Source organism: Proteiniphilum sp. LBM24028 (genome assembly GCF_056629195.1).
Genome location: NZ_CM152817.1, coordinates 1,499,460 through 1,557,130 on the forward strand (window position 1 = coordinate 1,499,460; position 57,671 = coordinate 1,557,130).

At 44.2% G+C, this 57,671-nt stretch carries 53 protein-coding genes and 1 tRNA gene (2 of these 54 cut by a window edge); 24 read left to right on the plus strand and 30 right to left on the minus strand.

The genetic code is table 11. The features are described 5' to 3' along the window. The 16 genes from AC1HCU_RS05955 to AC1HCU_RS06030 all read right to left on the minus strand — a co-directional run. Window positions 1-252, minus strand: the beginning of a protein-coding gene (locus AC1HCU_RS05955; protein ID WP_321722055.1) for a cyclic nucleotide-binding domain-containing protein. It extends 351 nt beyond the left edge of the window; the window shows 252 of its 603 coding nt (coding positions 1-252); the start codon lies at window positions 250-252; its stop codon lies beyond the left edge, outside the window. Window positions 253-290: 38 nt separating this feature from the next. Continuing rightward, window positions 291-1,199 carry a TIGR01777 family oxidoreductase gene (locus AC1HCU_RS05960; RefSeq protein WP_480370253.1) on the minus strand — a complete coding sequence of 303 codons (909 nt, stop codon included), beginning with the start codon at window positions 1,197-1,199 and terminating at the stop codon, window positions 291-293. 83 nt (window positions 1,200-1,282) lie between these two features. After that, window positions 1,283-1,999 (minus strand): pirin family protein, encoded by a 717-nt coding sequence (locus tag AC1HCU_RS05965; RefSeq protein ID WP_480370256.1) that lies wholly within the window; start codon window positions 1,997-1,999, stop codon window positions 1,283-1,285. Window positions 2,000-2,056: 57 nt separating this feature from the next. Next, window positions 2,057-2,740, minus strand: a complete 684-nt coding sequence (locus AC1HCU_RS05970; protein ID WP_480370259.1) for a zinc metallopeptidase — start codon at window positions 2,738-2,740, stop codon at window positions 2,057-2,059. Window positions 2,741-2,816: 76 nt separating this feature from the next. Further along, window positions 2,817-4,082, minus strand: a complete 1,266-nt coding sequence (locus AC1HCU_RS05975) for an adenylosuccinate synthase (RefSeq protein WP_480370261.1) — start codon at window positions 4,080-4,082, stop codon at window positions 2,817-2,819. 6 nt (window positions 4,083-4,088) lie between these two features. Beyond that, entirely contained in the window at window positions 4,089-4,595 is a 507-nt protein-coding gene (locus tag AC1HCU_RS05980; RefSeq protein ID WP_480370263.1) for a Fur family transcriptional regulator, read from the minus strand. Window positions 4,596-4,692: 97 nt separating this feature from the next. Further along, a complete protein-coding gene (locus AC1HCU_RS05985) occupies window positions 4,693-6,144 on the minus strand; it encodes a glycoside hydrolase family 10-like protein (RefSeq protein ID WP_480370265.1) in 1,452 nt (483 codons plus the stop codon). Between the two features lie 165 nt (window positions 6,145-6,309). Beyond that, window positions 6,310-6,382: transfer RNA gene (locus AC1HCU_RS05990), tRNA-Gly, on the minus strand. Window positions 6,383-7,023: 641 nt separating this feature from the next. Then, the gene (locus tag AC1HCU_RS05995; protein WP_480370268.1) at window positions 7,024-7,500 is read right to left on the minus strand and encodes a GAF domain-containing protein; all 477 of its coding nucleotides are present in this window, start codon (window positions 7,498-7,500) and stop codon (window positions 7,024-7,026) included. Window positions 7,501-7,570: 70 nt separating this feature from the next. After that, the gene (locus AC1HCU_RS06000) at window positions 7,571-8,251 is read right to left on the minus strand and encodes a YiaD family glycine zipper/OmpA-like lipoprotein (RefSeq protein ID WP_480370272.1); all 681 of its coding nucleotides are present in this window, start codon (window positions 8,249-8,251) and stop codon (window positions 7,571-7,573) included. Between the two features lie 60 nt (window positions 8,252-8,311). Further along, window positions 8,312-8,647, minus strand: coding sequence for a hypothetical protein (locus AC1HCU_RS06005; protein ID WP_480370275.1), 336 nt, complete (start codon window positions 8,645-8,647; stop codon window positions 8,312-8,314). Window positions 8,648-8,850: 203 nt separating this feature from the next. Next, a complete protein-coding gene (gene yidC, locus AC1HCU_RS06010; RefSeq protein ID WP_480370277.1) occupies window positions 8,851-10,830 on the minus strand; it encodes a membrane protein insertase YidC in 1,980 nt (659 codons plus the stop codon). Between the two features lie 43 nt (window positions 10,831-10,873). After that, window positions 10,874-12,490, minus strand: coding sequence for a CTP synthase (locus tag AC1HCU_RS06015; protein ID WP_480370280.1), 1,617 nt, complete (start codon window positions 12,488-12,490; stop codon window positions 10,874-10,876). A 51-nt stretch (window positions 12,491-12,541) separates the two neighbouring features. Continuing rightward, window positions 12,542-13,213 carry a cell division ATP-binding protein FtsE gene (locus AC1HCU_RS06020; protein WP_480370282.1) on the minus strand — a complete coding sequence of 224 codons (672 nt, stop codon included), beginning with the start codon at window positions 13,211-13,213 and terminating at the stop codon, window positions 12,542-12,544. Next, window positions 13,213-13,680, minus strand: coding sequence for a magnetosome magnetite crystal formation protein family (locus AC1HCU_RS06025; protein ID WP_480370285.1), 468 nt, complete (start codon window positions 13,678-13,680; stop codon window positions 13,213-13,215). The genes AC1HCU_RS06020 and AC1HCU_RS06025 overlap by 1 nt, the downstream gene beginning before the upstream one ends. A gap of 37 nt (window positions 13,681-13,717) precedes the next feature. Then, window positions 13,718-14,125 carry a VanZ family protein gene (locus AC1HCU_RS06030; RefSeq protein ID WP_480370288.1) on the minus strand — a complete coding sequence of 136 codons (408 nt, stop codon included), beginning with the start codon at window positions 14,123-14,125 and terminating at the stop codon, window positions 13,718-13,720. Window positions 14,126-14,290: 165 nt separating this feature from the next. Here AC1HCU_RS06030 and AC1HCU_RS06035 point away from each other — a divergent pair, with 165 nt between their 5' ends. Genes AC1HCU_RS06035 through AC1HCU_RS06045 form a run of 3 tightly spaced genes read left to right on the plus strand, consistent with a single transcriptional unit; the run spans window position 14,291 to window position 17,552 of the window. Beyond that, a complete protein-coding gene (locus tag AC1HCU_RS06035; RefSeq protein WP_480370291.1) occupies window positions 14,291-16,003 on the plus strand; it encodes a S41 family peptidase in 1,713 nt (570 codons plus the stop codon). A gap of 12 nt (window positions 16,004-16,015) precedes the next feature. Next, the gene (locus tag AC1HCU_RS06040; protein WP_480370294.1) at window positions 16,016-17,077 is read left to right on the plus strand and encodes a CapA family protein; all 1,062 of its coding nucleotides are present in this window, start codon (window positions 16,016-16,018) and stop codon (window positions 17,075-17,077) included. A 10-nt stretch (window positions 17,078-17,087) separates the two neighbouring features. Continuing rightward, complete coding sequence (locus AC1HCU_RS06045; RefSeq protein WP_480370296.1) at window positions 17,088-17,552, plus strand: MgtC/SapB family protein; 465 nt, start codon at window positions 17,088-17,090, stop codon at window positions 17,550-17,552. An 18-nt stretch (window positions 17,553-17,570) separates the two neighbouring features. Here AC1HCU_RS06045 and AC1HCU_RS06050 read toward each other — a convergent pair whose 3' ends face one another. The 7 genes from AC1HCU_RS06050 to AC1HCU_RS06080 all read right to left on the minus strand — a co-directional run bounded on the left by AC1HCU_RS06050 (window position 17,571) and on the right by AC1HCU_RS06080 (window position 25,703). Further along, window positions 17,571-18,419, minus strand: coding sequence for an N-acetylmuramoyl-L-alanine amidase-like domain-containing protein (locus tag AC1HCU_RS06050; protein ID WP_480370299.1), 849 nt, complete (start codon window positions 18,417-18,419; stop codon window positions 17,571-17,573). 28 nt (window positions 18,420-18,447) lie between these two features. Further along, on the minus strand, window positions 18,448-19,104 hold the full coding sequence (locus tag AC1HCU_RS06055) for a hypothetical protein (protein WP_480370301.1): 657 nt from the start codon (window positions 19,102-19,104) through the stop codon (window positions 18,448-18,450). A 78-nt stretch (window positions 19,105-19,182) separates the two neighbouring features. Further along, window positions 19,183-20,253 (minus strand): chorismate synthase, encoded by a 1,071-nt coding sequence (gene aroC, locus AC1HCU_RS06060; RefSeq protein ID WP_480370304.1) that lies wholly within the window; start codon window positions 20,251-20,253, stop codon window positions 19,183-19,185. An 8-nt stretch (window positions 20,254-20,261) separates the two neighbouring features. Beyond that, window positions 20,262-20,864: an FKBP-type peptidyl-prolyl cis-trans isomerase gene (locus tag AC1HCU_RS06065; protein WP_480370307.1), complete on the minus strand. Its 603-nt coding sequence runs from the start codon at window positions 20,862-20,864 to the stop codon at window positions 20,262-20,264. A 66-nt stretch (window positions 20,865-20,930) separates the two neighbouring features. Next, window positions 20,931-22,103 carry a MalY/PatB family protein gene (locus AC1HCU_RS06070; protein WP_480370309.1) on the minus strand — a complete coding sequence of 391 codons (1,173 nt, stop codon included), beginning with the start codon at window positions 22,101-22,103 and terminating at the stop codon, window positions 20,931-20,933. 40 nt (window positions 22,104-22,143) lie between these two features. Beyond that, the gene (locus tag AC1HCU_RS06075) at window positions 22,144-22,986 is read right to left on the minus strand and encodes a DUF3316 domain-containing protein (protein WP_480370312.1); all 843 of its coding nucleotides are present in this window, start codon (window positions 22,984-22,986) and stop codon (window positions 22,144-22,146) included. A 17-nt stretch (window positions 22,987-23,003) separates the two neighbouring features. Then, entirely contained in the window at window positions 23,004-25,703 is a 2,700-nt protein-coding gene (locus tag AC1HCU_RS06080) for a DNA gyrase/topoisomerase IV subunit A (protein ID WP_480370313.1), read from the minus strand. A 297-nt stretch (window positions 25,704-26,000) separates the two neighbouring features. Here AC1HCU_RS06080 and AC1HCU_RS06085 point away from each other — a divergent pair, with 297 nt between their 5' ends. Continuing rightward, window positions 26,001-26,915, plus strand: a complete 915-nt coding sequence (locus AC1HCU_RS06085) for a M48 family metallopeptidase (protein ID WP_480370317.1) — start codon at window positions 26,001-26,003, stop codon at window positions 26,913-26,915. 102 nt (window positions 26,916-27,017) lie between these two features. Here AC1HCU_RS06085 and AC1HCU_RS06090 read toward each other — a convergent pair whose 3' ends face one another. The 5 genes from AC1HCU_RS06090 to AC1HCU_RS06110 all read right to left on the minus strand — a co-directional run bounded on the left by AC1HCU_RS06090 (window position 27,018) and on the right by AC1HCU_RS06110 (window position 30,975). After that, entirely contained in the window at window positions 27,018-27,473 is a 456-nt protein-coding gene (locus AC1HCU_RS06090; RefSeq protein WP_480370319.1) for a DUF4293 domain-containing protein, read from the minus strand. A 4-nt stretch (window positions 27,474-27,477) separates the two neighbouring features. Further along, window positions 27,478-27,810, minus strand: a complete 333-nt coding sequence (locus AC1HCU_RS06095) for a DNA-directed RNA polymerase subunit omega (RefSeq protein ID WP_480370322.1) — start codon at window positions 27,808-27,810, stop codon at window positions 27,478-27,480. Window positions 27,811-27,838: 28 nt separating this feature from the next. Beyond that, entirely contained in the window at window positions 27,839-28,654 is an 816-nt protein-coding gene (locus AC1HCU_RS06100) for an outer membrane protein assembly factor BamD (RefSeq protein ID WP_480370326.1), read from the minus strand. Window positions 28,655-28,735: 81 nt separating this feature from the next. Further along, a complete protein-coding gene (locus AC1HCU_RS06105; RefSeq protein WP_480370329.1) occupies window positions 28,736-30,247 on the minus strand; it encodes a GH3 auxin-responsive promoter family protein in 1,512 nt (503 codons plus the stop codon). Window positions 30,248-30,333: 86 nt separating this feature from the next. Beyond that, entirely contained in the window at window positions 30,334-30,975 is a 642-nt protein-coding gene (locus tag AC1HCU_RS06110) for a Crp/Fnr family transcriptional regulator (protein ID WP_480370331.1), read from the minus strand. A 271-nt stretch (window positions 30,976-31,246) separates the two neighbouring features. Here AC1HCU_RS06110 and AC1HCU_RS06115 point away from each other — a divergent pair, with 271 nt between their 5' ends. From AC1HCU_RS06115 to AC1HCU_RS06155, 9 genes are all read left to right on the plus strand, one after another. Then, window positions 31,247-33,304 (plus strand): DUF5686 family protein, encoded by a 2,058-nt coding sequence (locus tag AC1HCU_RS06115; protein ID WP_480370334.1) that lies wholly within the window; start codon window positions 31,247-31,249, stop codon window positions 33,302-33,304. 71 nt (window positions 33,305-33,375) lie between these two features. Beyond that, entirely contained in the window at window positions 33,376-34,209 is an 834-nt protein-coding gene (gene ispE, locus AC1HCU_RS06120; protein ID WP_480370337.1) for a 4-(cytidine 5'-diphospho)-2-C-methyl-D-erythritol kinase, read from the plus strand. A gap of 33 nt (window positions 34,210-34,242) precedes the next feature. After that, a complete protein-coding gene (locus AC1HCU_RS06125) occupies window positions 34,243-36,792 on the plus strand; it encodes a S9 family peptidase (RefSeq protein WP_480370340.1) in 2,550 nt (849 codons plus the stop codon). A 33-nt stretch (window positions 36,793-36,825) separates the two neighbouring features. Continuing rightward, window positions 36,826-37,611 (plus strand): inositol monophosphatase family protein, encoded by a 786-nt coding sequence (locus tag AC1HCU_RS06130; protein ID WP_480370343.1) that lies wholly within the window; start codon window positions 36,826-36,828, stop codon window positions 37,609-37,611. Then, complete coding sequence (zupT, locus tag AC1HCU_RS06135) at window positions 37,611-38,405, plus strand: zinc transporter ZupT (protein WP_480370346.1); 795 nt, start codon at window positions 37,611-37,613, stop codon at window positions 38,403-38,405. Before AC1HCU_RS06130 ends, zupT begins: the two co-directional genes overlap by 1 nt. Before the next feature lie 76 nt (window positions 38,406-38,481). Beyond that, window positions 38,482-39,042: a helix-turn-helix domain-containing protein gene (locus AC1HCU_RS06140; RefSeq protein WP_480370348.1), complete on the plus strand. Its 561-nt coding sequence runs from the start codon at window positions 38,482-38,484 to the stop codon at window positions 39,040-39,042. 62 nt (window positions 39,043-39,104) lie between these two features. After that, window positions 39,105-40,760, plus strand: a complete 1,656-nt coding sequence (locus tag AC1HCU_RS06145) for an AMP-binding protein (RefSeq protein ID WP_480370351.1) — start codon at window positions 39,105-39,107, stop codon at window positions 40,758-40,760. 76 nt (window positions 40,761-40,836) lie between these two features. After that, window positions 40,837-41,718: an ACP S-malonyltransferase gene (gene fabD, locus AC1HCU_RS06150; RefSeq protein ID WP_480370354.1), complete on the plus strand. Its 882-nt coding sequence runs from the start codon at window positions 40,837-40,839 to the stop codon at window positions 41,716-41,718. Between the two features lie 69 nt (window positions 41,719-41,787). Beyond that, the gene (locus tag AC1HCU_RS06155; RefSeq protein WP_480370357.1) at window positions 41,788-42,486 is read left to right on the plus strand and encodes a DUF4919 domain-containing protein; all 699 of its coding nucleotides are present in this window, start codon (window positions 41,788-41,790) and stop codon (window positions 42,484-42,486) included. Window positions 42,487-42,572: 86 nt separating this feature from the next. On the opposite strand, the gene corA is transcribed toward AC1HCU_RS06155, so the two are convergent. After that, the gene (gene corA / locus AC1HCU_RS06160; RefSeq protein WP_480370360.1) at window positions 42,573-43,631 is read right to left on the minus strand and encodes a magnesium/cobalt transporter CorA; all 1,059 of its coding nucleotides are present in this window, start codon (window positions 43,629-43,631) and stop codon (window positions 42,573-42,575) included. 183 nt (window positions 43,632-43,814) lie between these two features. Between corA and AC1HCU_RS06165 the strand changes: the two genes are divergently transcribed. The 6 genes from AC1HCU_RS06165 (at window position 43,815) to AC1HCU_RS06190 (ending at window position 50,721) form a co-directional block, all read left to right on the plus strand. Further along, complete coding sequence (locus AC1HCU_RS06165; protein ID WP_480370363.1) at window positions 43,815-44,414, plus strand: nitroreductase family protein; 600 nt, start codon at window positions 43,815-43,817, stop codon at window positions 44,412-44,414. 54 nt (window positions 44,415-44,468) lie between these two features. After that, window positions 44,469-46,787, plus strand: coding sequence for an outer membrane beta-barrel protein (locus AC1HCU_RS06170; RefSeq protein WP_480370366.1), 2,319 nt, complete (start codon window positions 44,469-44,471; stop codon window positions 46,785-46,787). A 702-nt stretch (window positions 46,788-47,489) separates the two neighbouring features. Then, on the plus strand, window positions 47,490-47,672 hold the full coding sequence (locus AC1HCU_RS06175; RefSeq protein WP_480370369.1) for a transposase: 183 nt from the start codon (window positions 47,490-47,492) through the stop codon (window positions 47,670-47,672). Between the two features lie 78 nt (window positions 47,673-47,750). Further along, entirely contained in the window at window positions 47,751-48,200 is a 450-nt protein-coding gene (locus tag AC1HCU_RS06180; RefSeq protein WP_480370372.1) for an IS3 family transposase, read from the plus strand. Window positions 48,201-48,868: 668 nt separating this feature from the next. Then, window positions 48,869-49,459 carry an RNA polymerase sigma factor gene (locus AC1HCU_RS06185; protein WP_480370374.1) on the plus strand — a complete coding sequence of 197 codons (591 nt, stop codon included), beginning with the start codon at window positions 48,869-48,871 and terminating at the stop codon, window positions 49,457-49,459. A 71-nt stretch (window positions 49,460-49,530) separates the two neighbouring features. Continuing rightward, entirely contained in the window at window positions 49,531-50,721 is a 1,191-nt protein-coding gene (locus AC1HCU_RS06190; protein WP_480370377.1) for a FecR family protein, read from the plus strand. A 313-nt stretch (window positions 50,722-51,034) separates the two neighbouring features. Here the strand turns inward: AC1HCU_RS06190 and AC1HCU_RS06195 are convergent, their stop codons facing one another. Then, window positions 51,035-51,313, minus strand: a complete 279-nt coding sequence (locus tag AC1HCU_RS06195; protein WP_480370379.1) for a transposase — start codon at window positions 51,311-51,313, stop codon at window positions 51,035-51,037. A gap of 300 nt (window positions 51,314-51,613) precedes the next feature. On the opposite strand from AC1HCU_RS06195, the gene AC1HCU_RS06200 reads away from it, so the two are divergent. From AC1HCU_RS06200 to AC1HCU_RS06220, 5 genes are all read left to right on the plus strand, one after another. Then, a complete protein-coding gene (locus AC1HCU_RS06200) occupies window positions 51,614-53,098 on the plus strand; it encodes a SusC/RagA family TonB-linked outer membrane protein (RefSeq protein WP_480370382.1) in 1,485 nt (494 codons plus the stop codon). Window positions 53,099-53,123: 25 nt separating this feature from the next. Next, window positions 53,124-53,423, plus strand: a complete 300-nt coding sequence (locus AC1HCU_RS06205; RefSeq protein WP_091907933.1) for a transposase — start codon at window positions 53,124-53,126, stop codon at window positions 53,421-53,423. Then, window positions 53,420-54,313, plus strand: coding sequence for an IS3 family transposase (locus AC1HCU_RS06210; protein WP_480370385.1), 894 nt, complete (start codon window positions 53,420-53,422; stop codon window positions 54,311-54,313). The genes AC1HCU_RS06205 and AC1HCU_RS06210 overlap by 4 nt, the downstream gene beginning before the upstream one ends. A 74-nt stretch (window positions 54,314-54,387) precedes the next feature. Further along, entirely contained in the window at window positions 54,388-56,172 is a 1,785-nt protein-coding gene (locus AC1HCU_RS06215; RefSeq protein ID WP_480370388.1) for a SusC/RagA family TonB-linked outer membrane protein, read from the plus strand. Between the two features lie 11 nt (window positions 56,173-56,183). Continuing rightward, window positions 56,184-57,671, plus strand: the 5' portion of a protein-coding gene (locus AC1HCU_RS06220; RefSeq protein ID WP_480370390.1) for a RagB/SusD family nutrient uptake outer membrane protein. It continues 366 nt past the right edge of the window; only the first 1,488 of its 1,854 coding nucleotides appear in the window; its start codon is at window positions 56,184-56,186; the stop codon falls past the right edge of the window.

The following is a 57,671-nucleotide window of genomic DNA, read 5'->3' on the forward strand; positions in this document are numbered from 1 at the left end:
TACTTCAATGACTACCTCCCCTTCTGTGAAGAAGTGGGTGGTAATCTCATTGCCTTCATAATCCAACACAAAAGAGCGCATAAGTCCGTCTTGCAGAATAAGGTAACTGTCGGGTTGCTCTCCCTTTCTAAGATAAAAATCCCCTTTGTTGTATACCACCATTTTATGTAATGAGCTGATCGTAAGAAGGTCGTCATCTGTCAACAGCGGGTGAGTATATACATGCTGAAGGATCTTCGGTTTTTCCATCATAAGCTCCCTGATGTTTTTGTTTTGCGATAAAGCCATTTTCAGAGTGAACTTCGAATAGCTTCCATCGCCGTAGGGTATAAAAACTGATAACCAGCATCGACGATTTTTTGCGGGGAGACACGACTTCCTTCCAGTATCATTCCGGCCACTTCACCCATAAAAAGGCGCAGAATAAATGCGGGGATTCGGGGAATAAAAAAAGGACGTTTCATTTCCTTTGCCAGTACTTTCATGAATTCGGCATTGGTAATCTGTTGCGGGGAAACAGCATTGTATATTCCCTGCATCCTACTATCTTCCACTGTGTTTAAATAGATCCGACACAGATCGTCCAGATGGATCCAGGGCAAATATTGCCTGCCACTGCCCAGCGGGGCGCCCAGACCAAACCGGGCGGGTACACTCATTCGTTTAAAAGCATCACTCTCTTTTGAAATTACAAATGCCGTACGCAATGCCACCGTCCGCATACCCAGTTCATCCCGGAAAGCAAATGCGGCGGACTCCCACTTTTTACAGGTACGACTTAGAAAATCATTCTGTGCAGGCAGATCCTCCTCACTGTATATCCTGTCACTGGTCTGCATCCCGTAATAACCCACTGCTGAAGCAGAAATAAACGACTCAGGTTTTTTAGGCATCGACCGAATCGTTTCAAGCAGCAACCTGGCAGTTTGCACACGACTCTCCACAATCTCCTGTTTTTTGCGCCGGGTCCATGCTTCTTCTCCCAGGTTTGATCCTGCCAGATGGATGATAACATCAGCCTGTTCCAGCGCTTCCCGGTCAATTTCATTTTTCAGGTAGTTCCACCTGTAACGGGGAATAGACCCATTCACGTGTCGCTCCCTGCTTAGCCAGATCACCTGATATCCTTTTTCTATGAGCAAATCCGAAAGTTTTCGACCAATCATGCCAGAACCTCCGGTGAGTAAGATCGTCTTCATTTCCAAACAATTGATTTATGGCTAAACAAATAAAGACGGCGATTGTTGCCGTCTTTATTAAAAAACTTGATTGGGTACAGTCATTACTGTAGTTCCATTGGCACCTCCATAAGCAGGATTTCTGATTTTTCTGTAGCTTCAAGGGTGAAACTATTTGTATCCCAGATGCCATATCCATCGCGTGTATGAAGAATCTGATCACCTATTTTTGCCTGTCCGCTAATCACAAAAAGATAGACTCCATTGCCCTGCTTTTTCAGTTCATAGGTTTTACTTATTCCTGCGCTGAAATCGGCCAGGTGAAACCAGGCATCCTGGTTAATCCACAGGCCTGCATCTTCTTTGTAGGGCGATACAATTTGCTGGAAATCATCGGGTGCGGCATGATCAGCAATATGCGTCTGTCCATAGCGGGGTGCTACTCCCTTTTCACGTGGAAAAACCCAGATCTGCAAAAATTTTACCGGCCGGTCGGCATTTGCATTGAATTCACTGTGCGTGACTCCCGTACCTGCCGACATCACCTGTATATCACCTTTACGGATAATCCCGCCGTTTCCCATGCTGTCACGATGCTCCAGATCTCCCTCCAGCGGTATTGAAATAATCTCCATGTCATTGTGCGGATGTGTACCAAATCCCTCGCCACCTTCCACATGATCATCGTTGATCACCCGCAATACTCCAAAATTCATCCGGGATCGATTGTAATAATTGGCAAAACTGAATGTATGATTGCTCTTCAGCCAACCATGATCGGCATGTCCGCGACTGTCCGCAGCATGATAAATAGTTTTCATAACACAACTCCTTTCATCGATTATATTTATCATAAACAACCGATGATCTCTTTTTGTTCATCGTCTGCTGCCACTCATGGCGATCATGATATAGTAAAGGAGGGTGGCAAGCGAACTGAGGGCAGCAACCACATATGTATACCCTGCCCAGCGGAGCGCATCTTCTGCCTGGTTATGATTGCTCACATCGGTAATCCCCGCACTGCTCAGCCATCGGAGCGCCCGGTTGGTCGCATTTTTTTCCACAGGAAGTGTAATGAAACTGAAAAGTGTAGACAAGGCAAAGATGGCAATTCCGAACCAAATCAGCATCGGGAAGGTTTCGATCATGATGATTCCCAAGAGCAATACCCACATCACCCATTTAGAGGTGGATGAAATAACAGGTACCAATGCCGACCGCATTTTTAGCGGTGCATATCCTTTTGCATGCTGTAGCGCATGACCTGTCTCATGGGCAGCGACGGCAGCAGCGGCCACGCTATCACTCCCATAAACCGGCTCGCTCAGGTTAATGGTCTTGTTAAGCGGGTTATAGTGATCGGTAAGCCGGCCTCTGACCGAGATTACTTGCACGTCATAAATTCCGTTGTCATGCAACATTTTTTCCGCTACATCCCTTCCGGTCATCCCGTTACGCAGTGGAATTTTTGAATAATTCTTAAACCTGTTCTGCAGTCTCGCCTGCACAGCCCATCCGGCCACGGCGATCCCGATAAATATAATCCAAATGAGTGCCATAAATGTACGTTGTATATCTGTTTAACATATTCGATGTTTCAATAGTTCACCTTCACGCGAAAGATAGTTTCTTGAATTACCCCTGCCTGATGATGGTTTGTGCCCTGTCGGGACCAAGAGAGACAATGGCAATGGGTACATTCAGCTCGTCTTCCAGGAAGGAGAGATAGTTATTGAATTCTTCCGGGAACTCATCCTCCGACTGCATGGCTGACATATCTGTTTTCCATCCCGGCAGTTCCACATACTCCGGTTCAATACCTTCGGTGATATCGAATGGCAAATCCTCCGTTATCTCTCCGTTGATATTGTATGCCACACATGCCTTGATGCTGTCAAAGCTGTCCAGCACATCGCTCTTCATCATTACCAGTTTGGTCACCCCGTTCAACATGATGGTATAGCGCAGTGCTACCAGATCGATCCATCCGCAACGACGTGGCCGGCCTGTGACGGAACCATATTCTCTTCCCTGATCCCGTAGCATTTGTCCGTCCTGATCGAACAGCTCCGTGGGAAAAGGCCCGCTCCCCACGCGGGTACAGTAAGCCTTGAAAATACCAAATACTTCTCCGATCATCTTCGGCGCGATACCCAGTCCGGTACAGGCACCTGCACAAATGGTATTGGAGGAGGTGACAAAAGGATAGGATCCGAAATCAATGTCGAGCATTGATCCCTGGGCTCCTTCTGCCAGTACCTTTCCACCGCCGGCAAGATGCTTGTTGATAAAATGTTCACTCTCGATTATTCGGTAGGTCTTTAATTTCTCCACTCCCTCAAACCATTGTTTTTCCAGATCAGGAAGCACATCTTCCCAGTCTGAGGGACTCAGTTTTTCCTTGTGGCGTGCTACCGCGTTCCGGTATTTCTCTTCAAAGTTATGAAACAGGTCACCCACCCTAAGTCCGTTGCGACTCACCTTGTCGGTATAGGCCGGTCCTATTCCCCTTCCCGTGGTACCGATCTTCGCATCGCCCATTGCCTTCTCCGAGGCGGCATCCAGCAAACGGTGCGTAGGCAGGATAAGATGTGCCTTTTTGGAAATGTAGAGCCTGTCGGTAAGTACGTGGCCGGTGGCTTCCAGTGCTTCTACCTCCTGTTTGAATAAAGCAGGATCGATCACCACGCCGTTGCCTATGATATTAATTTTTCCTTCCTGAAATATTCCGGACGGTATCGATTTCAGAATATATTTTTCACCTTCAAACTCAAGGGTATGTCCCGCATTGGGTCCACCCTGAAAACGTGCTACAATCTCATAATCGGGTGTGAGCACATCCACCACTTTTCCTTTTCCTTCGTCGCCCCACTGGAGGCCCAAAATTACATCAACTTTCATATGTACCTATTTGTTATCGGTTTTATCATTTTTGATTCTGGTCAGTTTCCTCAATGCCATCTTTTTGGCATGACTGCATTTACTACAGGTTCCATAGATATACATGCTGTAATAATTAACCGTAAATTTCTTAATCTTTTTCAGTTGCGCCTGTGAGAGTAAATCGCTGTTTTTTGTTTCCCACACTTGTCCGCAGGTGGTACAGATCATATGATCGTGGTTTTCGTTCCCGTAGGCTCTCTCATATTTTGATACGTTTCCACCAAACTGATGCTTCACCACCAGACCACAATCCAGTAGTAGTTCTATGGTGTTGTAGAGGGTAGCTCTGCTTACCCGGAAGTTCACATCGATCATCGATTTATAGAGCGCATCCATATCAAAGTGTCCCTTTGTGGTATAGATATGATCAAGTATCGCAAAACGTTCCGGCGTTTTCCGGTGCTTGTGCTGCGTGAGATATTCCATAAATTCATCCCGCGCCTGTTTTCTTAGCTTTTGACTGCCATCCATTCTTACAAAATTATTCCAATTTATTGATTAATCCTAACAATCCGGGCTGTTTTTACATTTTATAGCACGGCAAACTAATACACTGATAAAGAATTAATTACTTTACCATTTCAGAGTGATAAAAGAAGGCGGGAGTGCTCACCTCACTTTCATTGTGATAGGAATCGGAAACGGTAATATAGTAATAGAATGCCTCGTCGGTGTCTGGGACAATAAGATTTATCAGAGGTTGCTTCAAGCCCACAGCAAGGATGTTTTCTGCTTTGTCGGTACTGAGTTCTTCGCTATCGCTCCTGTACACATTAAAGGTAACCCTGGCATCCTGATTTTCAACCTCCCACTTCAGCTGAAACGAGCCATCCGACATTTTTTCAGCCCTCAGGTCGTAAGGTTTCCCGGGTACCGAATCAGAAAGCCAGATCATTGCAGGAAGCTTTGCCGGATATTTGTAATATTTCTCCAATGCCTGAAGAATCCCCTTGGTATTTGACAATACATTTTCGGTGCGGAAATAGGCCTGCCCTTCGGCATTTTTCATGCGGGTATAGTCTATCTGATTCAGAATATCCTGTTGCGACCATCCAAGCTCAATCATCTGATATGCTCCCAAGCCCGGTACCACGATTCGCCCGTTCCCATGATTCAGCCAATCATCAACATAGGGATAAAACAGTTTATCCTTGTAATACATCATCGGGTAAACGGCATCGTGTATTCCCGTTTTCATCCATTTACCGGCATCCTGATACACTGTTTCAAAAGCTGTCCAGCCATATCCGTACCCCCCCAGCGAACGGTACCTTCCCAGGGGTGAACTGCTTACCTGTACCCATGGCTTTAATTCCTTCACTTTCTCGTATGTTTTCTTTACAAAGCGGGTAATGTTGTCCCTTCGCCAGTCGGCCCGGGTTTTTCCTTTGCCGTATAGACGGTACATTCCATCATCGGGAAATTGTCCCCTGTTATCGGGATAACGGATATAATCGAAATGAACGCCGTCCACATCGTAGTGGGTAACAACTTCTTCAATAATGGAGAGGAGATAGTCATCCGTTCTTGGATTACCCGGATCCAGAAACCATTCACCTTTAAATTTTTTTGTAATGGAAGGATTCTTTCTGGTGACCGATGACATACCCAGACTCTTCACATGTTTGTCCCCGCCCAAAGGATAGGTAACAATCCAGGCATGACACTCCAATCCCCGCTTATGACATTCCTCGACGACCAACGCCAGCGGGTCGAATTTTCCAGCACCTCCGGCCGTCACGATCATGGACGACATGGGTTCTATCCGGGAATTATAAAAAACTTCACCCCGTGTCCTCACCTGGAACATCACGGTGTTAAAATTGTTCTTTTTCAGATTGTCCAGAATGGAAATCAGCTCTTTTTTTTGTTCACCCTGACTGGTTCTGCTTCGTGGCCAGTCCAGTCCATAGTTCGTGGTCAGCCATACAGCCCTCACTTCTGTTGCCGGCAGACCGGACGAAAAAATTCCGGATGCGAAACACAACAAAAAGATGAGCAAAATCACTATTTTGTTCATTAATTATAGACATTCTAAATTTTCACATACAAACTTACATAAAAAAATCGGTTTCCCATTGCCCGGGAAGAGGTTTTCAAGGCAAAATGACTGAGGTAGAATACAACCCCCGAAAAAAAATAAAACGCTCCTCCACATGTACGTAGAAGAACGTTTCCAGCTTTGAGCGGAAGACGGGACTCGAACCCGCGACCCCGACCTTGGCAAGGTCGTGCTCTACCAACTGAGCTACTTCCGCAATATTGTACCTTGTTTCACACCGCCGTGTGCATCTCTTGAATATCACCTTGCCAAGGCCGGTCCCATCTCCTTTCGGGGCAAGGTCGTGCGCTACCTATCCTGAGCTACTTCCGCAATATTGTACCTTGTTTCACACCGCCGTGTGCATCTCTTGAATATCACCTTGCCAAGGCCGGTCCCATCTCCTTTCGGGGCAAGGTCGTGCGCTACCTATCCTGAGCTACTTCCGCAATATTGTACCTTGTTTCACACCGCCGTGTGCATCTCTTGAATATCACCTTGCCAAGGCCGGTTCCATCTCCTTTCGGGGCAAGGTCGTGCGCTACCTATCCTGAGCTACTTCCGCAATATTGTACTTCCTTCACACCGCCGTGTGCATCTCTTGAATATCACCTTGCCAAGGCCGGTCCCATCTCCTTTCGGGGCAAGGTCGTGCGCTACCTATCCTGAGCTACTTCCGCAATATTGTACCTTGTTTCACACCGCCGTGTGCATCTCTTGAATATCACCTTGCCAAGGCCGGTCCCATCTCCTTTCGGGGCAAGGTCGTGCGCTACCTATCCTGAGCTACTTCCGCAATATGTCTGGATTTGTGGCTACAAAGATAGTGTTTTGTTTTCTAAACTTCAAAGAAAATAATTAAAAATTGAGCAATGCAACAATCTTTTCAAGGAAACGGGCGTCGGTCTCATCAAAATTTTCCAAAATATCACTGTCCACATCCAGAACCGCCTTTACTGATCCATCCTTCAGCAAGGGCACCACGATTTCCGACTTTGACAGAGAGCTGCAGGCAATATGCCCCTGAAACTCGTCGACATTGGGTACAATCTGGGTTTTGCTTTCTTTCCAGGAAGTGCCGCAAACCCCTTTACCATAGGATATCCGCGTACAGGCTACCGGCCCCTGAAAAGGCCCAAGCACCAGCAGGTCATCCACAACCCGGTAAAACCCGACCCAGAAGAAATTAAAAACCTCTTTCAGTGCGGCAGCGATGTTGGCCATGTTGGCAATGAGATCGGGCTCATCTTCCGTCAATGCTTTCAACTGCGGTATCAGCGACTCATATTTCTTTGCTTTGGAAGCCTCTTTGGGGACATATAAATCTTCGGCCATATCAGGTGGGGTATATTAAAAAAATCGCGTCACCGTAAGCAACGCGATTCTGTCAGTTAAAGAATATTTCTTATCTGGCCTGTTCTTTGGCATCCTGAATCATCTTGGCGTTGGGCATGATGTACACCTCGACACGACGGTTCTCTGCCCTGCCTGCAACAGTGCTGTTATCCGCTACGGGCTGTGTGGAACCAAAGCCATCGGAGGTCATGCGGTTTCCGGAGACACCCTTCATCAACAAATAGTTATAAACTGATTCGGCCCTGCGTTTTGACAGCGGGTTATTGATGGCATCACTACCTGTGCTGTCGGTATGTCCATAAATACTCACATCGGTATCGGGATTATTCAATAGAGATGTGGCAAACTTGTCGAGGGAGGAACGGGATGCTGTATTAAGTGTACTTGAGTTGGTAGCAAACAGAATTCCCGATTCAAAAGTAACTTTAATAGCCTGCCCTTCGTTTACTTTTTCTACCTGGGCACCTTCAATCTGTTCCAGCTCGGCAGCCTGCTTATCCATCTTATTTCCAATGATGGCACCTGCCGTACCACCCAGGATGGCACCAATTCCGGCTCCGATAGCCGCACCTTTGCCTCCGCCGGCAATAGCGCCTACTCCGGCCCCCACAGCTGCTCCGGCACCGGCACCTATTCCACCGCCCTTCACTGTCCTACTGGCTCCACAGCCTGAAAGTATTAATGATCCTCCTAATAAACCAATGGTAAGTAATTTTGAAAATTGTTTCATAGTTATTTATTCTTTTTGTGTAAAATAATAATTCCTCTTTTTTCCGGTATATTTCCCTACTCAGTCGAACAGGTTGAGTGTATCACAATATGCAAGTTCGCCAGCTACGATGGCCTCGATCTGTTCGTCGCTAAAATTTCTGATAGCATTTCGGGCAGCATCTTTGCGGGCATTCTGATGGACAAACTCCAGCAGTTCATCTTCATCGATTTCAATCTCAGTGTCATCATTTTCGTCCAGAAAACCCTTTTCTTCGTAGAACTCATAAATCAGATCCACAATGTAATTGACTTCATCATCAGAAAACTCACCCTGCATATCCTCCGGCAAATGATCCTGGATAAATTTCAGAGAATCATCCTCGTCGTACTCAAGTACTTTATTTTCTTCGCTCATAACTATTTAATTAAGCAATAAAGAAATCACCTATCGTTCTTAAAACAAATATCGAAAAAATATGTTCAAATTTACTTTTTCTCCTTTTTCTTTTTTTCATATGGGGCTTTTCTCTACATAGCCCTACAGGCCTCACAATTTAAAAAGCAGTGAGACTCTTGTCCAGACTCCCACTGCTTTTTCAGACAGGTTCAGGTGCTATATCATCCCCGGTAGTTACGTTTTGCATTTGCCTTCGCCTGTTCGCGTGCCTGTTTCTCCTGCATTTTCTGAGCTTCTGCCAGACGGGCCATGAAGCCCGATTTCTTTTTAGGCTTTTTCTTGTTCTCCTCCAGCTGCGCCAGAATCTTATCTTCGTTGATAAATTGTTTCATCAGGAAAGTATGCACAATAGTGAACAGGGTGGAGAGGAAATAGTAGTAGTTCAATCCTGCGGGATAATTGTTCAGGAAGAAGAACATGAAAACCGACATGAAGATTGGCATGTGCTTCATACCAGGCAGGGTCTGCTGTCCGGTATCCATCGAGGTCATGTTGTATTTCGTGTAAATCACGTTAACAACGGTCATCAGCAGGCAGAAGATACTGATATGGTTACCCAGAAAACGGGTGACAAGTGGGATATTTCCACTCCATGAAATGAGCGAATCGTAAGTGGAAAGATCATCCGCCCAAAGGAAACCCTGCTGCCGCAATTCGATGGCCGACGGGAAGAAGAAAAAGAGGGCCAGCAACACCGGCATTTGAATAAGCATGGGCAGACAACCACTCATAGGGCTGACGCCCACTTTGTTGTAAAGCTCCATGGTAGCCTGCTGACGTTTCATCATCATGTCCTGCTCTTTGCCGGGGTATTTCTTCTCAATCTCCTGAATCTGGGGTCGCAATACCCGCATCTTGGCCGATGAAATAAACGATTTGTAGGTAAGCGGAGAAATAATCAGCTTCACCATCAATGTAAGAATAAGAATTATGAGCCCCATACCCCATCCGAGAGAGAGGAAGAAATTAAATACGGGGATCACCAACCACTTGTTTACCCAGCTCAGCCAGCGATATCCCAGATATACAATCTCTTCGAGTTCGAGTCTGGCACCGTTACTCACATCCTTATCGTACGCCTTGAGAGTATTGTAATGAACAGGACCGAAATAATATTTAAATCCTGCAGAAATCAGATCGCTGTCGTCACTTATTTCACCGGGAACCCAAACTTCGGCCTTGTAACTTTTCGTATAATTGCTGTCTTTCAACATATCCGACGTGAGGATCGTGTTACTGAAAGGTTTTTCACCCACGACGATGGCGGTGAAGTACTGGTCTTTGAATGCAAACCATTTCATCGGCTCGGAAAATTCTTTCCGGTCGTTTCGCGATTCGCTCATTTTATCTACATTCTGCCGGTCATATTTATAGTGTATGCGGGAAAAACGTTCCTCAAACTGACGACCCTTTTCCTGCTGACGTACTTTCTGTTCCCAGTTCATCCTGAAATTAGTCAGGCTTTCCGGATGGAGACCGTTTCTCATTCCCACGACACGTATGTCGAAATCCATCATATATTCGTCGGCAGGCAAAGTATAGACAAAATCGATATATTGTTCCGATGAACTCTGAAGTCGCATAATTACCGACTTTCCGTCGGCACTGCGGATAGGTGTAAAAAGCTCCTGTTCTGTAGATAAACGGACACTATTCCGGTTAAACAGATCCAGATTGAATCTACTCTCATCCTTATTTTCAAACAGATATAAACTATCACCAGTGTACCGGAACTGATTTTTCAACTGAACAGATTGAATACGCCCGCCCATGGTGTTTAACACCAGGCGCACTTTTTCATTCTCCAGAATCACCGTCTCCTCCGTCTTTGGTGCAGCCTGCTGGCCTTGCGGTGAGTCGGCCGGCGAAGAGAGGCTGTCGGGAACAAGAGTCTGCAGAGCCTGGCCAGCACTGAAGAAGTCCTCAAGGTTGCTCCCCTGCTTCATCACGGCTTCACCGCTGGTATCGGGAACCGTTGTGGGAAGTATATCTGTTGTTGTACGGGCAGCGTCGGCCTGTGCAATTGAATCACGTCGTTGCCGTTCCGCCTCGATCCGTTCCCTGTCAGGCTTGTTGTATATTGTAAAACCAATAATAATAGCAGTGATCAGAAGCAATCCAATAATTGTATTTTTATCCATTTTGTATCTTGTTGCAGCCTTGCTGCCATGATTAACTCATTTATTATATTTTCTCTTCCCGTGTGGCGGCGGCAGCCTCCATGAAACTCATAAACAAGGGATTGGGCGATATAACGGTACTGTTGTATTCCGGATGAAACTGTGTTCCTAGATACCAGCGCATAGCCGGCACCTCGACCACTTCCACCAGATCCGAGTCGGGATTAATCCCTGAGCACTTCATACCGGCAGCTTCGAACATCTCTTTGTACTTGTTGTTAAATTCATAGCGATGCCGGTGACGTTCCTGGACTTTTGATTTTCCGTACGCTCTATATGCCAGCGTTCCCTTTTTTAGTATGCAGTCGTAAGCACCCAGACGCATTGTAGCTCCCATGTTGGTGATGTGCTTTTGTTCTTCCATCAGATCGATGACATTATCTGCTGCTTTGGTATCCATCTCGGTGGAATTTGCCTCATTAAGTCCCATCACCGAACGGGCATATTCAATAACCATACACTGCATCCCAAGACAAATGCCAAAGGTGGGAAGATTGTTCTCCCTTGCATATTTCAGCGAAATAAACTTTCCTTCTATTCCCCTTTGTCCGAATCCCGGCGCCACCACAATACCATCGGCATTTCCCAGTATTCCGGCCACATTATCTTCGGTAATTTTCTCGGAATGACAAACATCCAGCACCAACTTTCGGTCGTTATATATGGCTGCCTGTGAGAGTGACTCGTTGATCGATTTATAGGCATCGGGCAGCTCGGCATATTTGCCGACAAGTTTGATACGGACTTCTTTCTTCGCATCCTTTCGTTTCTGAAGGAACGCATTCCATTTGTCCAGATCGGCTACACCACTCGTAGGCATGTTCATCCTGCGGAGCACCACCTCATCCATACCCTGCTTCTGCATCATCACAGGTACTTCATAGATTGTTGAAACATCAATGGATTGCATGACAGCCCCCTGTTCCACATTACAGAAAAGAGCTACTTTATCCAAAATATCCTTATTGAGTTTTCGATCGGTCCGAAGCACCAACATATCAGGCTGTATACCAAGAGATTGCAATTCCTTCACAGAATGTTGTGTCGGTTTGGTCTTCACCTCACCTGCGGCAGCAATATAGGGAACATAGGTAAGATGCAGGCAAAAGCAATTTTTTCCAAGCTCCCAGCGAAGCTGACGAACAGCTTCCAGAAAAGGAGTAGATTCAATATCTCCGACAGTTCCGCCTATTTCGGTGATCACGAAGTCGAACTTATTCTTCACACCCAGAGATTTCACATTCCGTTTGATTTCATCGGTGATGTGAGGTATCACCTGAACTGTTTTACCCAGGTAATCTCCACGCCTTTCTTTCTGGATTACATTTTGATAAATGCGTCCGGTAGTGATGTTGTTATCCCTGGTAGTCTGGATATTCAGGAAACGTTCATAATGTCCCAGATCGAGGTCTGCCTCGTGTCCGTCCACTGTCACATAACACTCTCCGTGCTCATAAGGATTGAGGGTGCCCGGGTCCACATTGATATAGGGATCGAACTTTTGAATGGTTACCCTATATCCTCTTGCCTGCAGCAACTTACCCAGGGAAGAGGCGATGATTCCTTTTCCTAAAGAAGAAACAACACCGCCTGTAACAAAAATGTACTTTGTATCAGCCACGATTGTGAAGTGTTATGAGATATTTTTTGAAGGCGCAAAGGTACAAATAATCTACACAATTTCCAATCCCATGTTTTCGCAACGCATGATCTTTCCTGGGAAGGCCTGTACTATGGCATAGTTATGGGTGGACATGATCACTGCCGTACCTTTCCCTGAGATGTCCTGCAGCAGGGAAACAATCTGACTTCCCGTTTCGGGATCAAGATTACCCGTCGGCTCGTCTGCCAGTATCAGTGCCGGCGAATTAAGCAATGCACGGGCAATAACCACACGCTGCTGTTCACCTCCCGACAGTTCGTGGGGCATTTTATATGTTTTATGCTGCATTCCTACCTGCACAAGCACTTCATTAATACGGTCCCTGATCTCTCTCTTGTTTTTCCAGCCTGTAGCACGGAGTACAAATTCCAGGTTTTTCTCTACTGTCCTGTCTATCAATAACTGAAAATCCTGAAATACTATGCCTATTTTTCGTCGCAGGAATGGAACCAGCTTACGCTTGATGGTGAAAAGTTCATAGCCGAACACCCGTGCGCTGCCCTCAACAATGGGCAGCTCCGCATACATGCTCTTCATGAGGGTACTCTTTCCCGATCCTACTTTTCCGATAATATAAAGAAAATCGCCTCTGTGAACTGTCAGGTTTACATTTCGAAGAATAATGTTCTCTTCACGGTTCAACTGTACATTTGAATAATTTACCAACTGTTCCTGCACCATTATTTAATGAATTGAATCGTAAAAGGATATCTCCAGTATTCGCCATTGTTTGCCTTTACCGAAGCCAGAATTACAAAAACAACATATATGATGCCAACCACAACCGCCAGAGGGATTCCCACTAGTGTAATTGTAAATACGGCAGCATAGATGATAAAACTGATCATAAAATTAAGGATATTTTTCCCATGCATATCTACCTTCGCATTGGCCTCCTTGTTGGTAATCCACATCAACACGGGCACAACAAAACCGGCAAGAGGGATGATAATGCCGGCAAGCTGGCTGAGATGCATCAGCATCAGATAGCTGTTTTCAGTCATTCCAAACAAAGGTCTCCCGTTAAAGCTGTCCCGCTGAGTCCCTTCGTCATTCAGGATCTTCGCTTTTTCACGTTGATATTCCTCTTCGGAAATACTCCCTTTTTCCCTTAATTCATCGAGAATTTTTAAATCTTCATACTTCATCACTTCAGGATTTTAAGTTATTCTAAAGGTAAGCTCTTCACAAAGATATATTTTTTCTGTCATACCTCCGTTTCCTGATGAAAATAATTATGACGATTACAGCTGTCAGGGATCCAAGAATGTCTGCGATCCAGTCGCTCCACTCCGCGCTGCGGGATGCAAAGAAGTATTTTTGTAACAACTCAATGACTCCACCATAGAACACGGGTACCAGAAAGCCCCACAATATCCACCGGAAGGCAGGAGGATTACCCTGGTGCATCCGGTAATAGTCGATCAATGAAACAGCGGAAAGAAAGAAGAACATACCAAAGTGAACCAGCTTATCCCATGGAACATCTCCGGGCATATCGGGCACCTGCGAAGGTGAGACAAGACATGTGGCAATAAAAATAATTAATCCAGTGATCAGCGGCAGGAACGTATATCGAAGCAGTAATTTCATTCGCGGACAATTAAGCTGTAACGATTACAAAGATAACAGGGATTTATAAACATATAACTAAAAGATCGATCCAATATCGTAAAAAATTTGTTCCTTTGCCTGAAAATGATATATAGGCTGCGTCAGCTGCTTATAATGAAACATAGAGGAATTCGGGAACAAATTATGAGAAAAGGTATCCTTTTTATATTTTTGGCGTTTGCTATGATGCAAGCGGTAGCTCAGACACCTGCCGTAGACAAGAATCAGCGCTATTACGACATCAACAAGAACATCGACATATTCAATTCCGTCCTGAGGGAACTGGATCTCTTTTATGTGGACAGTATAGAGGTAAACAATCTGGTACAGGGTACCATCGGTAACATGCTTACCCGGCTCGATCCTTATACGGAGTATTATGCAGAGGAGAACATGGGTGATCTGCAATTTCTTACCACTGGTGAGTATGCCGGCATCGGTGCCATCATTTCCTACAATAACGGGCGGGTGGTGATTAACGAACCCTATGAAGGGTTGCCGGCCGACAAAGCGGGATTAAAAGCGGGTGATTCGATACTGTCGATAGACGGGGAAGATATGCGAAAAGCCACTGTGAAGCAAGTAAGCGACAAGTTGAAAGGCACGCCGGGAACCTTACTCAAGCTGACCATACAACGGCCCGGCGAAAAAAAACAACGGACACTCTCCATAGAGCGTGAAAAGATCGAGATGGATCCTATCACGTATGCCGGGATGGTGGACAAGGGAACCGGATACTTACACTATGGGAGCTTCACGGCAAACAGCGCCGCACGGGTGAAAGAAACTGTCACCGAACTCAAACAGCAGGGAGCTACCTCACTGATCATGGACCTGCGGGGCAACGGCGGCGGCATTCTCGATGAAGCTGTAGAGGTGGTAAACCTGTTTGTACCCAAAGGTGAGGAGATTGTCTTCACAAGGGGAAAAGTAAAACAATGGGATCGTTCCTACCATACACAAAATCAACCCCTCGATGAAATAATCCCTATTGTGGTGCTGATTGACACCGGCTCAGCTTCCGCGTCGGAGATCGTGGCAGGCAGCCTCCAGGATCTGGACCGTGCGGTGATCGTAGGCAATCGTTCCTTCGGTAAGGGTCTGGTACAGACGCCCCGCGATCTTCCCTATGGCGGGAACATAAAAATCACTACATCCAAGTATTACATCCCAAGCGGGAGGTGCATACAGGCGCTCGATTATTCACACCGCAATCCCGACGGCAGCGTGGCACGCGTGCCTGATTCTCTTACCAGCGTATTCAAAACCAGAAACGGAAGGGAAGTACGTGACGGCGGCGGCATCACACCCGACATCACCATAGCGCAGGAAACCGGAGGTACCATTGCTTTTTACCTGATGACAGACAATATTATCTTCGATTTTGTCACCGGCTGGATGCTGGAAAACCGGGAAATTACATCCCCTGAGAAATTTCGTTTGCCGGATGCCGATTACGACAAATTCCGTGAATTCGTAAAGAAGAGGGATTTCAAATATGATCAGCTGAGTGAGCGTTCACTGGAGCAGCTGAGGAGCATAATGGAGTTTGAAGGCTACATGGATGTGGCATCGGCAGAATACAAGGCGCTGGAGTCTAAACTTCAGCCTGACCTGGATCGTGACCTGGAACTCTTTAAGGAGGAGATTAGAAAAATGATTGAATCTGAAATTATACAACGGCGGTATTACAAAAAAGGAGTGCTCATTCACCAGCTTTCCGGTGACCCAGTGTTCGATAAGGCACTGGAGTTACTTAGAAACCCCGGTTTATATCGCTCCCTTTTACGGCCTGAACCGGCAAACATGCCTCCGGCAAAAGAGATAAAGGAAAAGTTGAAGGATCAGTACTCATAAAACGAATGCTACTTGAGACCAGCGACAACCATATTTTTTCTCTTTTGGCTGTTTCTGCGTACAACATCACAGGAGAGTCGAGTCACCCTACTTTTTGCGGGCGATGCGATGCAGCATTTGCCACAGGTACAGGGGGCTCGAAATGAGGATGGCAGCTTTTCCTATGACTCATGCTTTCACTGGGTGAAAGAGCGTATCTCCGCGGCCGATCTGGCAGGGATAAACTTTGAAACCACACTCGGTGAAGTTCCTTATGCCGGTTATCCGCTTTTCAGTTCACCCGATGCATTTGCTTTCAGCCTCAAAGATACGGGGTTTGATATTTTTTTTCAGGCCAACAACCACGCACTCGACCGTGGCAGGAAAGGGCTGGAGCGCACCATCGACCTGCTGGACTCCGTTGGTATCAAACACACCGGCACCTTCGGTTCTGAAGGTGCGCGCTCGTTACACTACCCGCTTATGGTTATTAAAAATGGAATTCGCATTGCTTTTTTGAATTATACTTATGATACCAACGGGTTGATTGTACAGGAACCCAACCAGATAAATGTGACCGACACAAATCTCATCAAACAGGATATAGGTCGCACTCAACTATACAAGCCCGACATCATTATTGCCCAGATGCATTGGGGAGAGGAATATCGGACCACACCATCCGCGGATCAGCGGAGACTGGCCGACTTTCTGCTTCGCCAGGGTGTTCGCATTGTCATCGGACATCACCCGCACGTGGTACAGCCCATTGTGATGGAAAGGGAGGGGGAGGAAATTCGCAATGTTGTTTATTATTCCCTGGGGAACTTTATCTCAAATCAGCAGCGTTTGGATACAGACGGAGGCATGCTGGCGGAGATTGTGATTGGCAGAAAAGATGCCGCCTCGCCGGTTGTCATTGAAAAGTGCAATTACTCATTAGTCTGGGTACAAAGACGGATGGACAACGGAAAGGTTCGCTTCACGCTTATCCCGTCGTGGAAAGGTCATAAACCGCCCATGGAAGAAGAAGATAAACAAAAAATGGATACGTTTGTTCAGAGAGTGGAGAGGGTGATCGGCCACGATTTATAAATCAAAATTCATGGAACTGACAGAATTTATCATACGTTTACTGGCTGCAACCGCTGCGGGCGGAGCACTGGGCATGGAGCGGGAATCGAACAACAAGAGTGCCGGCCTGCGTACACATACCCTGGTTGCTGTCGGTGCCTGCATATTTGCACTTATCTCACTCAGACTGGTTAATGATGGCGGACCGGGCGATCCCACACGCGTGGTGGGACAGATTGTGACAGGTATCGGTTTTCTGGGTGCTGGCGTGATCCTGCACAGGGGAGCCAATGTACAGGGGCTGACCACTGCTGCTACAATCTGGAGCAGCGCGGCACTGGGCTGTCTGGCCGCTTTCGGTTATTATTGGGAATTGGCTGCAGCCACGGTGCTGATCATTTTTGTCAACACTGTTTTTAAGAAAGCAGATATCTGGTTTCGAAAAAATCCAAAAAAAGAGAAAAAAGCCGGTGAGGACAAAGATTTGTTCGAATAAAATAGATCCAGGGAATGCTTACATAATCTGCGACACTAAAATGCCGGTGCAGGATTTCTGTCCCAGACAATAGTCACTGAGCGTTTTCTGGTCGATCACCACCCTCTGTCGGGCACTCGAAGCATGAATAAAAGTAAGCTTTTCACCATCATGGAAAGTGAAACCTGTATGTGAAACATCCAATCCACGGATATCTGTTGTAAAGCCAATCATTGCCATGTGCGGAATCAGTGGTGCGGCTATGGCAATAGTCGTTTTCGGGAGAAAGGCAAAACCACCCCTTCCGTTGATTACCTTTTCCCTGTCGACAATCTCCTGCAGCGTGGCATCCTCACCCTTCAACTGCCTGTATGATTCCCGGTGCGCGGACATGAAACCGATGGTTTTCATTTCCACTATTCCACCCAGCGCTGCCGAAATATTTTTCACTTTTCCGTTTCTTTCGTTTTCATATACCCAGTCGGTGGTATAGTGAAGCCGTGAAGCATACCCGTCTATCGCACCGTTTCGGTACCGTATATTTTGCAATTCTGTCAGATAAGTATTAAATGAAGGAACCACCGACGATGCTGTACGGGAAAGAGCAATCACCGTTTCCACGAATGTAGTACAATCAAACGCACGCAGGTTTACCACGAGAGTCTCTCCGGCAGTTGTTTCAAGTGTATGGGACTCATAGGGTTTTCCAAGGAAGAATATAGCCGTTTTCTCCAGCACTTCAGTCTTGGTGAGGTTTTTAAAAGGTTTTATATAGGAGAGATATTGGTTAAAAATCTGCAGGTCTTCGGGCGTAAAATACGCTTTTGGCTGCGCGGATATCATTCCGGCAGCCAAAAGCACACATACTATAACGGAAATCAATTTCATTGTTCAAATAGAAGTAGTGGCTGCTTACTCATTTTTTTGCTCTTTTCTCATGCTCTTTGCGTATCTTCTCGTTCTGCTTGAAAATTTTTTTATTACCCTTCTCCCATTCTTTCATCATCTTCTGCTCTCTCTTGGCTATTTCCTTATTCCTTTTTTCAATATGTCTATTGATTTCTTTCATCTCTTTGGCAGAATAAGGACCGATATATATCAACCGATCATTCATGTGAACGCGGTTACGTCGTGCAATAACCGGATTACGGCTACGGCCGTAGTCATCATAAATATTTTTCCAGTAGCGACTTTTGTTGCTCATCATCGCCTTCATCCGATGAAATTCATCCGATCCGGGTTTGATACCATACCGTTTGGCTATAACCCCCCATCCATTATCCTGCGGATAATCGCGATAGATACCAAGCAGGTCGCTCACCGGTACACCAAGCAAATTACTTATTTCCAAACCCAGGACTACATTTCCCCAGTTATAGCCAAAACCCCCAAATAACTGAAGCAGCGTATTGCGCGGCACATCATAATGATTTTCATACAAAACAATCACCTCATCGTCGGCATAACGGTCCGAGTAACTTCCAATGTCCCTGGAAAACTGTACGTAACCCATTTGTGCAAACATCAAAACGGGAAATAGTATCAGTGAAATAATAGCGATTACCTTTTTCATAATTCTTCCTTTTAGTTAAATTATTCTTTTGCTTTTATCTTTTGATGCTGTAAAAGGCAAAAGGTTTATTTATCGCCACTATGCCTGTTTCGTTCTGGCCAGCAAAAAGTAATCCATGATGGTCATTGCAGCCATTGCTTCCACAATGGGCACGGCCCTTGGCAAAACACAGGGATCATGTCTGCCGCGAGCCTTAAGAGTTGTATCCTTGCCGTGAATATCCACAGATTGCTGTTCGGTGAGGATGGTGGACACCGGTTTAAAAGCCACCCTGAAATAGATATCCTGACCGTTCGAGATACCTGCCTGAATACCACCGGAATTGTTTGTACGGGTACTTATTCTTCCCTGGTCATCGTAGAACGAGTCGTTCACCTCTGAGCCACGCCCGGTGACATCGAATCCCATACCGTACTCGAAGCCCTTGACCGCATTGATGCCTAGCATGGCCGCACCGAGAGCGGCATGTAACTTTCCAAAGACAGGCTCTCCGAGGCCCACGGGTGTTCCTTTAATGACACATGTGATGATACCGCCAATAGTATCACCCTGGTATCGCACCTCATTGATGAGCCCGATCATCTTATCAGCCACATCGGGATCGGGACAGCGTACCATATTTTCTTCGGTACGTGAAAGGTCATATTTCCTGTAATCGTTCTCCAGTGCAATCCCTCCCACCTGAGAGGTATAGGCGGTAATATCGATCCGATACTGACGGAGCCAAAGCCGGGCCACCGCACCGCCCACTATGCGGGCAATGGTCTCCCGGGCAGAGGAGCGGCCGCCACCGCGGTGGTCGCGTATGCCATATTTCTGCTGATAGGTAAAGTCGGCGTGCGAGGGACGAAATACCTCTCTGAGGTTGTCGTAGTCGGACGATTGCTGATTTTCATTTCGCACGATAAATCCTATGGGAGCTCCGGTTGTTTTGCCCTCGAATATACCGGAGAGCAGTTCCACCTTGTCCGATTCTTTTCTGGGCGTGGTTATGCGTGATTGTCCCGGTCGCCGCCTGTCGAGTTCGGCCTGAATAAAATCAATGTCGATCTCCAGACCCGGCGGGCAGCCGTCGATCACGCCTCCTACCGCAGCACCGTGCGATTCACCGAAAGAGGTGAGCCTGTATATCGTACCAAATGTGTTCATTTTCTCAATTAACAATTACAACCCGATCCGCACCCCCCACCGGCAGAACCACAACCACAGGCATCATCACCTTCGTTGCCTTCACCACAGGAACCGCAACCGCCGGAACCGCAACCACAGCCCCCACCGCTAAAAAGTGCGGCAATCTCTTCTGCTGTAGGCTCACGTACCTCCATCACCTTACCCTCAAAATGCATAACCTCACCCGCCAGCGGGTGGTTGAAATCCATGGTTACCTGCTCTTCACCGATTGAGACCACAGAACCCATCAAGCGGTTTCCCGACGAGTCCATCATCGGCAACGTGTTTCCCTCGAAAAGCATCTCCTCGTCGATCTTGCCATCGATTTCAAAAATATTTTTCGGCAGGTCGATGATCTTGTTTTCGTCATAATCTCCATAAGCCTCTTCCGGCGTCAGGCGAAAAGAGAATGAATCACCTTTTGAAAGGCCGTCGATCTGTTTTTCAAACGCTTCCAGCATGGAGTTGGTACCAAAGATAAACGCCAGCGGCTTTTCGACGGTGGCCTGCTCCATCAATTCACGCTCTTCGCCTTCACCCACATTTAAATCATACGTCAGTGTGACATATTTATTGTCTGATATCTTCATTTTGTTTATTCTATTTTATATCTATGATTGATTTATTTTTTTGAAACAATATTTACGGAGCGATGTTTACCCATTGACTGCTATTTTCAGATTTTTAAGAGCTTTCTCCAGTACCGATCGCGCTGTACCCACGTTGAGCCGCATAAAGCCTTCGCCACCTTGTCCGAATATCGTCCCATCGTTCAGCGCCAGGTGAGCCTTCTTCACAAACAGGTTCACCAGTTCGGGCTGGGTAAGGTCCAATTGACGGCAATCGAGCCACACCAGAAAGGAAGCTTCCGGCAAGATGGCTTTTATCTGTGGGATATGCTCCTTCAGGTAATTATCCACAAAATCCACATTACCCTGCACATAATCATTCATCTGGTTCAACCACTCTTCTCCCTCTTCGTAGGCGGCAGTTGTGGCGGTATAGGCAAAGATGGTTCCCTGTGACAATTCCCGTGGTATAAGATAATTCAAATACTGTTCCCTGATCTTTTTATTGGGTATCACGGAAAATGAACTGACTATGCCGGCTATGTTAAACGACTTGCTAGGTGCCATCAGTGTAAGACTTATTTCTTCGGCCTTTGCCGATACCGAGGCAAAGGGAATATGACTGAAACCCGACAATGCCATATCTGCGTGAATCTCATCCGAGATTACCATCACTCCGTGGTCGTAACAGATCTCGGCCAGCTCACGCAGCTCCGCATCACTCCACACTCTTCCTCCCGGATTATGGGGATTACATAAAATGAGCATCCTGCATGTCTGGCGTGAAAGGATGTCACGGAGTCCGTCAAAATCCATCCTGTACTGTCCGTTATCCAGGATCAGGGGGTTATTGACCACATTCCGCTCCAAAGCTGTGGGTACCAATCGAAACGGGTGATATACAGGCGGCTGGATGATAATATTGTCCCCGGTTTCAGTAAAAACATCCACGGCAAAGGCAATTCCCTTTACCACGCCCGGCACAAAACTGATATGTTCCTTCAACACCTCCCAGCCGTGACGTTTGTTAAGCCATCTGACAATGGAATGAAGATAGTCTTCGGGAGGAACTGTATATCCGAATATACCATGCTCCACTCTTTTTTGTAATGCTTCAATAATGGCGGGGGGCGACTTGAAATCAGTGTCGGCCACCCAGAGGGGTATCAGGTCCGCATCGCCATATAGTGTTATCAGTTTATCCTGCTTTACACTGCCGGTATGGGATCGATCAATTATCTCGTCGAAATTAAACTTCATATGATCAGAAAAAACTTTGAATAATTTATAAATATTCAATTCAATAATAGCTGCTACGCAGCCACTCCCTGTTACCTGCGCTTCTGCCTCCAAAATTCAGAGATTCAAATGCCAGCCCCAACATAAACTGATGGATGACTATCTTTGTGGTAAGTTCATTTACATGGGACTGATAATAATCTCCAAGATAGCCAGCCCGCAAAGTAACCTTTCTCAGGGGTACATCTACCGTAAAAAAGTTCCTCAGGGATAGCTGGTTATGAAATGAGCCCGGATGTACCGTACCTTTGTTATTACCCAGTGTAAATATCTCGTAATAGGAATGTCCATACTCTGGCGAGAAAAACATGCCGACAAAAGGTGTTGAAAGTTGCCAGCGCAAGGTGGCCCATCGAAAATTATAGAGCGCCATTACCGAAGCGTTGAGGTTTGTAGATACTTTCAACGATCCCGGATTATTGGAATTCCGCACATTGTAGATACCTCCCAGGGATGCATCCCATCCGCCGCCACCTAACAGTTTAAAACGGGATGTCTGCAGTAATGGATAAAAACCGGTCAGGTAGTAGCTGATGTCTCCATAATACTCCGATGCCGAGGCAGTAGGATTTTCAGTGATTCCCACCTGTATCTGAAATTGCTGTTGCAACAACATCCTGCCCGATAAATGAGGGGTTCGCCTCAAACGGTCATGCAGCAGGGTCATGCTGATGCCGCTGTAAGTAAGTGGAGAAAGGTAACTATCTGACAAATAAACCTTACCAATGCCAAACATGGTAGAATGATTCACCGTGTGTATTTCTTCCACCAGTAAATGACTCTGTGCAAACAAACCGCAGAAAAAACCTACCCATAGAATTATCAATGTTGTTGTTCGTTTCATGCGATTGTTTTTTTCTGTTAATTGAATAATTTCATCTGCCCCGTTATCTCGTCTCTCAAATCAGCATCGGAGATCGTATTCTCTCCATTTTCCTCGTCTATTTCCACTTTCATTGTCTCCTGTGGTTCCGCTTCAGGTTCAGGGAATCTGACAGGCTCAAGCTCCTCCACTGTTTTCACTTCGAAGTTCGATATCCGTTTTCCTTTTGCTTTGTAACTTTTTACACCAATAAATTCCTCCACATCAATCTCCAGTGATTCACGGAAATCATCATTTCCGCCAAAGATAACCTTTACCCGCGGATAAACCACATCAGTAAGTAAAAACAAACGGGAATCAGGATTGTCACCCAGAAAATTCAACGGTTTTTCCGATGCTTCCAGGGTGAACCGTTTCAGGTAAGCGTATCCCTGATCGGCATCGAATAATGCGGCTGACCACACCTTGCCTTCATCGAACTTTTCAATGTGAAGAATATCAGCAGGGAAATGGTTGGTCAGATCGAAATTGCATATGCGATAGTCACCTCCACGGGTGGTGACCAGGATCATGTCATCACCCTGAAACTCACCCAGGTATTTTCCTCCCCCCTCGTAGTTGAGTCGGAACACGTCAGGATCGAACCACACCTTGCGACCACCCAACGTGGATAGTCCCTTGTGTTTTAACTGAATGCGGTGTACGTCTGCTTTGGTGAGAATGTTACCCATGGCGCTACGGCCCTTGATGTCTATATCGCTGAAATCTTTTTCAAACTGCAGAATGCGTAAGCGCGGCTTGGGCTTCAGGATCACTTTAATGGTTTCAGCTTCTCCATTTGGGTTGGCACTGAAATATGCAATGCGTGAACCCGGTTTTCCTTTGGTCAGATCGTATTCTTTGTCGCGTGTAACCCCGGTAACCGGAAAACGCTTGATGTAAAACGAGCCAGTCTTGCCATCGCGATAAACTACATTATAAATGGTTCTCTTGTCGTTTTTCTTAAAAATACTGGCATAAAGTATCCCTTTTCCCACGAACATCTTCTCGCTGACTTTCACCACTTTGTACTTTCCGTCTTTAAAGAAGACAATGATATCGTCAATGTCGGAACAGTTGCATACAAATTCATCTTTCTTCATGCCGGTACCGATAAAGCCTTCTTCCCGGTTCACATACAGTTTTTCATTGGCTTCGGCAACTTTCACCGCTTCAATGTTCTCAAAGCTACGTATCTCGGTCTTTCGGGGATAATTCTTCCCGTAGCGCTCCTTCAGCATGAGATACCAGGAAATGGTATAATCCACCAGGTTATCCAGATTATGGTTAATCTCATCGATCTCTTCCAGCAATCTGGCAATAATTTCATTTGCCTTATCGGCATTGAATTTGAGAATACGGGACATCTTTATTTCCATCAGCCTGATCAGATCATCACGTGTGATCTCACGGATAAATCCCGGTTTAAAAGGTGTCAGTCGCCTGTCAATGTGACCCAGCGCAATATCCAAATTACCCGCATTTTCAAATTCCTTGTCCTTGTATATACGCTCTTCAATAAATATCTTTTCGAGGGAAGCAAACAACAGTGCCTCCAGTTTTTCGGTTCGTTCAATTTCCAGTTCCTGTCGAAGGCTTTCTTTGGTGGTATCGACAGAAACTCGCATCACGTCGCTCACGGTGAGGAAATGTGGTTTGTTGTCGTCAATGACACAACAGTTGGGAGAGATGCTTATCTCACAATCGGTAAACGCATAGAGGGCATCAATGGTCTTGTCGGACGACACACCGGGTGCAAGCTGCACCTGAATCTCCACGTTCTGCGCGGTGATATCGTCTACTTTTCTGATTTTTATTTTTCCTTTGTCGTTTGCTTTCAGGATAGAATCTACCACGCTGGCAGTCGTTCTTCCGTAAGGAATATCTTTGATAACAAGTGTTTTATTATCCAGCTTCGTGATGGTGGAACGCACCTTCACCGAGCCACCACGTTCTCCGTCGTTATATTTCTCTACATCAATATAACCGCCCGTTTGAAAGTCGGGATAGATTTTGAACGCTTTGCCTTCGAGATAAGCGATGGCAGCGTCACATAACTCGTTGAAGTTATGGGGCAATATTTTGGAGGAGAGTCCCACGGCTATGCCTTCCGCGCCCTGTGCCAGGAGCAGCGGGAACTTGGCAGGGAGGGTGACCGGCTCCTTGTTTCGGCCATCATAGGAAGCTTTCCATTCGGTGGTTTTGGCATTAAACAGCACTTCGAGTGCAAATTTTGTCAGACGGGCCTCAATGTAGCGGGGTGCCGCAGCTCCGTCGCCGGTAAGGATATTTCCCCAGTTACCCTGTGTATCAATCAGCAGATCCTTTTGTCCAAGCTGTACCAGTGCGTCTCCAATTGAAGCATCGCCATGCGGATGATACTGCATGGTATTTCCGATTATGTTGGCTACCTTATTGTATCGTCCGTCATCCATCCGTTTCATTGCATGGAGGATACGGCGTTGCACCGGTTTCAATCCATCGGAAATGTGCGGCACAGCACGTTCCAGAATTACGTAGGAAGCATAATCCAAGAACCAGTTCTGATACATTTTGGAAAGATTGAGCATACTGTCTCCGCTCAATTTCACGGGTATTTTTGGGTTTACGCCAGATTTGTGTAGCAAATCGGTTTCCTCCTCTTCCCCCGTTTCTTTTTTTTCCGTTATTTCGTCGTCGTTAATTTGATCTGCAGACATACACCAGTTACTATACACATGATACGCACGCGGCTCTGAAAACCGAAGGTCGTTTCATTCCCCTAAAGGAAGTTTTGTTTTATAAAAAATTGCTCAAAGATAGAAAATTTGGGGGTTAATTCAAAAAGATTTTTTCCTGCCCGCCGCAAATCTAATGATTACCCGATCGCGGGGAAGAAAGCTACAAAATTGAGACGAATTATAGAAGTGCGATTAAAACAGATAAAAACATATCAAAATTAAACTACTTTTGCAGTAAACTGTTTTAAAGTAGAAGTTTTTTTAATTATAAAATTTATGAGACGAAAAAAAACGACCCTAACGGATAAAATTTTCTTGCTGCTACTTTTAATTGCCCCGCTGCTTCCCTCGTGCGGGAGTGTTCCCTTTACTGGAAGAAGGCAGTTGCAGCTGGTATCGAACCAGGAAGTCATTGCGTTGAGCTTACAGCAGTATCAGGATTTTATTCGTACAGCTCCTCTTGAAAAGGGGACTGCCAATGCTCAAATGGTCAGCCGTGTTGGCAGCCGCATTGCAAATGCGGTAGAAAGTTTTTATACCAACAACGGTTATGCCTCGGAACTGGAAAACTTCTCATGGGAGTTTAACCTGGTGAAGGAAAAGAGTGTAAATGCCTTCGCCATGCCGGGGGGAAAGGTAGTTATTTATTCCGGCCTGCTTCCGGTTACCCAGACAGAAGAAGCCCTTGCCGTGGTGGTAGGCCATGAGATTGCCCATGTGATTGCCCAGCATTCGAGCGAACGGTTGAGTCAGCAGTTGGCATTGCAATATGGCGGGGCCATTGCCGGAGGTTTACTGGGTAATTCCCAGGTCGCGCAGCAGTTGGGACAAACCGTTTTTGGCCTTGGTGCCCAGTATGGCGTAATGATGCCTTACGCACGCAAGCAGGAGTATGAAGCTGATGAAATTGGGCTAATCGTGATGGCGATGGCGGGGTATAACCCCCAGACAGCTGTCCCCTTCTGGACGAGGATGGCTCAGAGTGGAGGCGGTGCCCAAGTTCCCGAATTTCTCAGCACCCACCCCACGGATAGCAAACGTATTGCCAATATAGAAAAGATACTGCCCGATGTGATGCAGTATTACAAAGGCAGCGGCGTGCAGAATAACACCTCGGCACCCATTAAGACAAAGGCCGACGTGCCCGTAAAAACTGAAAAGGCCAGGACGTCGGAAGAGTGGTCTTTCTGAGCGGGTTGACCGTTTCATGTCTCTAACCAAGTAAAAGAGCGGCATTTCCTTTCGGAAGATGCCGCTCTTTTTAATTTGGATTCTTTATCTTCTTTTCTTTTCCTATTTTCGCAATCGGTTCAACGATCTGATCAGCGCCTCATCGGCACCTATGTTCCGGATGGCAAGAATGGTCAGTATAAGTGCAATCAGGGGCATAATGATACCCACGCCCACTTTCTGAAACTCCAGTGTTTCCATCGGCAGCAGTTTGTAAATGATAAAGCCGAAATAGAGGTAAAAACCAATCATCAGCAATACATTGAAGACAGACAGTCGTATCTGCAGCATTCTCTGTTTATAGAGAAACACCGTAATCAGCGACAAGACCGAACTCACCATACCCAGCGCGAACTGGCCCCAGGTAGAGTCGTTGAGTGTCCCGTCAAGGTAGACACCCATCGCTTCGAGGGTCACTTTATCACCTTCGTAAATAAAAAATGCCAGCGGCGTTACCGATGCCACAAGCATGGCAGCAGCTGCCAGCAGCAGGAAAAGTGTCTGTATCCGTTGCAGCATAACCCTAAAAAAGTTCTTTCTCCTTCGAAGGATTACGGTAATAGATCTCTTCTTCCTTCCATTCTTCAACGGCCAGAAGGGATGGCTTTGGGAGTTTCTCGTAGAAGCGGGATATCTCAATCTGTTCGTGATTTTCAAAGACCTCTTCAAGATTATCGCTGTATGAGGCGAACTCCTGCAGTTTTGTATCGAGGTCCTGCTTCATTTCCACTGAGAGCTGATTGGCCCGCTTGCTTATTATCCTGACCATCTCATATACATTTCCCACGGGTTCGGCTAATTTCATTACATCCTGGGTTTCCGTGTTGGAGCTAGCGGCAATTTTTCTATAATCCATTGTACTATATCAATTATTTTACATTTATTCAGGTAGCGGGAAGCACATCAATCTTTTTCTGGGCCTCCTTATAATATTCATTTGCTTCGGCAGTATATTTCCCTTCGGGAAAGCTGTTGGTGTAATTGAAGTATTCGTCTACTACCATACGATAGCGTTCCGGCTGTGTGAGCAAAGTACTTCGTTGTGCGTACTCATAACGGGCTCTGAGGATGGTGATCTGGTAATCTTCAAGATACCGTGAATAGGGGTAACTTTTGATTGCCTCACGCGCCGTAATCACCGCCGATTCGTAATTATTCCCCATATAATTGCCCAGATCCAGGTAAAGCTGTGCGGCAAGCAACTCTTTACAGGCCAGCTTCTCCTGCAATTCGAACATGTAATTTTTGGCCTGTTCCCCTCTTTCTGTCTGAGGATATCGTTCTATATACTTTTGGAACTCGGCTATAGCCCGGTAAGTTTTGCTTTGATCCATGCGCGAATCGGGGGAATCAAGGTACAAGCCATAGGCAGAGTAGAACAACGCCGGTTCGGCATATTCACCCTTGGGATAGGTATTGTAATAGGTAGTGAATACCTCTGTTGCAGAATAATAATCTTTTGAATTGTAGTGGCTCTGAGCCAGTAAGTACAGGGATTCCTCGGCCTGGGCAGTTCCCTTCATGAAGGTTACCAATTCTTCGAGGAGTGTAATAGACCGATTGTATTTTCCCTCTTCAAAATATTTTTTCGCATAAGTGTATTTCAGGTCTCTGTCGGTACTTTTTAATATTTTATTGTACTCGTTACAGGAAACCAACACCGCTGCAAGCAGCAAAAAAATGACAGATTTTATTCTCATCTCGTTACAAGTCGGTTTTAGCGTGCAAAGTTACAGAATCTTTCTCACATAGAGCTAAGGGATCACTCTTTTTATTCAATTTTAGGATTTTGAAGCGACGAATTGCAAAATACTATTTACATATTTCCGGTCGTTCGACAGTTTCGGCACTTTATTCTGCCCTCCCGATTTTTCTTTAAATTTCATCCATTCGTAAAACATCCCTTTTTCCATTGTTCTTATTACAGGCATACTCAGTGAGAGGTCATAAGCGCGTTTTGCTTCATAGTCGGAGTTCAGCTTTTTGAGACTCTCATCTAGCAGGGTCCGGAACAGTCCCATGTCTGCCGGTGGTGTTTCAAACTCAATTAACCATTCATGCGCGCCATTGTTGTCATCATCGAAATAAACCGGTGCCACGGTATATTCCGTGATTTTCGCCCCGGTCTGCTGACAAGCTTCATTAATGGCTCTGTCTGCGTTGTCCACGATCAGCTCCTCTCCAAAAGCATTGATGAACTGCCGTGTGCGTCCGGTCAGTTTAAAAAGGTATGGATTGGTGCTGGTGAACTCTATGGTATCCCCGATTTTATAGCGCCATAAGCCACCACTTGTACTGATCACAACAGCATATTGTTTACCGGCTTCCACACCACTCAGCGGAATGGTATCCGGTTGTGCCTTATTCCATTCGCCCGCGGGAATAAATTCATAGTAGACCTCGTTGTCAAGCAACAGCAGCATATCCTTTGATTCCGGAACAAACTGCACGCCAAAAAAGCCCTCTGAAGCATTGTAAGTCTCCCAGTAGCGCATTCTTTCGGAGGGAATCATTTTTTCATACTGTTCCTGAAACGGAAGAAAACTCACACCTCCGTGAAAAAAAACTTCGAGGTGGGGCCAAATGTCGGGAATAGATCTGCCTGTTTCCTGCACAATTTTTTTTAGCAGCACCATCATCCAGGAAGGTACTCCTATCATCGCCCGGATATCGTTCCCGATGGCATAATCGGTTAATTTTTGTAATTTCTCTTCCCAATCGGAAAGCAGAGCGATGCTCTCGGGAGTCCTTCTGTTCCGGGCCGGTGCCGGCAGATTTTTCATCAGGATAGCAGAAATATCTCCGGTATAAATACCGTTGCCAATTCGGTTGACCTGTTGACTTCCGCCCATGACAAGCGTTTTCCCCAAAATGAAAGCACTGTCGGGATAATGGATGGCGTACATTCCGAGCATGTGGTAACCAGCCTTGTAATTTCCATTAAATAACGATTCTTTGGTAACGGGTATATATTTGCTTTTGTCTTCCGTGGTGCCCGAAGACATGGCAAACCATCGCACGGGGGTATCCCAAAGCACATTCGCCTGTTTTTCTATAATGATTTTGTCGAGCCAGAGACGCAAATCTTCATATGCAATCACAGGAACAAGCCTGGAAAAGTCCGCTTCACCGGTAATCCTATCAAAATGATTTTTAGTTCCGTATCTCGTTTTTCGGCCATGCTCAAGCAGGTAGTTCAATGTTTTTTGTTGTGTTCCCAGTGGGTCGTCCACAAATTTCTTAACAGGTCTGTAATAGGAAGTAAGTATGTTACGGGCTATTTTTCGAATCATTCTCAGCATATGAAAAGTATGCAGCAAAGGTATACATGAGTTTCTGAAAACAGAAAAATAAAATCACAAATTTCGATAAAAAACCATTATCCAATGCGGCTAATTTTACGGAGACGCTCCTCATCGATAATCTTTATTTTTCTCCCGTCAATAGCTATAACCCGCTCGTTTACGAAGTTCGACAAAGTTCGGATTGCATTGGAGGTGGTCATGTTCGACAGGTTTGCAAGGTCTTCGCGTGCCAGATAAATGTTTATGGTTGCTCCGTCTTCTTCCAGTCCGTAACTCTCCTTGAGAAAGATCAGCGACTCTGCCAGTCTGCCACGCACATGTTTTTGGGTGAGATTCACAATCCGCTGGTCGGCAATACCCAGGTCTACTGAAAGCATCTGAATAAAGAACAATGCCATATCGCCGTTATTGCGAAGGAATTGTTCAATCAGTTCCATGGGGATCAGGCAAACAGTACAGGATTCAAAAGCCGAAGCGGCTGTCACATAGGGTTCACGCGCAAAATAGGCTCTATATCCGAAATACTGTACCGGGCGAATAATCCTTATGATCTGACTCCTTCCCCCTACCCCGCTCTTATAAATTTTCACCTTCCCTCTGAAGAGACACATCAGGTCCTGCGGAGTTTCATCTTCGAGATAGATCAGTTCATTTTTTTTAAAATGAACAATTCGTGCATTACTACGCAACTGGTCCCGCTCAACATCTGTCAACATCCTCCAGATATCAGGCAAAGTTGAGGACAAATCAATTACTTCTTTCTTTTTTCCGGGCATAGTGCTATAGAACTATGTTCTAAAACACAAATGTAGATATTATTCCCCGAAGAGTAACAAAAAAGTAATATAAAAATTAATTACTACGTTTAAAAAAAATGTAAGTTTGTAGATCAGAATGAAAAAAGGAGTCATCTTACATATTTTCTTTCTCGTTATTGTCTCTAACCAATGTTTCGCGTTAACACGGGAATTACCGGCTGACACGATTATGAACAGGGCAATGAATGCTGCTGAAAAATACAACGGCCTTTTGCAACATTTCAAGGCCGAAGTATATACACGCAGCTACGTGGAAACAATCAATAAAAATTTTCTATATAAATATACCCATCTGATTCCGCGATTTGTCTTACACGATCCAAAGAACGATGAGGCAGTAATTGAAACAATCAGCGACTTTTACTACTCATACCCCAAGACCTATATACAGGACATCCGTTATGTGTCGGGAACGCTCACCGCGAAGAAAGATATAGAGATGATACCCTTTGAGCTGTTGAATATCAACATTTACGGGGAAACGACCAATGACGAGAGCTTTTTTATGCCGATACGGTTCAGCACGGCAAAATATTACCGTTATACACTTTATCAGACATTCACCGAGAATAATAAAACTTACTACAATATCCATTACACGCCGATATACGAAAACACAAAACTGCTAAAAGGCTCATTTATTGTAGAACACGGGACATGGCGGATTATTTTTTTTCGGGGGGAGGGACTCGATATCTTTGCTGACTTTTCATTTGAAATGACCATGGGTGATGAATGGATCACTAATTACCTGCCAGTACAGTTCACCATTTACCAGACAGTCTCATACCTGGGTAATACGCTGGCGGCCAGACATCTGGCAAACGTCAAGTACAGTGACATTCAACTGCGTAAAATCAAGGAGACACCCCCTTCACTCAACATCAGTGACTCATACAAGGTACGTCTCGACTCAGTACCGGTTCTCCGGGACTCTCTCTTCTGGGAAGAGGTGAGACCCATACCATTGCAGGCAAGAGAAAGAGATGTGATTAACCGGCATATTGCACAGCAAAATGAGCGGGCAAGGTATCCGGCGAATGATACCCTCTCCGGCATGCAAAGGGCACAGCAGATGGCGCAACGGGTAGTAATGAACTCAAAGTACAAGTACCGGTCGACACGAATAGGGTACTCCGGTCTGTTTAATCCGTTCATGCTGGGATACAGCTCTCGCGACGGCATCACCTACCGGCAGAAGCTGTCGTTCATCATCGATCTGAAACGCAATCGTACGGTAGATATCAATGCTACCGCAGGATATATGTCCCGCCAGAAAGATATTTTCACCAATCTGACCACCACATGGAATTATGATCCTTATCGCCTGAGTAGCGCCACTTTTTCTTTAGGAAGTGGCAATCCCACTTACAGTTCGTTGTTCGTCGATCAGATTCAGGACAGCCTTAAAAACAAGGGACTCACTTTTGAAGATATCTCATTGAATTATTACAAGGATTATTATTTCAGGTTATTCAACACTTTGGAAGCTGCAAATGGATTGTTGCTGCAGACAGGCGTGGATTATCACATACGGAAAAGTAAAAATAACCCAATGAAATTGCGGTCACTGCCGGGCGACAGTGAACCCATTGAGGATCTTTTCGGTACAAAGAGGTCATTTGCCCCTTTTATGAGGATCAGCTGGACTCCAATGCAATATTATCGATACGAGGGACAGCAAAAAATATATGAAAGGTCTTCATTTCCAACGTTCAAGTTGGAGCTTTCACGGAGTTTCCTTGATATTCTGGGCAGTACCTCACAATACAACCGGATTGAGTTCGATATAAGCCAGCATATTCCTTTCGGACTGAGGCATTCGCTGCAGTATCATCTTGGTACCGGCAGTTTTATCAATCAGAAAACAGAATATTTTGCCGACTTCGTCTATTTTTCCAAATACAACTTTTCGGAGAACTGGAACGATGGCCTGGGCGGTAACTTTAACCTGTTGAACAGGGAACTGTACAACGCGTCAGACTCATACATCCAGGGGCACGTCATGTTTGAAACCCCTTTTCTGATCCTCAAAAATATTAATTTCGTCTCGGACTTTGCCGACAAGGAACGCATCTATTTCAGCCAGCTTTACACTCCTCAGATCATATCGTACACGGAACTGGGTTACGGCATTGGCAACCGTTTTTTCAACGCCGGTTTTTTTTGCTCCTTCCATAAGGATCAGTTTAAAGAACTGGGTGTAAGGGCTGCATTTGAGTTGTAAGAAGCAGAAACGGGTATCAGGAAAGATAGTTAAATAATATTTTTTATCTTTGTAAAAAAGATTGACGAAGGATGATCTGTTTTCCCAATGCGAAAATAAACTTAGGACTGCACATTGTCTCACGCCGGCCGGATGGCTACCATGATCTGGAGACCATTTTCTATCCGGTTGGCATGAAGGATGCCCTGGAGATTGTTCCTGGGGGTTCTTCTGTAGGTTATCGTTTTTTTCAGTCAGGAATTCCGGTCGGGGGAGCTGTTGAGAAAAATCTGGTGATCAGGGCACTTCATCTGGTTTCGGCAGAGAAGGAAATTCCACCAATCGACATACACCTGCTCAAAAAGATTCCCACCGGAGCCGGACTGGGAGGAGGGTCGTCCGATGCGGCTTTCATGCTGCGGTTACTGAACGAAACCTTTACATTGGGTTACACCCGTGAAGATCTTTTACGCTTTGCAGTACAGCTGGGAGCCGATTGTTCCTTTTTTATCAAAAACGCCCCCTCTTTCGCTACCGGCACGGGCGATGAGCTGGAGCCGGTGACAGTTGGCCTTGACAGCTATTTTATATTGCTGGTAAAGCCGGATATCACGATTTCCACAAAAGAAGCCTATGCAATGATCACTCCTCGCCAGCCGGAGGTTTCACTGAAAGAAATTGTAAAAAGGCCGGTTTCAGAGTGGAAGGAAGTAATGAAAAATGATTTTGAAATTCCTGTTTTCAAAAAATATCCGGAAATTGGTAACATCAAACAGCAAATATATGATATGGGAGCTGTTTATGCTGCGATGAGCGGTTCAGGTTCGGCAGTTTTCGGTATTTTTGAGCAGGAGCCGGTTTGGAGAAACCTTTTCAGCCGGTATTTCGTATGGACGAGCAGTATGAAGCAATCACACAAAAAGTAAAAAGCCGCCGGGCAATCAGGATATAGAAAAAAAATGAAAATAATAAAACAACATTGGGGATATCTTATTGCGGGACTCTTCGGGGTTCTCTGTCTTCAGGCCGGAGAACCCGTCTCACCGGATACAATTGCCGTCTTCGGACCTGTTCCGGTCCTGAAACCGGTCATGCTCGACAGTGTGAACCTGGATGGCACACCCTACTCCGATGAAATGTTGCTCTCCTCCCCGCTTTCTTTTCCAGATCAGGAAAGGTTCACAGGAAACACAACTCCCGATACCGCCGGCTTTTTCTATTTGCCGAAACCTGTAGCGGGCAAAGCGTTTCAGCTGTTGTCGTTTTATGTTTCAGGTGACCGTTACGGCAGGGGAAAGATCACCGTGACTTCACCCAACCCGTTCGAGTTGTGGGTAGACGGTGTGAAGAGGGCCACCAAGAACCAGATTAACGACAGCCTGCATCAGTCGGGTCAGGCAGATACCCACCTGAACGGCTTCACAAACAACGCCCGTATTGTGATCAAGATGCTCACCGATGCGGAAAACAAGACGGAACCCGCGTTGAAAATCGACCTAAAGCCTGATGATGCAGACTCGCTGTTGGCATACACTTTTGGCAACAGTCCCCGGCGGCGGATACAGATCAATGATATTCTGGAAGGCAAACGGGTCAGCAACGCCGTGATCTCCCCTGGCGGCCGGTATGTGCTTCTTTCACTCCAGGAAACACTTTCAGGGGGAGAAAACCGCAGCTACATCGAGGTGTACGACACAAAGCAGGAGCGTACCATCCTTTCCGAAACGGCAAACAGGTCACAGTTAAGCTGGATGCCGAAGCAGGATCTGCTCTACTACGTGACCGACAGCGAAGAGGGACGGTCCATAGTGACACTCGATCCGCTAACCACCGAAAGCAGGATCATCGCCAAAGGCCTTCCGAAAGAGACCTTTCATATTGCACCCGACGAGAAATCGCTTTTTTTCTCTGCGAAGGAGAGGCTCACCATCAGCAATCCGGGAGGCCTGAAAAGGCTGATCGGCATAAACGACCGACAGTCGGACTATCGTGACCGCCACTTCCTGTATCGTTACTTCTTCGACACCGGGCTTACCCAACAACTCACCTTCGGCAGGCAGACTGCTTCACTGAATGATGTAACCGACGACCTGGCGTACCTTCTTTTTTCCACGTCGGAAGAAGACCTGACAGAACGGCCCTTTCGCAAAAGTTCGCTCTACAGGTTAAACCTCGAGACAATGGAGGTAGATACTTTATGGAAGGACCAGACCTACGTCTACTCGGCTCAATTTTCTCCCGACGGGAAGCAGCTGCTTGTTCACGGTGCTCCCGAGGCATTTAACGGTATAGGCCTGAATATTGGCCCCGGACAGATTGCCAACAGCTACGACACACAATCGTTCCTGATGGATATCGATACGAAAAAAGTGGAGCCGGTTACAAAATTTTTCAATCCCTCCATCAGCGCTCAGGAGTGGAACAGGCTCGACAATATCATCTATTACCGTGTGGAGGAAGGTGACTGTGCCAATATGTATCGCTACCACACCCGTACAAAGAAGTTTGAGAAGCTGCCACTCAAAGAGGAGGTCATCCGCTCATTCAACATTGCCGAAAATGCCCTGTGGGCAACCTATACCGGAGTGAGTGTCTCCAACTCGAACAGGAGCTACCTGCTGAATCTGAAAACAATGAAGTCGACCCTCATTTCCGACCCTTATGCGGAACGACTGAACCGGCTTACCCTTGGAGAGGTAAGGAACTGGCACTTCACAAGTTCCTTTGGTGACGTCATTGAAGGGCGTTATTATCTGCCCCCCCACTTTAGGCCGGATAAAAAATATCCGCTCATCGTCTATTACTACGGCGGCACAAGTCCCACCTCCCGTACTTTTGAAAGTACCTACCCGTTGCATGTGTATGCAGCTCAGGACTACGTGGTGTATACCCTGCAGCCGAGTGGTACCACCGGCTATGGTCAGGAATTTTCGGCACGTCATGTAAACGCCTGGGGTGAACAGACTGCCGATGAGATCATTGAAGGTGTGAATGCCTTCGTGGCTGCACATCCTTTTGTGGATGGCACAAAAATAGGCAACATCGGCGCTTCCTATGGGGGATTCATGACCCAGTACCTTATTACGCAGACCGATCTGTTTTCTGCTTCAGTATCGCACGCGGGCATCAGCAACATCACCAGCTACTGGGGTGAGGGTTACTGGGGTTATTCCTACAGTGCCGGCGCCAGTGCGGGCAGCTATCCATGGAACAATCAAGAGCTTTATGTAAAACAAAGTCCCCTGTTTCAGGCCGACAAAATCACCACTCCCCTGCTTTTGCTTCACGGCACAGCCGACACCAACGTACCCATCGGAGAGAGCATCCAGATGTATACTGCGTTGAAACTGCTGAACAAGCCGGTAGAGTTTATCCAGGTGGAGGGAGAGAACCATGCCATTTACAATTATGATAAAAGGATCGCCTGGAATAATGCCATCTATGCCTGGTTCGCAAAATGGCTGAAGAATGATCCCCGCTGGTGGGATTCGATGTATCCCGAGAAATAAGCATTTAATATTATGATCTCTGAAAAAACAAGTATGGATCTGGAAAAACTGTGTAATGAAGTAAAACAAATCGCCCGTACCGCGGGCGAGTATCTGAAAAATGAACAGACTCTGCTCAGGCGTAACGATATTGAACTGAAAGGCACACGCAATTATGTTACGTACATAGACAAGGAAGCCGAGCAGATGCTGGTAGCAGCACTCCAAAAAACATTTCCCGAAGCCGGATTCCTCACAGAGGAGAATACGGTAACATTTGAACAGCGGGCTTTCACCTGGATCATTGATCCGCTGGACGGCACCACAAACTACGTGCACGGCGACACTCCCTTTTCTGTGAGCATTGCGCTGATGAAGGAGGGGGAAGTGATACTGGGAGTGGTGTTTGATCCTGTAGCAGATCAAATGTTTTATGCCACTGAAAAGGGAAAAGCTTTTCTGAACGGCCTCCCGCTGCAGGTCAGCAGGCAATCTTCTCTGGAAAACGGGTACATCGGATTCGGCATCCCCTACAGCCTCGATGAAAAAGGCGAACAGATACTTCAGCATACAATGAGGCAATTCCGGAAATGCAGCTTTCGCATCAAAGGCTCGGCAGCGCTGGAGATTTGCTATGTAGCTGCCGGGGTCAGCGATGCCTATTTCCATTCGGGATTATCACCCTGGGATGTAGCTGCCGGGGCATTCATTCTGCAATGTGCCGGAGGCAGATGTACCGACTTCAGCAATGGCAGCAATTACATTTTCGGAAAAGAGATGGTAGCCTCCAACGGCGCCATCCACAAGGAAATCATGAACTACATTATTCAAGGCCACTAATGGACAACCAAACCATCCTCATTGCTTTTCTGCTTACGTTGTTTGCAGGTTTATCTACCGGGATTGGCAGCCTGATTGCCTTTGTGGCTAAACGGACCAATACCAATTTTCTGAGTCTTGCCCTGGGTCTTTCGGCAGGCGTGATGATCTACGTTTCCTTCATGGAGATGCTGCCAAAATCATTGGCAGCATTGTCCGGCATATACGGAGAGAAAGCAGGAATGTTTTATATGATTCTGGGACTCTTTGGAGGAATTGCGTTGATTGCCATGATCGACTTTCTTATTCCCGAATCTAGAAATCCGCACGAGATGCACGGCGTGGAAGAGATGAAATCGAACTACCGGCTCAAACAGACCGGCATCATCACCGCTGTGACCATTGCCATCCACAACTTTCCCGAAGGAATCGCCACCTTCATGTCGGCCCTGAATGCAATGGAAGTGGCTATTCCCATCACTGCCGCCATCGCCATTCACAATATTCCCGAAGGCATTGCCGTTGCCGTCCCCATCTATCATTCCACAGGAAGTAAAAAGAAAGCATTCTGGCTCTCCTTTGCATCGGGACTTGCCGAGCCGTTGGGTGCGCTGATTGCTTTTCTGTTTCTGTTGCCATTTTGGAATCCGGCACTGGACGCCCTAATCCTGTCGGCGGTAGCCGGGATTATGATTTTTATCTCGCTGGATGAATTGCTTCCCAGTGCCGAGAAATACGGAAAGCACCATCTTTCCATTATCGGGCTCGTCGCCGGAATGGCAGTGATGGCAATCAGTTTGTTTCTGTTCATTTAAACAAAAAATAAGTATCTTTGCAGAATATTCGCCAAGATGGGTTTGGAACCCCAAGAACAAATCAACACGTACTACAATGGCAACAGATTTAAAACTAATAGGAGAGCGCATCAAGGGATTACGGGACGCACTCGATTTTTCACCGGCCGAGATGGCACAAAAGCTGGAAGTGGATGAAGAGGTTTATCTGCAGTATGAGACAGGTGAAAAAGACATCTCTGTTTCCTTCTTACAGCGGATTGAGCGGGAGTTCAATGTAGACCTGGCTACACTGATGTTCGGTACAGAGCCGAAAATGAATTCTTATTTTATTACGCGCAAAGACAAGGGAGTAAGTGTGGAGAGAGTATCGGCCTATAAATACCAGTCGCTCACATCCGGTTTTAACAATAACGTAGCTGAAGTATTTGTCGTAACGGTAGAGCCCAAACCCGTGGATGAAGATTTTTACCAAAATATTCATGCAGGACAGGAATTCAATATGATCCTGGAAGGCAGCATGCTGTTGAACATAAACGGGAAAAATCTGACCCTCAACGAGGGAGACAGTATCTATTTCGACTCCTCCCTTCCGCACGGCATGAAAGCGCTCAACGACAGGCCAGTAAAATTCCTGACCGTGGTCTTATACCCATAATTCCACGCAATCTGTCGTGAATCAAAGTTTTTTCCGTCAACCGACCCAATAACCAGGTTATCATGTTAGAAAAATTTGTAAAGAAAACAACATTTACATCTCATCAGGATTTCATTGACAATTATGAAATTATCGTTCCTGAACAATTTAATTTCGCCTATGACGTAGTGGATGCATGGGCAGAAACAGATCCTCAAAAAAGGGCACTCTGCTGGACAAACGACAAGGGAGCCCACCGCGACCTTACTTTCGGCGAACTGAGGACACTCTCCGACAAGACGGCTTCATTCTTTCAATCGCTGGGCATCGGGAAAGGAGATATGGTAATGCTCATCCTTAAAAGAAGCATTGAGTTTTGGCAGACCATCCTGGCACTGCACAAGATTGGCGCAGTGGCGATACCGGCAACCCACCTGCTTACCGACAAAGACATCGTATACCGTAATAACGCGGCGGGTATCAAAGCCATCGTGGCAACGGATGATCAAAATCTGATTGACCACGTGAACCTCGCCATGCCCAAATCACCTTCGGTAGAACATCGTATTTTTGTTGGTGAAACTCTTCCCGAAGGATGGATCAGTTTTCATCAAGGCGTAGAAAATGCGGTCTCTTTTATAAAACCGGACAAATCCAATTCCAACAAGGACATCATGATCCTCTATTTTACTTCAGGTACTACCGGACAGCCCAAAATGGTTATCCATGACTTCACCTATCCGCTCGGGCATATTACCACCGCCAAATATTGGCATAATCTGCACGAAAACAGTATTCACCTCACCGTGGCAGATACAGGATGGGCCAAAGCCGTGTGGGGTAAGTTATACGGACAGTGGATCGCGGGAGCCTGCGTTTTCGTGTATGATTTTGAAGGCCGGTTTATTCCCGACGACATGCTTCGCATGATTTCAACTTACAAGGTAACCTCATTCTGTGCTCCTCCCACCATATTCCGCTTCCTTATCCGTGAAGATCTTGGCAAGTACGATCTTTCGTCACTGGAATACTGTACCACGGCCGGGGAAGCACTGAATCCATCGGTATTTGAATCATTTTATGAAAAGACGGGCATTAAGATGATGGAAGCCTTCGGGCAAACAGAGACGGCACCCACCATCATCACTTTCCCCTGGATTGAACCGAAGCCCGGCTCAATGGGCGTTCCCAACCCGCTCTACAAGATGGATCTCCTCACCTGGGACGGACGTTCAGCCGAAGATGGCGAGCAGGGAGAGATCGTCTTTTATACCGATGAGAAACGACCTCTGTCATTGTTCATGGGTTATTACCGCGATAAGGAGCTTACGGAACAGGTATATGCCGACCATGTGTACCACACAGGCGACATGGCCTGGCGCGACGAAGACGGCTACTACTGGTTCGTGGGGCGTACCGACGATGTGATCAAGAGCTCCGGTTACCGCATCGGGCCTTTCGAGGTGGAAAGTGCAGTGATGACGCATCCAGCCGTGGTTGAGTGCGCCATCACAGGCGTCCCCGACGAGATCCGCGGACAGGTGATCAAAGCCACCATTGTGCTGGCGGCAGAATATAAAACACAAGCAGGCGATGCATTGGCTGCAGAGATCCAGGAACATGTAAAAAACGTGACTGCACCCTATAAGTACCCTCGCGTAATTGAATTTGTGAATGAATTGCCGAAGACCATCAGTGGAAAGATCCGCCGTGTGGAGATCCGGGAAAAGAGTAAATAGCAGTCGGCTTTTTAAAAGAAAGATTGACAGTTACAGCGGTTTGTAAATATACTTTAATGAAAAAATAAGAAATCGTATGAATCGAGCGTATGTATTCCCCGGCCAGGGGGCCCAATTCGTGGGTATGGGAAAAGAGTTGTATGACACACTGCCTTTGGCGAAGGAGCTTTTTGAGAAGGCGAACGAAATACTTGGTTTCCGGATAACGGATCTGATGTTTGATGGTACTGATGAGGAGCTCAGGCAGACCAGGGTAACGCAGCCGGCCATCTTTCTCCACTCGGTAATACTGGCAAAGAGTCTTGGTGAAGCGTTTCAACCCGACATGACGGCAGGTCACTCACTGGGTGAGTTCTCAGCCCTGGTGGCTGCCGGTGCATTATCTTTCGAAGATGGCTTAAAGCTGGTTTACGCGCGTGCGATGGCCATGCAGAAAGCATGTGAAGCCAACCCTTCAACTATGGCAGCCATCCTTGGATTGTCTGATGAGAAAGTGGAAGAAGTTTGTGCATTGGTAGACGACGTGGTAGTCCCTGCCAACTATAACTGTCCCGGGCAGATCGTGATTTCGGGGACGAACAATGGAATAGAAAAAGCATGCGAGCTGATGAAGGAAGCCGGTGCCAAGCGTGCCCTGCCCTTGAAAGTAGGCGGTGCTTTTCACTCACCGTTGATGGAGCCTGCCAGGCTGGAACTGATGGAAGCAATTGAAGCTACACCGTTCTCGGTACCTGTTTGTCCCGTTTATCAGAATGTTTCCACACGGGGAGAGACCGATCCTGCCACCATCAGGAAGAACCTTATCGCGCAGCTTACCTCTCCGGTGAAATGGACCCAGTCGGTACAACAGATGATTGCCGACGGTGCGGTTGAATTTGTGGAGTTAGGCCCGGGCAATGTACTACAGGGATTGATATCCAAAATAGACAAGAGTGTGACTGTTTCCGGTAAACAATAACCGTCTTGCAGGTGTTAAAACAATACGCACCATAACAGAAAACAAAATCTGACACTTAAAAAAAAGGTTATGCAAAAAATATTGTTTATACTCGTTCTTTTCGCATCCATATTTTTTCAGTCCAAATCACAGGATTTATTTAAGGCTCCCGATTTTCCACAGATTGAGAGAAACGTGAAGGAACAGGCTTCATCCTATTATTACCCGAATCTGATGAAAAAATACCTGTCGGGTACAGCCCAGATGAATCCTGAAGAAGGCAGACACCTCTATTTTGGGTATGTATACCAGCCGGAATATGTTCCCACGGACACTTCCGAATTTAACAGCAAGCTGGCAGCGATCCTGTCAAAACAATCCCTGGTTCCGGAAGATTACAAAAATATTTTACAATACGCCGATGCGTTGCTTCTGGAAGACCCGTTCAATCTGCGTGCGCTGAATGCAAAGCTGCTGGTATACGCACAGGAGAATAATACGGAACAGTACAAGAAGGTGGCTCTCAAACGGCGTATCGTGCAGGATGCCATTATTGGTACCGGCGATGGCATGTCAGAGAAAACTCCTTTTTATGTGATCAAAGTGGCTCATGAATACGATATACTGCCTTTTCTGGGATATAACTTCGGTGGAGAAGACAAAATTCTGAAAGGGAACAAGGTGAATTATCTGTCGCTCGGTAAAAACCGTTTCGAAGTGGACCGGATTTACTTTAATATCAGTCCCATCATTGATCACCTCAACGCACGGGGCGGAGGAAAAATGTAAATCCACTCGTGTGGGGAAAATAATATAAGGGCTTAAAAACCGCTGTTTGAACGATTGTCGGGTTTTAAGTCCTTATTTTTTGTGTATCAGAACCATTTTTTCCTTTTAAAATACCAGAGCATGCCGGCTGCAATCAACAGCATCACTCCCCAGACAATGATGTAGCCATGCGGCAGATGGAGTTCCGGCATGTTGTCGAAATTCATCCCGTACACGCCCACGATAAAGGTAAGTGGGATGAATACCACCGAGAAGACTGTCAGCAGAGCCATGATATCGTTCAGCCTGGTACTCATTGAAGAGTGATAAATATTCAGTTCGTCATACAAAACTTCATGATAATAATCGAGTAGTTCCACTGCCTGATTTATATTATCATGGAGTTCCTTGAAGTATTTGTAATTTTTCTGGGCAACAAAGTCGCTGTCCATCTTCATAAGGCTCGTGATCATCTCCCGGGCAGGTTTTATATAACGACCCAGATCACTCAGTTCATGCTTGAACAGATTAATTATTTTAAGTGTTTCCCTGTCGGGGTTAAGCACCATTTTGTTTTCCATGGTCTCAATTCTTTCACCAAGTTCACCCAAAATAAAAATGTAATTGTCAATTACCACATCCAGCAGGGCGAAGGCAAGATAATCGGCTCCCAGGGACCTGAATCTCTTGTAATGCTTCTTCAGTCGCTCTTTTACGGGATTAAACAGACTGCTCCGTTCCTCCTGAAAAGTAATCAGCATATTGTTCATCAGCACGATACCCAGATTATCTACCGACACCTGACGCAACGGTTCATCGAATTGCATCATTTTGATAGATACGAAGAGACCATTGTCGAATTCTTCCGTCTGTGGGCGGGTGCCAGGCTCCATTACATCCGACAAGATCTCTGCCGGGATGAGCAGGCTGTCCGCCAGTTCCCTCATCAATGCCTCGTTATGCAGGCCGTCTATATTAAGCCAGATAAACTTGTCCTTATACGACTGAAGTGCTTCTGCCGAGTGGATAATTGTCTCCGTCACATCATCTTGTCCGATATCAAAAACTGCCATTCGCACCTCCGGGGAACGGTGCCTTCCCCGAAATTTCAGTTCATACGGCGACAGTCCGATGTCTTCCTTGCGTTTTATTGGGCTCTGGTGCATAAATACAAATTAAAAGATATGAGACTGCAAGATACAATTTTTTTTAATTAATTGGCGTGAGATGACAAGATGATCTCGTGAACCGCTATCGGTATCTATAACCCATTGACAACCAGCACAATTTTACTGGCATACTATTTGCGTGATCTTTACCGTAATTCAAATAATATATACAGAAAAGATATGGGTTTTTTAAATATTGCGAAAAGCAGGTACACCACAAAAAAATATAATCCGAATGAAAAGATTGACAATGAAACAATAGAGAAGCTGAAAGAGATTATTAGATTAAGTCCATCCTCTATCAATAGTCAGCCATGGAAGTTTACTTTTGTTTCAGATGAAGAGGTAAAAAGTAAGTTGGCCGACGCTTCTTACAATAATAAGCAGAAGGTCCTGGATGCCAGCCACGTGGTGGTCTTTAGCGTAATTAAGGATGTGGAAACTTTTGAAAATAATAAGCTTGCATTACTGCCCGAAGGGGCAACATTATATTATAATCGCATGTTGAAGCCCAGAGGCGATGAACAGATCAAGACATGGTTGATCTCCCAGGTTTATCTGTCATTGGGATTTTTCCTGAGTGCCACCGCAAGCTTAGGAATAGATTCTACTCCGATGGAAGGTATTCAGGTGGAATCGTATGATGATATTTTACAGGATGACGATTATAAGACTTTGTTTGCAGTAGCAATTGGTTATCGCGACAATGAGGATATCAATCAGCCCGTCCATACTCCCAAGTTCAGGTTGGAGCAGAATCAAATTATAAGATCAATCTAAAGTTGTAACCTATTGAAAAGAACTTGCGTCATATCACTGTATAAAATAAAAAATATGATGACGCGAAAAATTCTCTTTTCAATTCTATTATGTGGCTTGATCATGCCGATCATAGCACAGATTAAGGGAACGGTAACCGATACCGACAGCAATCCCATTGAATTTGCCAATGTGGCCATCTACTCTCTCCCCGACTCCACCCTGATCTCGGGGACAACGACCGATCAGGAGGGTACATTTTTGCTTCTTGCCGATAATAGCAACAGCTCCAATGCGCTGTTAAGGGTATCTTTCATCGGATACGAAACACGAACCCTGCCGGCACTCTCCGAACAGACCATCTCCCTTCATCCGGACACCACCATGCTGAGTGAGGTGGTGGTAGAAGGGGATTTGCCCCGCATCAGGCTGCGCAGTGATGCCGTAGTAGCGACGGTGGAAAACACCGTATTGAGCAAGGCTGGCACCGCCAACGATGTACTGAAGCGGCTGCCGGCCATCACGGGTGATGACGGTGACTTTTCGATCTTCGGAAAAGGGAAAGCAAAGATTTACGTCAATAACCGGGAGTTACGCGACGTGTCGGAGCTTGATATGATCTCCTCTGCCGACATCAGGGAGGTGGAGATTGTGCACAACCCCGGTGCAGGCTATGATGCCTCAGTAAAGGCGGTAATCCGCATTCACACCGTCCGCAAGGTGGGCGACGGGCTGAGCTTCGACATGCGTTCAACCTACCTGCAAACAGAGAATACCGATCTGCGGCAGCAACTCAACATGAACTACCGCCACAAGGGTTGGGATCTCTTCGGCACGGTCAAGTATGAACGGTATGCCTATGTCCAGGAGAGCAGGATCGCACAGGAAGCCTTCGTCGACACCCTTTGGACACAGAAAAATGAACTCCGCGTAGACGGCGTCACCACCCCGCTGACCGCCATTGCCGGCGTCAACTACGAAATATCCTCCAGCCATTATGCCGGAGTGAAATATACCATGACCAGTTTCCCGGGTAATCACTTCATGCGGGCATCCGCGCTGAGCGACGTATATGCCAACGGAGCGTTTTACGACCGGTGGGAAAGCAACGATCGACAGACAGAGCGCAACACTCCCCGCCACAGGCTGAATGCCTATTACAATGGTAAGTTCGGAGAGTTGAAAGTGGATTTCAACAGCGATTTATACAGGAGCAGCCAATCCACCGTATCCGTCATCAACGAGAGCAGCCAGGAGTATGACAACCGGATCATCAACTCCGACAACAAGATCAGAAACCGTCTGTTTGCCAGCAGGCTGGTACTATCCCACCCTGTTTGGGAGGGTCAGTTCTCGGCAGGAAACGAGTATACACGTACCCGGCGCGACGACGATTATATCACCGACATTCAGGGTATCCCCTCCACCAACACCTCCATTCACGACGAAAACAACGCTTTCTTTGCCGAGTACTCCCGTCCTACTCCTGTCGGGCAGATAACCGCCGGAGTCCGCTTTGAAAATGTCCACTCCGACTACTTCAGTGACGACGAGGAGATGAGGGATCAAAGCCGTCATTATGCGCGCTGGTTCCCCAACTTCTCCTACAGCAACACCCTCGGCGGTGTACAACTGCAATTGAGTTATACTGCAAAGACAGTACGCCCTGCTTATTGGCAACTCGGAAGCAGCATCTTCTATGCAAACCGGTTCACCATGCAAACAGGAAATCCCTTCCTCAAGCCAACCCTCATCCACGATGTTTCGCTCACCACGTCCTGGAAGTTCCTGCAACTCATGGTCAGCTACAAACAGGAGAGAGATGTCATCATACAATGGGCCACACAGATGGAGGACAATCCCGCCGTGACCCTGCTTTCTACCCGCAACCTGGATAAGCTGCCCAGTCTGACCGCCTACCTCACCGCCTCTCCCAAATTCGGCATCTGGGCTCCACAGGCCACCATCGGGTTTATGAAGCAATGGCTTACCATCACCGGTAATAATAAGCAGATAAGTATGAACAATCCCATACCCACTGCATCGCTGAATAATTCTTTCTCGCTGCCAAAAGGATTTCTGCTGACCATCGATGCCAATTACCGGGGAAAAGGATCAGAGCAGAACGTGGTGCTGACCGACCATCAGCTTGTACTCAACCTGGGAGTCACCAAATCGTTCTTCGACGAACGGCTGTCGGTAACGTTAAAAGGGCACGATCTCTTCCATGGGCGGACGATGGACATCAAGGCATATAATGACCGTCTCAATATTTACCAGTTCAGCCGCTGGGACTCGCGCGAGCTGGAGGTGACGGTGCGTTACAAATTCAACACCGCCAAGAACCGCTATAAAGGAACCGGTGCCGGCCAGGGAGAGATTAACAGGATGTAGGAAAACATTCCCCTCAGTTCAATATTTTTTTGACAAAAAACTGGATCGATGGCTTCTCAACATCGAGGTTTGCCGCTTTACTCCGCTTACTTCATTCACCTTTTAGTCCATATCGGGTAATGAATGATATGGTGAAAATATATTCTGATAATTCTTACCTCAATCGTTACATTACCTTATTGTATTTACACCTTTTGTGTTTTTACGAAAACCGTGTAAGTCAGCTTTGAAACAACGTTATTGTGGACATTGATGGGTCTTATCATAACATTATTGAGTTTTCCTTCTGCATTCTATCTCGTGTTGAAATTTGACAAATGGAAAGGTGATATTTATGTCGATAAATAATGCTAATTTTGCAACCATTTTTATTTTCAATAATGTAACTATATATTGGATTGGTTATAGGAAAACAATTACGATGAGGAAATAGATAACTTTCTTACAAAATATTTAACCTTACGTGTTGCATCTGACTTTTAAATTTTATGTTTGAATCTTTACACTGTGCCAAAAGGGGAAAATGACTGTCGCTTATGCTTTACTTAGAAAACCATTGACAGATGAACTTATAATTTTAGAACAATTACTAACAGATAATCAGAATTTCATTTGTCGCTTCTTTCATTCTGGTAATCCAAATAAACATGAGCCAAGTAATAGGAATATTGATAAAAAGAAAATAATATTAATTTTGTTGTCATGAAGAAAAGGAAAACTTACAGTGCAGACTTTAAAACGAAGGTAGTTTTAGAGATACTTCAAGAAAGGAAAACAGTCCAGGAGATTGAGAGAAAGTATGAGCTTCACCCAAGTCTGATCTCTACATGGAAGAGTCAATTTTTATCCAATGCGGATGTTATTTTCGAAAAGGTAAATCCGTGACAGAGGATGACAAGGAGAAAGATGCCCTCTTCAATAAAGTTGGACAACTTCAACTGAAGGTTGACTACTTAAAAAAGTATGGGGGAAATAGCCAAAAAAGATCGGATAGGCAAGATGGGTAAGATTGACAAAACTCACAGTTTAAGTGTTTCACGCCAGTGTGAGCTGTTGAATGTGACCCGAAGCAGCTTCTACTATTCTCCCCTTGAAGATAGTTCTTATAATGAGGAACTGATGAAACAGATCGACAAACAATACATGGATAACCCGTTTTATGGTGTGCCCTGGATGACAAATCACTTGCGTGGCCTGGGCTACAAGGTGAACCCCAAGCGTATCCGCCAGTTATACCACATAATGGATTTGTATGCCATTGGCCCCCGCCCCAACACGGGCAAGGCTCACAAGGATGAAGGCCATGCCATTTATTCCTACTTGCTACGTGGGCTGACTATAGACCGCCCCAACCAGGTTTGGGCGATGGATATCCATATATCCTGTTGGGGACAGTCATATGTACCCGGTTGACATAATTGATGTTTACAGCCACTACATCGTAGGCTGATCACTGTCCAATATGATGCGCCCTCTGGTGCCGCGAGTGTCTTGAGGAAGCTATATGGTGTCATAGCATCCGGAGATAATCAACACGAACCAGGAGAGCCAGTTTTCCAGTTCCGAGTTCTCAACATATTTTTCTTCGAACACAGGTTTAAAGTTCAGCACAGACGGCAAGGAACGTGGATCGACAATATTTTCCTTGAAAGATTCTGGCGAAACATCAAATACGAAAAGATCTATCTCGAACCATCTGACATGGTTTGGAATTATGTCACAAAATAAAGGGTTATATGAAATATTATAACATGGAAAGGCCCCATCAGGGATTGGAATATAAAAAGCTGGTGGAAATCTACCAGGCGGCCGCTTAGTTTCTTGAGATCATCCAATTGGACAATCTCAAGAAACTAACTTATCTTTGAATCAAAGTTGTCTAAAAAGAGGGAGAAGTTTAATGAGCTGTATAATTTGGAATAAAACTGTTTTGCCGGAATTCATGTTGTACATTATTTGAAGGGAAATGCAAAAATAACCAATTCAAATCATGTACAAGAAATTTAGGACGCATATTATTAAATATAAAATACTTACAAAAAACAATATTTTAACGGAACACTTCTATTACTTTTGGTAAAATGAAAACTTCAATTCCTAATTTGACGATATTATTTACAAAGTTTAAAGAAGGGGATGATGACGCCTTCATATTTTTTTATGAATTATACCTTAATGATTTATATTCTTACGGAATAAGTTTAGGATGTGAAAAAGAGGTTGTAAAAGATCTTGTTCAAGATATTTTCATTAAAATATATAACAAACAAAAAGATTTTTCTTCTGTCAACCATCTAAAGTATTTTTTATTTAGATCTCTTAAGAATCAGCTTTATAACTTTTATAAATCTAAAGCAGTCACAAGCAAAACAGATATATCTGATGATATTTTAAATTTTTCAATTACAACGACAGTGTTGGATAATATTATTGATGCTGAAGAAAGTATCGCCATTAAAAAAAAAATTGAAGATCTTCTATCAAAGCTTACTCCTCGTCAGAAAGAGGTCATATATCTTCGTTATATGCAAAATATGGAGTATGATGAGATTTCTGAAATAATGGGTATTACACCTCATGCTACAAGAAAACTGGTTTCTAGTTCTCTGAAAAAGATGAGAGATGAGAAATTGTTTATCCCTTTCTTATTTCTTATGATAATTTTCTCATAAATTCATTTTTTAATTAAAAAAATGGGGACAAAATCTCTTTATATTTGTATATATATAAAGAGTGAGGACAAGTGTTGATTGACAAATATAAAAAATACCGCTCATTAGATTTTCTTAAAGATGAAAATTTCATTAGGTGGCAACTCCTGAAAAACGAGGAGGATGTTGTGCATTGGAATGAAATCATTGAAAGCTGGCCTGATTTGAGATCTTCAATAGAGGACGCCGAGAAATTATTCGAAGCTAATATTCGACTTAATGAATTCAGAATGTCTGATTCAGAATCTTCCGAATGCGTAACTTCCTTAATTAAGCAGATACAATCCAAAAAAAGGAAGAGGTTCTTTAAGCATGTAGCTTTGAATATAGCGGCAGCAGCCGCAGTTATTGCAATAATCATAGGTTTTCCATTCATTTTTAATAGAAATACTCTCCAGCAACAGGATATCTCAAGCTTTGCTAAATCACTTCCTGAAGATAAAGAAATTTTCTACGGAGATACTAAACTTATTTTATCTGAAAACAATACTATTAATTTGGACAAAAGCGAATCTCTTATTCAATACCAAGAAGACGAAATAAAAGCAGATAACAATGTAATTCAAAAAGATAAAGCATCTCATTTTAACCAATTGATTACACCATATGGTAAACGCTCTACAATAGTCTTTGAAGACGGTACAAAAGCTTTTCTGAATGCAGGTAGTAAACTGGTATATCCCGCTAAATTCAGTAAAAATAAAAGAGAAATATTTTTAGATGGTGAGATTTATATAGAAGTTGCTGAAGAGAAAGAACGCCCTTTTATAATAAAAACAAGCAAAATGAATGTTAATGTTCTGGGTACTAGATTTAATGTCTCAGCTTATGAAATCGACAAAAAGAGCACCGTCGTACTGCTTTCTGGTTCGGTAAGAGTTTCATCAAACAATTGTAAGGATAATGTAGTCTTGAAACCTAATCAGATGTATACTGGTTTAGATGATTCTCATACTATTGAAATTGTTGAGGCAAACCGCTACATTTTATGGACACAAGGTTTATACAAATTTGAAAATGAAGAATTCAACAATATTGTTAATCGCCTTGAGCGATATTACGGAATATCCATCGATTGTGATTCTTCAGTATCCTCTTTAACTTGTTCGGGAAAATTAGATCTTAAAGATGATATGAATAAATTGTTAGATGAATTGACACAAGCATTACCTGTTATATTTATACAAAAAACCGACGGAAGTTATTATGTTAAAGCCAACTAATAAATAGGCTATGCAAAATAAGTGTTAAGAGATAATCTATATGAGCACGACGAATATAATGAGTTTAAAATAGTTTATTGAAATCACAAACCTCCACTTTCCACTTTAAATAAACTGATAATCAGTTTATTATCATTCAGATCTTTGACATCATTGATATCTATATTGGTAAATAGTTCATTTATCTAAAAGAGAATTTGCAAAATATTGTAAGTTGTTCGGTTGATTTGTAAATCATGTTCTAAAGTTATAACTAAACAATATGCGATAATTGCGCTATATATTTGGATTCTAACAGCATTCGGATAAGTTCTCAAAAAATTTGATCTTTAGATACTCTTTTAATCCATTTGAAAAATAGTTCTGTTTGCCAACGTTTCTTATAAAGCATTACAACATGATCGGCTGTTAGTTCAAAATTATTTGTAAGAAATATGAGCGCTGCGTTCTTATCCCTATCATAAAATGCGACTCTTCTGAGGCTTTCAGAATAATCTATAGATGTGTAGAATCCTTTCAAGAAATCTGTTTGACCGATTATGACGTCTGTAGCTTCATCCGCTGTATTACGCGTCATGACTTCAAACTTCAAATCCTTTTTGGTTCTTACTCCAAATTACCAGTTTTGTAATCCGATAAAGATGGGTATAGTCAACATATCCCCTGTTAAAGATATATAGGTACCAACCTCATTGAACATACACAAATTTACCTTTATTTCTTGTCCTTTCATAATAAAAAGGATAAGAATAAAATTCAAATCGTCACGCCGAAAAAAATCCGTAAAGTATAGTATATCAATAATTAAAAAGAAATTTTTCTGATTTTTAGGGAACACGAATAAGCATAAATAAATAATTGAATATAACTCTAAATTTAAATAAATAAATGTATGATAAAACAAAGACATTTTAGCCTAAAAAAGGCTAAGACCAGGAGTGGTTACATAATTATGAAAATGTTTTTTTTATTTTTCTCGTTGAGTGTTAGTATAGGTCTCGCCAGTAACACATATTCACAGTCTACGAAGTTGTCTATTAACATGAAAAATGTAACGGTTAAGCAAGTGTTAGACGAGATAGAGGGAATGAGTGAATTTATTTTTTTCTATCAAGACGCTGCACTTGATGTATACAGGAAAGTTTCTGTTGATGCCAATAAAGAAACAGTGGAACGTATTCTTGACCATGTTCTCAGAGGTACTGATAATACCTATTTCGTTTCCGACCGTTCAATTTATATTTTAAAGGAAAATTCGAGTGGAAAAACTGACCTTATTGAAAACTTAATTGCTCAACAAGAAAAAGAAATTATGGTTACTGGAAAAGTGGTAGATAAACAGAACAATCCTCTTCCAGGAGTGACTATTACAATTATAGGAGAAACAAGAGGAGTTATAACAGATGTCAATGGCTTATATAGTATAAATGTTAAGCCAAATGATAAATTATCATTTTCTTTTATTGGAATGGAAACACAAATAGTAGGATTGAATGGTAAAAAAATAATCAATATAACCCTGAATGACAAAACTACCACGCTTGATGAAGTAACCATTGTGGCCTATGGAGAACAAAAAAAAGAAAGTGTAATTGGATCTATATCAAGTGTTTCAGTAGACGAAATAAGAATGCCTGCCGGAAAAATTAGTACTGCATTAGCAGGTCAGCTCGCAGGAGTTGTGTCTGTTCAGAGTTCCGGTGAACCAGGATCTTCTTCCAATTTCTGGATTAGAGGTGTTAGTACATTCGGTGCAAACAACAGGCCATTGATATTAGTAGATGGTATTGAACGTGATATGGATTTGGTGGACACTGAAGATATAGCTTCTTTTTCTATTTTAAAGGATGCAACAGCAACTGCAGTATATGGCGTAAGAGGTGCTAATGGTATAGTTCTTATCACTACAAAGAGAGGTAGAGAAAGTATGAAGCCTCAAGTCAATGTAAAAACTGAGTATGGTGTTTCTACTCCTACAAAACTTCCTAAATTAGCTAATGGAGAGCAATGGATTGATTACTATAACGATATAAATTTCGACTTGTCACAATCTACTCCCATACCATCTTGGGAAAAAGAAAAGTATATTAATCAATCAGACCCTGATTTATATCCAAATGTAGATTGGTTGGATTTGATATTCAATAAAAATACACCGAATTATAAAGCTTCAATTAATATTACTGGAGGAGGTGAGAAATTTAAATATTATGTATCAGGCAATTATTATAGGGAAGGCGGAATGTATAAGACATTCAAGAATCCTGAATATGATAACGATGTTAACTATAACAGGTTTAGCTTTAGATCTAACGTTGATGTAGACATAACAAAATCAACGTTTGGAATTACTAACTTAGCCGGGACACAGAGTTAAGCATAAACGCTTATTTTTGTGTAATATGAGAAAACAAAGAACACATTTTGACAAAGCATTCAAAGAGAATGCGGTCAAACTCAGTTTAGAACGCAAGAATGTTTCCGAGCTTGCACAGGAATTGGGTATTGCCCCCTTTCTTCTATATCGTTGGCGGAAAGAATACCAGCAGAAAGGTGAAGCCAGTTTTCCCGGACACGGAGTCCAGTCATTAAGTGAGGACACCAAAAGGATTGCTGAACTGGAAAAACGTCTGGGTGAAGCTGAAACGGAGCGGGACATATTAAAAAAAGCTTTGAGCATCATCTCCAAGAGAGATCGTTGATCTATCTCTTTATAAAGGAATACAACTCGAAACAATGGACGATCGAGGTGATGTGTAAAGTACTGAAAGTGCCCAGGAGCAGTTATTACCGCTGGCTTAAAGATCCGGAGGGCGCGCGTAAGCGTAAGTATATGGAGCTGGACGAAAAGATCAGGGATGCCTATTTTGCTGCCAAGGGACGCAATGGAAGCCCCCGGCTGGCGAAGGATTTGCAGGTATCCGGAACTCCCGTCTCGAGAACCACCGTAGCATGCCATATGAGGGAAATGGGCTTGCGCAGCAAACTCTCGAGACGATTCAAAGTGACGACGGATGCCTCTCACAACTATAAGGTTGCACCAAATCTGCTGAATCGCAGGTTTAATCAGAATGAGCCTGTGAAAGCATGTGTCTCTGACCTGACCTATATTCCGTGTAAGGATGGGTTTCTTTATCTGACCTGTGTGCTGGATCTTTTTGATCGCAAACTGATCGGGTGGTCCATAAGCGATCATATGAATGCCTCCCATACCGTAGTCCCGGCCATAAGGATGGCCAATAGGAACAGACCTTTTGCAGAAGGAATGATATTCCATTCTGACCGGGGTATCCAGTATGCCTGCAAACAGACTGTCAACCTTTTGAAATCCTTGAAGCTGGAACAAAGTATGAGTGGAAAGGGAAATTGTTGGGATAATGCTGTGGCTGAAAGTTTTTTCAAAACTTTCAAATCTGAATTGGTCTATGGTACCAAACTCAAAACAAGAGAGCAAATGCGCTTGCAGGTATTTGAATATATTGAATCCTGGTATAATCATAAAAGGAGATTCTCAGCATTGGGTAACTTAACCATTGATGAATTTTGGAATCAGTATAATCTTAAAAAAGAATCAATTAAAAATGTCGCTTAACTTTTTGTCTCAATTAAGTTTGCAAGACCACACCTGTTTATTCAGATGGTTCACTTGCTCAGGGTAGAGTTGGAATGAACCCATATTATTCTACAAACTACACCGGTTATTCGAGGGATACATGGTTCAACACACAGGCGTTAATAGGTGTTACTCAAGACTTCTCAGATATTATTACTCCCGGATTAAAAGCAAACGCTAAATTTTCGTGGGATGCTGTGAGTTCTAATACGATAGATCAGCGCCGTTCGCCTAATGCTTTTTTGGCAATAGGTAGAGATCCAAATGGTGAATTGATATTCAATCAAACGGTGGAAGGGTCTAATTATCTGACTTTAGCTCGTTCAAACAGAGGAACAAAAACAATAAATTTTGAAACTTCTGTCACATATGATCATTTGTTCAAAGACATTCATAGAATAGGAGCAATGTTCCTATTTAGTTTACGTCAACACCAAAACGATTTTCCTGCAGATTATATAGCAGCAATTCCTTATAGAAATAATGGTGTTGCGAGTCGTTTGACTTATTCATATAAAGACAAATATTTCACTGAGTTTAACTTTGGGTATAACGGTTCTGAGAACTTTTCTCCGAAAAAAAGATTTGGATTTTTCCCTTCAGTAGCAGTGGGATACTTAATAAGCAATGAGAAATATTTCGAGAACCTTTTACCAGTTATACACTTGTTGAAATTAAAGGCATCGTATGGTATTATTGGTAATGACCAAATTGGTGGAAATCGTAGATTTGCATTTAACTCAGAAATGAACGGATCCGCAGCCGGATATCCGTTTGGTAGTAGTGGACAAGGTACACGGACTGGAATATCAACCGGTTATCCAGGCAATCCTGATGTGGCATGGGAAGAAGCAAAGAAATTTAACACGGGTATTGAGTTTGGTTTCTTTAACTCGCTTAAAATTGTCGCAGATTATTTCTTCGACAGAAGAGAAGGAATATACATTCTACAAGAGGGTGTACCTTCAGTTGTGGGTATAAATGTTCAACGTTATGTGAATTTGGGTAAAATGCAAAACCAAGGTATAGATGCTTCGTTGGAATATTATAAACAAGTTAATAAAGATCTATTTGTTTCGTTGCGAGGTAATTATACCTTCAATAGAAATAAAAAACTATATGACGATAAACCCACTCCAGTTTGGGCATATCAAGAGGAAATAAATGAACCTTTAAATCAACAAAGAGGATTAATAGCATTAGGACTATTTGAATCTGAATATGAATTAAATAACAGTCCTATTCAGAAATTTAGTAATCCTAGAGTAGGTGATATAAAATATAAAGATATTAACGGTGATGGAATTATCGACCAATTTGATAAGGTTGCAATAGGACGTACTACAATACCAGAAATGAATTACGGTTTTGGAGCAAGTATAAATTGGAAAGGGTTTGATATTTCTATTTTTTTCCAAGGTGTAGCAAATGTTACACGAATTATTGGTGGAACTTCATTATATGGAGCCACCGGTAACATACTAGCAGGAGGGCAGATTTTTGCTGATATTGCAGATAACAGATGGTCATTGCATAATACTGAGAATGCAAAATATCCAAGACTGTCATTAACACAAAATCAAAATAATAATGAACCATCAACTTTCTGGCAAAGAGATATGAGTTTCTTACGATTGAAAAATGCAGAATTAGGATATACTCTTCCCAAAAATGTAAGTAACAGATTTGGAGTTTCAGCTATAAGATTCTATACGCTTGGAGTAAATTTAGCGACGATAAGTAACTTCAAACTTTGGGATCCTGAATTAGGGACAAATAATGGATCAGCATATCCTTTAATGAAAACAGTTAACTTCGGTTTAAATATAAACTTCTAAAATAGTCTAAAATGAAATCAAAATATTTATATTATAATTTTATACTTGTCTTATTGTCAGTGATTTTTGTTCGCTGTAATGATTTTCTGGAGGTTAATCTTAAAAATCAATTAACTTTAGAAGAGACATTTTCCAAGAGGACAACGACAGAAAGATATTTAGCACATGTTTATTCATATCTTCCAAACGAATTTGATGGCTTGGCCGGAGAAGGGGCTGTAACAGCTAGAAGTGATGAAGCATTGTGGTCATGGCCTTATGGTTCGTGGAATACTTATAGATTGGGTACGTGGGGTGTAGCAAATACCGACTATCATAATTGGGAGAATAGATATGTAGGAATAAATCAGGCTACAATATTTATGGAAAATGTCGATAATTGTATTGAGTTAAGTGAACAGCAACGCAGAATAATGAAAGCGGAGGCGCGTTTTTTAAGAGCTTATTTTTATTTCACACTCTTTAGGCAGTATGGTCCTGTATATATATGGGGAGATCAAAACTCTGACAATTATGTTAAACCAGATACACTTGACCGACATACTGTTGATCAAAATTTAGACTTTATAATATCAGAATACGATATGGCAATTTTAGATCTTCCAGAGACAATTACCGATCAGTCATGGTATGGACGAGTAACTAAAGGGGCGGCAATGGCAGCTAAGTCAGAACTTACATTGTACGCTGCAAGGCCTTTGTTCAACGGGTGTGATCTTTACAAAGGTAAAATGAAAAATATAAGAGGTGATTATCTTTTCCCTCAGACTTCAGACCCCAATAAATGGGAAATAGCGGCAAAAGCGGCAAAGGATATTATAGATTTAAACCAATATTCATTATACGAATATGACGGAGAAGCTACAAGTCCATTTCAGAAGGCTATAAAGTCTTGTCAAGGAGTTATATTAGATAAGTGGAATGATGAACTTATTTGGGGAAAATATATAAGTGATGCTTATCACTACAGAACTAGATGCTTACCAAAAGGAGCGACTGGTGGCCCATGGGGAAATGCTGGATATGGTATGTCTTTGAAACTTATCGATGCTTATCCAATGCTTGAATCAGGGCGCTATCCTGTTGTAGGTTATCAGAGTAATGGAGAGCCAATAATAGATCCAAAATCTGGATATGATATTAAAGGTTTTACTGATAACTGGACACATCCTCTTGATGATTTTGCAACTCTTAGAGCCAATAACACATACATAGGCAGAGATGCTCGCTTTTATGCAAATACTTTGGGTCATGGAATGTATTGGATTAATAGATATAAAGGTATAATCCAAGTGACGTACCATTCTACAGGTACTTCAGCTTATAGTCCACTAGACGACTGTTGTAAAACGGGTTTCTTGTGGAGAGGGTTTCTCGATGCAACGGATAACTATGCAGAAGCTAAATTTGGTAACATGGTATGGCCTTTCTATCGACTTGCAGAGATATATTTAAATTACGCTGAAGCATGTAACGAAAAGCCAAGTCGAAATGAACAC

Coding starts and splice junctions, on each gene's coding strand:
- AC1HCU_RS06025 (WP_480370285.1), bottom strand. CDS start 13,680: ATGAAGTATGAAGATTTAAAAATTCTCGATGAATTAAGGGAAAAAGGG.
- AC1HCU_RS05980 (WP_480370263.1), bottom strand. CDS start 4,595: ATGGATGGCAGTCAAAAGCTAAGAAAACAGGCGCGGGATGAATTTATG.
- AC1HCU_RS06200 (WP_480370382.1), top strand. CDS start 51,614: ATGATAAAACAAAGACATTTTAGCCTAAAAAAGGCTAAGACCAGGAGT.
- AC1HCU_RS05965 (WP_480370256.1), bottom strand. CDS start 1,999: ATGAAAACTATTTATCATGCTGCGGACAGTCGCGGACATGCCGATCAT.
- AC1HCU_RS05975 (WP_480370261.1), bottom strand. CDS start 4,082: ATGAAAGTTGATGTAATTTTGGGCCTCCAGTGGGGCGACGAAGGAAAA.
- AC1HCU_RS05970 (WP_480370259.1), bottom strand. CDS start 2,740: ATGGCACTCATTTGGATTATATTTATCGGGATCGCCGTGGCCGGATGG.
- AC1HCU_RS06125 (WP_480370340.1), top strand. CDS start 34,243: ATGAAAATAATAAAACAACATTGGGGATATCTTATTGCGGGACTCTTC.
- AC1HCU_RS06110 (WP_480370331.1), bottom strand. CDS start 30,975: ATGTTGACAGATGTTGAGCGGGACCAGTTGCGTAGTAATGCACGAATT.
- AC1HCU_RS06105 (WP_480370329.1), bottom strand. CDS start 30,247: ATGATTCGAAAAATAGCCCGTAACATACTTACTTCCTATTACAGACCT.
- AC1HCU_RS06180 (WP_480370372.1), top strand. CDS start 47,751: ATGGGGGAAATAGCCAAAAAAGATCGGATAGGCAAGATGGGTAAGATT.
- AC1HCU_RS06005 (WP_480370275.1), bottom strand. CDS start 8,647: ATGAGCGAAGAAAATAAAGTACTTGAGTACGACGAGGATGATTCTCTG.
- AC1HCU_RS06090 (WP_480370319.1), bottom strand. CDS start 27,473: ATGCTGCAACGGATACAGACACTTTTCCTGCTGCTGGCAGCTGCTGCC.
- AC1HCU_RS06170 (WP_480370366.1), top strand. CDS start 44,469: ATGATGACGCGAAAAATTCTCTTTTCAATTCTATTATGTGGCTTGATC.
- AC1HCU_RS05995 (WP_480370268.1), bottom strand. CDS start 7,500: ATGGCCGAAGATTTATATGTCCCCAAAGAGGCTTCCAAAGCAAAGAAA.
- AC1HCU_RS06165 (WP_480370363.1), top strand. CDS start 43,815: ATGGGTTTTTTAAATATTGCGAAAAGCAGGTACACCACAAAAAAATAT.
- AC1HCU_RS06140 (WP_480370348.1), top strand. CDS start 38,482: ATGGCAACAGATTTAAAACTAATAGGAGAGCGCATCAAGGGATTACGG.
- AC1HCU_RS06185 (WP_480370374.1), top strand. CDS start 48,869: ATGAAAACTTCAATTCCTAATTTGACGATATTATTTACAAAGTTTAAA.
- AC1HCU_RS06145 (WP_480370351.1), top strand. CDS start 39,105: ATGTTAGAAAAATTTGTAAAGAAAACAACATTTACATCTCATCAGGAT.
- AC1HCU_RS06030 (WP_480370288.1), bottom strand. CDS start 14,125: ATGAAATTACTGCTTCGATATACGTTCCTGCCGCTGATCACTGGATTA.
- ispE (WP_480370337.1), top strand. CDS start 33,376: ATGATCTGTTTTCCCAATGCGAAAATAAACTTAGGACTGCACATTGTC.
- AC1HCU_RS06020 (WP_480370282.1), bottom strand. CDS start 13,213: ATGGTGCAGGAACAGTTGGTAAATTATTCAAATGTACAGTTGAACCGT.
- AC1HCU_RS05960 (WP_480370253.1), bottom strand. CDS start 1,199: ATGAAGACGATCTTACTCACCGGAGGTTCTGGCATGATTGGTCGAAAA.
- AC1HCU_RS06045 (WP_480370296.1), top strand. CDS start 17,088: ATGGAACTGACAGAATTTATCATACGTTTACTGGCTGCAACCGCTGCG.
- fabD (WP_480370354.1), top strand. CDS start 40,837: ATGAATCGAGCGTATGTATTCCCCGGCCAGGGGGCCCAATTCGTGGGT.
- AC1HCU_RS06055 (WP_480370301.1), bottom strand. CDS start 19,104: ATGAAAAAGGTAATCGCTATTATTTCACTGATACTATTTCCCGTTTTG.
- AC1HCU_RS06095 (WP_480370322.1), bottom strand. CDS start 27,810: ATGGATTATAGAAAAATTGCCGCTAGCTCCAACACGGAAACCCAGGAT.
- AC1HCU_RS06050 (WP_480370299.1), bottom strand. CDS start 18,419: ATGAAATTGATTTCCGTTATAGTATGTGTGCTTTTGGCTGCCGGAATG.
- AC1HCU_RS06130 (WP_480370343.1), top strand. CDS start 36,826: ATGGATCTGGAAAAACTGTGTAATGAAGTAAAACAAATCGCCCGTACC.
- AC1HCU_RS06000 (WP_480370272.1), bottom strand. CDS start 8,251: ATGAAACAATTTTCAAAATTACTTACCATTGGTTTATTAGGAGGATCA.
- AC1HCU_RS06080 (WP_480370313.1), bottom strand. CDS start 25,703: ATGTCTGCAGATCAAATTAACGACGACGAAATAACGGAAAAAAAAGAA.
- AC1HCU_RS06155 (WP_480370357.1), top strand. CDS start 41,788: ATGCAAAAAATATTGTTTATACTCGTTCTTTTCGCATCCATATTTTTT.
- AC1HCU_RS06085 (WP_480370317.1), top strand. CDS start 26,001: ATGAGACGAAAAAAAACGACCCTAACGGATAAAATTTTCTTGCTGCTA.
- aroC (WP_480370304.1), bottom strand. CDS start 20,253: ATGAACACATTTGGTACGATATACAGGCTCACCTCTTTCGGTGAATCG.
- AC1HCU_RS06065 (WP_480370307.1), bottom strand. CDS start 20,864: ATGAAGATATCAGACAATAAATATGTCACACTGACGTATGATTTAAAT.
- AC1HCU_RS06205 (WP_091907933.1), top strand. CDS start 53,124: ATGAGAAAACAAAGAACACATTTTGACAAAGCATTCAAAGAGAATGCG.
- AC1HCU_RS06175 (WP_480370369.1), top strand. CDS start 47,490: ATGAAGAAAAGGAAAACTTACAGTGCAGACTTTAAAACGAAGGTAGTT.
- AC1HCU_RS05985 (WP_480370265.1), bottom strand. CDS start 6,144: ATGAACAAAATAGTGATTTTGCTCATCTTTTTGTTGTGTTTCGCATCC.
- zupT (WP_480370346.1), top strand. CDS start 37,611: ATGGACAACCAAACCATCCTCATTGCTTTTCTGCTTACGTTGTTTGCA.
- AC1HCU_RS06100 (WP_480370326.1), bottom strand. CDS start 28,654: ATGAGAATAAAATCTGTCATTTTTTTGCTGCTTGCAGCGGTGTTGGTT.
- AC1HCU_RS06075 (WP_480370312.1), bottom strand. CDS start 22,986: ATGAAACGAACAACAACATTGATAATTCTATGGGTAGGTTTTTTCTGC.
- AC1HCU_RS06035 (WP_480370291.1), top strand. CDS start 14,291: ATGAGAAAAGGTATCCTTTTTATATTTTTGGCGTTTGCTATGATGCAA.
- corA (WP_480370360.1), bottom strand. CDS start 43,631: ATGCACCAGAGCCCAATAAAACGCAAGGAAGACATCGGACTGTCGCCG.
- AC1HCU_RS06070 (WP_480370309.1), bottom strand. CDS start 22,103: ATGAAGTTTAATTTCGACGAGATAATTGATCGATCCCATACCGGCAGT.
- AC1HCU_RS06215 (WP_480370388.1), top strand. CDS start 54,388: ATGAACCCATATTATTCTACAAACTACACCGGTTATTCGAGGGATACA.
- AC1HCU_RS06115 (WP_480370334.1), top strand. CDS start 31,247: ATGAACAGGGCAATGAATGCTGCTGAAAAATACAACGGCCTTTTGCAA.
- yidC (WP_480370277.1), bottom strand. CDS start 10,830: ATGGATAAAAATACAATTATTGGATTGCTTCTGATCACTGCTATTATT.